This is a genomic window from Terriglobia bacterium, assembly GCA_020073085.1.
In the GTDB taxonomy this organism is placed as follows: domain Bacteria; phylum Acidobacteriota; class Terriglobia; order JAIQFV01; family JAIQFV01; genus JAIQFV01.
This window is the reverse complement of record JAIQFV010000006.1, coordinates 1-57,671: the sequence shown is the minus strand read 5'-3', so window position 1 is coordinate 57,671 and position 57,671 is coordinate 1. Positions and strand designations below refer to the sequence as shown.

Genomic DNA, 57,671 nt, shown 5'->3' with positions numbered 1-57,671 from the left:
CCCGCCGAGAAGGCGTCGCCATTCGGACCTCTCGCAAATCAGGTGAGGGTCAGAGTTTTCAGAGGCCGGGAGGAACTCGATGAGGTCCTTCGCTTCACCCCCGTCCTTGTCGTTCGTGACAACCGGCTGAAAACTGCCAAAGTTCAAACCTTTTACCTCATCTAACATTCGCTGATATCCATCCAGTTTCAAACCCAATGCATGGGCGATTTCCCGATCCTCCGCCGCGCGACCCAACTTCTTCGATAGTTCCCCCGTGGTGCGTTCAAGTAACCGCTCTTTCTGACGAAGAGAGCGTGGGGCCCAGTCGAGTCGACGAAGGCTGTCCAAAATCGCTCCCCGGATCCTCAACTCGGCATAAGTCTTGAATTGAACATTGTGAGCCACATCATATTTTGAGGCGGCATCGAGGAGACCGAGAACTCCGGTATTGATTAAATCATTCGAATCAATCCATTTCGGCAATCGCATGGCGATGCGGTGAGCAATAAACCGGATGAGGGGAAGGTGTGTAAGAACAAGCTGTTCCCTCTGCTTCCGCGACCTGAGAATTTGCGGCATCCTGGGCATGGATGAACCAATACGATTTTGACGGAACGTCATATTCCTGACACTGTGGTGTTCATTTCTTGACGTCTGCAATTCTCTGCGATTCGCTACCATTTTATTAACCTCATTTGAATCAATTTATTACACAATATCGTCAATCCTTCATTTGTTATCCGTCTAGATCGACAGGGTGAAGAAGAGCAGAGTTGCTTCCAAAAAATGCCTCATTGTGCGGTAATGCATTCCAGTCCATCAAATGAGACTTTCAAGATTGAAAAATTCTCAGTTTTTGGACCCGGATTGGACATTCAGTCCAAGGGGGCCCACCCGAATCCAAGGGGCTCGGCAGGACCATGACGACGCTGAAAGGGTCAATTGGTTCTGTGAGGGGACTCCAGGGGAGTCTTCGGGGTGTGTTTGAGCCCGGCCCATCGGGCGTCTGAATGGAGGGGTTTATTATCGGGGCAAAGGAGTGCCAGGAATCATCTTCCCGCATGGAACCATCAGCCGGTTTTATGATGTGGTCTCGACGGCGAGAAAGGTTCCATCCAGGGAGCTTCGAACCATCCTTGAGATATCAGCGAGGCGATAGGGCTTTTGAAGAAAACCGCACTGGTAACGTTGGAGTAGATCCTGCACATTTTCGGAGGGCGAGTGACCACTGGTGAGCAGGACTTTCAGCTGGGGTTTGACTTCGCGCAACCGGGTCAGGGTTTCATGCCCGTTGAGCCGGGGCATTTGGATATCGAGCAAAACAAGATCAAAGTTCTCCTGCTGGGTAATGCGATTGAGGGCTTCATCTCCATCCGGGACAGCGACCACTTCATAGCCAAGTTCAGAAAGAAGTTCCACGGTCGCTTCGCGCACCAGGGTCTCATCGTCCACAACCATGATACGTTCCGGGCGGTGGGCGGGCATCGTTTCCGGAACCGCTTCCAAGACGAGTTCCTTCTGGGTCCGGGGAAAATGGATCTTGAAGGTGGTCCCGACGTTGAGTTGACTTTCGACATCAATGTGGCCGTGGTGATCTTTTACCAGGCCAAACACCATACTCAAGGCGAGTCCCATCTCCTGGTTCATCCCGCCTCCGTCAAAAAAAGGATCAAAAATCCGATGAAAATTGTCGGGTGCGATCCCTCGACCCAGGTCGCTCACCGCCAGTTGCACGTATTCGCCCGGTTTGAACCCGCGGTAATGAATGCTGGACGAAGCTTCCAGGGAAATGTTCTGAGTCGTCAAGCGAAGCACACCCACTCCCTTCATCGCCTGCTGCGCGTTCTTGCCGAGGTGAATCAGGATCTCTTCCAGTTGATTGTGGTCCGCCTCGATATTCCAAAGGCCGGGGGCGAGGTCGGTTTCGACTCGAATCCCGGATCCCAGGGATTGTCGCAACGAGTCCAGGCAGTCCACAATGGTCCTGTTGAGATTGACGACGGTCATGTGGGCTGGCGTGTTGCGAGAAAAAGACATCAATTGTCGGGCGAGTGTGACACCGCATTGGGCCGACCGATCAATCGAGTCGAGCAGGCGAAGTCCCTTCTCCTGCTCACTTGAATCGGAGGGATTCTGGGTCAGGTAAAGGCGGAGCATTTCCGCGTTGGGAAGAATTCCACACAGGATGTTGTTGAGATCGTGTGCCAGCCCGGTGGCGAAACTGCTGATCGTCTCGAGCTTTTCAATCTGGATGAGTTGGACTTCCATTTCGCGCTGGCCACTGACATCCCGGAAGGCGCCCACAAATCCCGTGACCTCATCCTCCTCGTCTCTAACAACCGCCACGGTGCTGCTGAGGAGCCGTTCCTCCCCATCCCGGCGTCGAATGGTCAATTCAAAGTCTGAGACCGGACCGTTCTCTGCGGCGTCTTGCATCAATCGTTTGAGTTGAGCGGGATGACTGAAGAGCGCCTGGATGTGGCAGGCGGACTTCAACTCGGCAAGATCCTCGCATCCCCACAAATGGAGGACCGCCTGATTGGCGAAGAGGATTTCACCCCGGATCGACCACTTCATCAAGCCAATCGGAACCGACTCGATGAGACTTCGCAGTGCAGCCCCCGGCGCGTGGGCCTTCCGCAATTCTTCGTTCAAATTTGCCGTCATCTGTCGCAGTGCGGCGACCAGGGGTTGCAACTCCGGGTCCTTCAGACCCTCGAGAGAAGCGTTTAAACTCCCTCCCGCAATCTCCTTGATCACAGCGGTCAGGGCTTCCATCTCCGTTTTTCTTGAGAAACCGATCTTCATTCTGTCTCTCTTTGGATGCACTTCCTGCGGGCGACTCCCAACCCGACTTCACCGCAGGGAATTCGGGCTGCTTAATCTAAATTATCGGCTAATCGTGGCAAAAACTTCACGAGATTAGAAGATGGGTGGAAGAAACAGGAAGGATCCGGCCATTCACCGTCTTAAGGGACACGCGACCCGCCAGGAGATTTCGCCATTCCCCGACGGAAAAGAACCTGCAATTCCACCGCGTGAAAAATCAAAAGCCCCCGTTAAAGGGTCCCTCGAACATCAGGGCGGGCCCGTTCAAAACGCGCTGCATGGGCCGTTTCAAGGCCGGGGAAGACGTACTCGTTCCGGGCAACCTTGGCGCGGAGAACCCTTCGCATGATCTCGTGGCAGACACACATTGTCCCTCGTTTGGCCCCGTACATCGTTCCTCCGACGAAAGCCACCGACAAAACCAACCAGATGGCGATGTAGAGGGAATCGAGGATAAGTCGAGTGAGTTGGGCTCCCGGGATCAAGCTGGCTCTCGAGGTCGAGGCAGAACGCCCCGCGGGCGTGTCTTTTCCGTCGACAGGCATCGCGGTGCGCGAGGAATCGGTCAGGCCGTTTTCCGCCTCACTATCCGATCGAAAGATCACGTGCTGGGCCAGGTAAAGGTCAAGAGCCACGGAACTCGCCAGCGCCAGAAAAACCAGCATCACCAGGGCCACATTGACCCAGCGGCGGCTTTCGGTCACCACATGGAGGGCCCGTTCCGGTTCCGTCTTGCAGAGCGAACAACGCTCGAAATCTTCGTTGTTCAAGGTGCCGCAGAGCAGACAATGGGTCATGGCGCAGCCTCCTGAGACCTACAGTGGACACGAAACCTATTTGCAGTAAAAGTGCCGAACAACTCTTACCGAAGAGGACTGTTATGAAAGGCGAGGCAGCAACCCCATCAACCCATCTAAAGTGTATCTCACAAGAGGGTATTTTCAAAACCCTTATTTCGGCGACTCTACCCCCGAACCCGCTCCTCCTGCCGGAATTACAGGCCTCGTGGTTCGCTTTATGAGTCTGTGCTGTATCCCCGCGGCTCCGCCCCCTGCCTTCCTTGACATCCCTCCGGGCCAATGATAGGTTTGCGAACGGTTCCATGCGATAGATTTACAGGGGCGGGATCGCGGCCCAGGAGGACCCTGGCCCGAGTATCGTCACGGGAATGATCGGATTGCGAGATACGAGCGATCGCGGGCCTTCATATCAGGAGAGTCCTGCTCTTAAGCGGGCTTAATTGGTTCCCATCGTTGAAAACCCATCCCCTGGAACGGAGGTTGGATCTTGTCTGAAGCCGCCAAGCACAACCACTCACGCATTCGGAAGGCAGTTTTTCCTGCAGCCGGACTGGGCACGCGCTTTCTTCCGGCGACCAAGGCACAACCCAAAGAGATGTTGCCGCTCGTGGACAAGCCCATCATACAGTACGTCATCGAAGAGGCCGTGGCTTCCGGCATGCAAAACATCATCATTGTCACCGGCCGCGGCAAGAACGCCATTGAAGATCATTTTGATGTGTCGTATGAGTTGGAGAGGATTTTGGAGGCGCGCGGAAAGACGGAGTTGCTCGACCAGGTCCGCTCCATTTCCGAACTCATTCATGTTTCTTACGTTCGACAGAAAGAGGCGCTTGGCCTGGGGCACGCGATCCTCATGACCCGCGAACTGGTGGGGAATGAGCCCTTCGCGGTGTTTCTCGGCGACGACATCATTGAATCCAAAACGGCTTGCATGAAGCAAATGATGGAGGTGTATGACCGGCTCCATGGTGCGGTCGTGGCCCTCGAAGAAGTCCCCCGGGAGCAGATCTCGCGCTATGGCGTGATCGAGGGCGCCCAGGTCGACCAGGGAGTGAACCGCCGGGTCTTCAAGGTCCTGAACATGGTGGAGAAGCCTCCCCTTGAGTCCGCGCCATCCAACCTCGCCATCATCGGCCGATACATTCTGCCACCGGAAATTTTTGATTGCCTGGAAAGAACGCGGGCCGGCGCCGGAGGCGAAATCCAGCTCACTGACGGGTTGAAGGAGTTGCTGAACCAGCAACCCATCTATGGATATCAGTTTGAAGGGAAGCGGTATGATGCCGGCGACAAACTAGGGTTTCTCAAGGCGACGGTGGAGCTGGCCCTGAAACGGGACGACCTCGGTGTCCCCTTCCGCGAGTACTTGCGGTCGCTCAAATTGTAAAATCTTGTCCGGTCCGCGCACAGGCAAGTGGCATAGTGGCATAAATTGTGCTAAACTTTGTCTTGGGAAATCCGATCAGGAGATTTGTTGTTCTCGCGGAGGCAACGCGGGAAGGTGCAGCGTCATCCAAGATATAAAATTCTAGGGAAGGCTCGGGAACAAATGGCCAATCTAAAACAGCAAAAAGCTGTAGTCGAGTATCTGGGTTCGCGACTGGAAGCCTTGCGCAATCTCCCGGACAGCCCTGAGAAATCGCAGCACCTGAAGGATTTGGAATCCGAATATGAAAGCGCACGCCAGGAACTAACTCAACTGGAAAGCCTGGCGGGGCCGCAAATCGAGTTGCATGAAGTCCCCGAGCTGAAACTTACCATAATCGAGCCCCCCTCACGATGGAAATCCTTTAAGGAAAGCCTCAGCATCTTGATGAAGCCCAGCGCCCCGTTGCCCAAGGAGTTAGAGGGGGACGAGTCGATTGGCATCAACAAAGTTTTCATGGACGAGGAGCCGTGGTATAAAACGCTTCCAGATGCCATCAAGGGATACTTCTCCAACGAGAAACCGGATTACCACATCACTGCCCAGCCGGTGGAGGTCCCCGACATCTGGGCGGACTACAAGCTAAGCAAAGCCTCCCCGGTTTATTCGGTGGTGTTGCATGTCGTTCTGCTTGTGCTTCTGATTTTCATTGGGAGAAAGCTCGCGGCAGTAGTCGCGCCCCAAGTCAAGCAGGTCGCCGAGATTATCTTCGACTCCCCCTATGACAAGATGGTCCCTCCGGATGCAAAGAAAGCCGGCGGAGGCGGAGGCGGCGGATTGCGCGATCCCTTGCCGGCGAGCAAGGGAAAACTGCCGAAGCTGGCCACGGAGCAACTGGTTCCACCCACCCCGAAGCCTCCCGTCGAGGATCCGAAACTTCCCGCTGAGCCCTCGGTGATGGTACTGGCACAGTTACCCAAGTTAAATCTCCCTAATTATGGAGACCCGCTGGGACAAAACGGACCGCTCTCTGCCGGCCCCGGTTCGGGAGGGGGAATTGGTTCAGGGACGGGACATGGAGTGGGTTCCGGAAGCGGTCCGGGGGTCGGGCCGGGCGAAGGCGGCGGCAGTGGTGGAGGTCCATTTTCACCCGGTCGTGGCGGGGTATCCATGCCGCAATGCGTGGAAAACTGCTCGCTGAAACCGCCCTATAGCGAGGAAGGCTACAAGCTCAAGATCCAGGGAACGGTGCTGGTGCAATTCGTGGTGCGCTCAAACGGCAGCACGGACAGCTTCAAAGTGCTTCGGGGCCTCGGTTACGGACTTGACGAGGCTGCCATTGAAACCGTCAGAAAATGGAGGTTCCGTCCCGCCTTGAAAGACGCTCGAGCGGTGGATTGTTACGCCCAGGTCGAGGTGAACTTCCGGCTGTTCTGACGGCACCCATTTTAAGAATTTCGCAATGAAGGAGCACCCCGATTTATCGGGGTGTTTTTTTTTGACTCTCTCATCAAAACCGATTCACCCCCGAATCCCGAAGTTGAATGCCATGATCAATGTTGGAGGAAGATTCGGATCCGATTAGGAGGTGCTTTTCGAGTAGCGCTTTTGTCTCTTGAGGCCCGAAGGGCTGTGGCGCCGTGGTGCGATCCCGCGCGTTCTCAGCGTGTCGAGGATGACGTCGGAATGAGAATAAGCATCAGATCTCAGGCCCGCAGGGCCGAAAGATTGTGGCCCCACCTGAGCTCCGTGCTCCTTGCGGAGCGAGGGTGGGGTACCCATCTCCCCAAAGAGATCCGAGCCCCGCGTGCGGGGCGAAAGAATCGGTCGAATCGATCTTAGGACAATCTACAATCCGGGAGCCCTGCGGGCCTAGAGCGAAAGCATCGGAGCCCATTCTCCGATGAGGACCTGCCGTGGAACCTGGAGTTGCAGAAATCTACTTCGGCTTTTCGAAGAAGCTGTCAGGCACTCCGGGGTTGACTTTAAAATCACTGAAAGTAGTGGTGGATGCGGCACCCGGCTGGATGGAACGAACCCGCGTCGGAAACTGGATCCCGCCAAAGGCCCGGTAGTCCTCATAACGCAAATCGTACCTGTTCACTCCCCGGCCCTGTTTGGTTTCCACTTCTTCCTCGTACTCGAAACGCCGGATCAGAAAAGTCTGGGGGTCCAGCGAGATCTCTCCGCGAGCAAAATTCTTCCCCAGAAAACCGCTTGTTCCGATGACCAGATAGCGCACGCCCTCGAGGCTCCTCTCCCCTTCCGCCCAGAATTTTGTCAGCCGATCAAAGATATCAAAGGGCTGTGATTGTAATTGCGTCGAAATCTTGAGAGGTTCTGCATCGCCGGCCGTTAATTCAATGAGGGTCTGCTCACTCTTCAGCCAGGCGCTCGTGCCGTTGACAATCGTCATGGCAAAAAAATCTGAACCTGTCACCTCACTTCGGAACTTATCGGTGTCCTTGTAATACACCTTGAACTTAACCGGCTGGCCCTGAGGTCCCGAAGACTGGCTCGCAAAACTCAAGTCCGTGATCGCCGCCAGACGTTCGTCTCCGCCATACGCCGCGATAGAACGGGCAATCCATTGCTTCGCCTCTTCGACATGGGCGGGATCGTTCTCCCAGGATTTCTCCTTCGCCCCTTCTCCGGAACGCGGTTTCGTCTGCCCGGCGGCAACCTGAGCCGGACCGGGAAAAAGGAGGCCGAGGTACAGCAGAAGGCCAAGCAGCACTTTTGTGCCGTGCGTAATCAATCGACCCGAGTGCATGCAACCCTCCAGAAATTCAATCCTTTCGCCTCACCCAGAGAACGAAAGCCGCTTCGTAACTTCCACCTTGTCAGGGGGCGCGAAGAAACTCTTCACCCCAGTCACCGGATCGGATCGAAATAAGACCCGGTGACCTTTCCATTCACCTCAATTTCAGTAAAAATATCCTCGCGCTTGCGCAGGCCAGCCTGGTACTGCGCCATTCGGTAAGGCCAGCGAAGGGCGCCGACTTTGCGAAAATTCAAAAAGACGTCGGTTGTTTCGATGGGGTTCCCTTCCGCGTCAATGTCCGCGTACACGGCACGAAGCGGCAGGTGGGTCTCAGCATCAAAATAGAATCTCGTGGAATTGCCGGAGCCATCCTCAAAGACGACCACATCCGCCTTGACGCCCTCGACCTCCTCGCGGGCCACGATGCGCATTTTGGCGCCCGGGGCATTGACGTGAAACAATGCCAGAAGCCCGCGGGTCAAAGCGACCTTCATGGAATCCGCAATTCGCTGGTTGATGTTGGAAGGATAGGGGTTCAGATTTTCCATGCCCCATCCCACTTTCCCGTTAAAGGCCTGGATCATTTTCAAGGGTTGCAGATTGACATCGACCCGATATTTGTCCGGTCGCAAATAGACATACTGGGCTGAACCTTGAAACTCGCGGTCTCCGGCCGCCACCCGAGTCATTCCCAGCATCGAGAGACTCCGGACCTGATCAAAGGCCGCTGGCCCCCCCATCGCCGCGATAGCACTGTTCATGAATTTCCTGCCTGCCGCTTCGCTTTCCTGGTCATTCTCGCCGAAAGCGAGGGTCTGGCCTCCAGAAAATGCCACCCCGGCGGCGAGAGCGATCGTCAGGGCCCATCGAGTCAAAAGGGTTCTCCTCGGACCGAAGCCAATGAATAGTTCCCGCAATTGCTTCATGAAAATCCCACTCCGGAGTGGTTCATCCTTGAAGGATTCAGATGCATTATAAGGTCATGGTTTGTATTCCCAAGTGATTTTTTCGCTTGAGGTTCAGGGGGCGTTGCCGGGTAGGATCCGGGCCTCTCTTTCCACCCGATTTGAATTTGACAAGCACGCCTCCTTACTCGACAATGTCTTTCAACTTCCAACGGCACGCATTCACAGGAGAGGTCATGTTTAAGACGCGGATCATGACGCCGGGGCCGACGCAGTTGCTTCCCGAAGCGCAGGCGGCGATGGCGGGCCCGATCCCCCACCACCGCACGGAGGTCTTTCGAAAGGTTTTTTCTGAAACGCGAACCCTTCTCCAGAACCTCTTTGATACTCAAAATGAGGTGTTGATTTTTGCCTCCTCGGGCACGGGCGCGATGGAAGGGGCCATGGCCAACCTGCTCTCGCCCGGCGACCGGGCCCTGATCATTTCAGCGGGCAAGTTCGGAGAGCGCTGGACTTCCATCGCCCGGGCTTATTCAATCAACGCGGAGGTCATCTCCATCCCTTACGGTGAGACCGTCGATCCACGAAACGTCGAGGAGCATCTGAAAGCAGATCCTCGGATCAAGGCCGTCTTCGTGCAGGCCACCGAAAGCTCCACCGGCGTCCGCCACGACATTGAACGGCTGGGAGCGATCGTTTCCGGGCATCCCGGAACCTGTCTGGTGGTCGATGCCATCACCGGGCTGGGTGTGATGGAGGTGGCGACCGACCGCTGGCACCTGGACATCGTCATCGGCGGCAGTCAGAAGGCGACGATGTTGCCCCCCGGCCTCGCCTTTGTCAGCGTGAGCGAGAAGGCCTGGGCCATGATCCGGGATTCGAAATCGCCGCGCTATTATTTCGATTTCCAGAAGGAGCGAAAAAGTCAGACCAAGGGCGAGTCCGCTTTCACGCCCGCCATCTCGCTGGTGATCGGCCTCCACGCCGCCCTGAATCAAATCCGCTCTTTTGGTCGCGACCGATTGATTGCCAATGCCGCCCTGCTGGCTGAGGCCTCTCGCGCCGCGGTGCAAGCACTCGGTCTGAAATTGTTCGCCCGCTCGTCGCCGAGTGACGCCTTGACAACTGTTTGTGCCCCACCGGGGATCGACTCAGGCGAAATTGTGAAGGCCTTCAAGGATCAATTTGGGACCGTGCTCGCCAACGGGCAGGGCGAGATGCTAGGAAAGATTTTCCGCATCGCCCATCTCGGCTACTACGATTTCTATGATGCCATCGCCACCATCGCCTGCCTGGAAATCATCCTGAAAGAACGGGGTGTGGCGATCGAACTGGGAGCCGGCGTGCGAGCCGCACAGGAGGCGTTCCTCAATCACCCGCGGCCCTGAATTCCCGGACAGAGGTCCCCCGCGGACGAAGGCCGTGTTCGAATTCCTATGAAGATTCTTATTAGTGACAAAATCTCCAAGCTCGGAATCGAGCTGCTCCAGCGCGAGCCGGAATTCCAGGTGGATGTAAAGACCGACCTCTCGCGGGAGATGCTGATGACCGCCATCCGCGAATATGATGCGCTCATCGTCCGCAGCGCAACCAAGGTGACGAACGAGGTCATCGAACAGGCGAAAAACCTCAAGGTGATCGGCCGCGCCGGCACGGGCGTCGACAATGTGGACGTCGAAGCGGCGACGCGCCATGGCATCGCAGTCATGAATACCCCCGCCGGCAACTCCACCAGCGTGACGGAACACGCCTTTGCCCTCATGCTCGCCCTGGCCCGCTCGATCCCCAACGCCAATGCCTCTCTGAAACAGGGCCAGTGGGACAAGAAATCATTTCTGGGCTCCGAACTCAAAGACAAGTTTCTGGGCATCATCGGGCTGGGAAAGATCGGCGTTGAGGTGGCCCGCCGCGCCCTCGCCTTCAAGATGCGTGTCATGGCTTACGATCCTTACGTGTCCGAGCGCATTGCCAAGGATCTGACGGTCGCCCTGGTCCCGTTGGAGATCCTGCTGCGGGAATCCGATTACATCACTTTGCATCTGGCGTTGAGTTCCGCCACTCGCGGGTTCATTGATTCAGCCAAGTTGAAACTGATGAAACCGACCGCGAGGCTCATTAACTGCGCCCGGGGCGAGGTGGTCGACGAAGGGGCGCTTTATGAGGCGCTGGCAGCCGGAAAAATTGCCGGCGCCGCCCTCGATGTCTTTGCCGAAGAACCCCCTAAGAACCGGAAACTGCTGGAGCTTTCCAACCTCATTTGCACCCCTCACATCGGCGCCTCCACGGTAGAAGCGCAGGAAAACGTGGGCATCGAAATCGCCGCACAGGTGCGCACCTTTTTGAAGTCGGGCGTGGCCCAGAATGCCGTCAACCTTCCTTCTTTGACCCTGGAGGAGTTTCATAAGCTGGAGCCATTTCTCCGCCTGGGCGAGCGCATGGGAACTTTTCTTGCTTCGATCGTGGAAGGCCGGGTGAACGAGATTGGGATCCGTTATTACGGGGAGCTGGCGCAAATCAACACGAGTATCATTTCAAATACCATCGTCAAAGCCTTGCTCTTGCCCATTTCAGACCGTGTAAATGCCATTAACGCCCGGGCCGTCGCGGAAGAGCGCGGGATCACCGTCGTGGAATCCAACAGCAGCCGGCAAAGACATTTCTCGAACCTTATTTCGCTGAAGCTGCGATTGACGGATGGTTCCGGTCCGATGCCGCAGGAAGCGAAACGCGGGAGGGTGCTGACCCCGGAGGGCGGAGGGAGCACCCTGGCCGCCCCACCTGAGACACGGGAGGAGTGGGTCGAAGGAACCGTCCTTCTCGGCCCGACGGGTCTGTTGAACGAATCGGCTTGCCGGCTTGTGTCGGTTGACGGGATCGACCTGGAAGCCCCTCTGCGCGGCACCCTGTTGTTCTTCAGGAACGAGGACACCCCGGGCGTGGTGGGGCACATCGGGACGACGCTGGGCCGAACCCATATCAATATTGCCGGTTTCGCGCTGGGGCGTGATGAGAATACTCATACGGCCATCGGGGTGGTCAACATCGATGATGACGTGTCCCGCGAAGTGCTGGAGGACATTTGTCATTTTCCGGCAATCCGATTCGCCCGTGTGGTGAAGTTGTAGCGGCAAGATCCCCTTCAAAGAGAAGGTTTATACTCCATGTCTTTCGGCTCCAAGGAGCGTCTGGATTGTGTGGGTGCATCGGCGAGTTGGCCTTCGCGCGTTGGCTTTCACCCGCGTCGTTTCCGGAGGCCTCCAAATTTAAGGTTGCAAATCGGGACGGATTCCCCCATCATAGCCAATCGTTTTCTGAAGTATTTCTTCATCCCAACTCATCCTCCGCCTCGAAGGGCAGTTGCTTCTTGCCGGCGGACACAACATCTCAATTAAAAATCATGTTCGACCTGGAGAAATCATCGTGATTAAAAAAGGAGTAAAGATCGCGCCCGCCAAAGGCAAATTGGGCGTCCTGATTCCCGGCCTGGGGGCCGTGGCCACCACATTTATCGCGGGGGTTGAGTCCATACGCAAAGGGCTCGCCCGTCCCATCGGCTCGTTGACGCAGATGGGCACTATTCGTCTGGGGAAACGCACCGATAACCGCGTTCCCGCGATCCGGGACTTCGTGCCCCTGGCTGACCTCAACGACCTTGTGTTTGCCGGATGGGACATCTTTCCCGATAACGGGTACGAAATCGCCTGCAAAGCAGGGGTCCTGGACCGGGAGTTGCTGAATTCGATTCGAGATGAATTGGAGCTGCTTCACCCCATGAAAGCCGTCTTCAGCCGCAGGTATGTCAAGAAGCTGGATGGCCCCAACGTGAAGCGAGGCAGGAATAAGTGGGAATTGGCCCAGCAGGTCAAGGAGGATATCCGCCGGTTTCAAAAGGAAACCGGGGTGGACCGCACCGTGATGGTGTGGTGCGGCTCCACGGAAGTGTTCCTGAAGCCGAGCGACGTCCATTCCTCACTGGCAAAGTTTGAAAAGGGGTTGAAGGCCAATGATCCCAAAATTCCTTCATCCATGGTCTATGCCTACGCCGCCCTCTCCCTCGGCATTCCCTTTGCCAATGGCGCGCCCAACCTGACCATCGACATCGAAGCGATGCGCCAACTGGCACGGAAAAACAACGTCCCGGTGTGTGGGAAGGATTTCAAGACCGGACAGACGCTGATGAAAACGATCCTCGCCCCGGGCTTCAAGGCGCGCATGCTGGGGATGCATGGATGGTTCTCGACCAACATCCTGGGAAATCGTGATGGTGAAGTGTTGGATGACCCGGAGTCGTTCAAAACCAAGGAGGAGTCCAAGCTGGGCGTGCTCGAACACATCCTCCAGCCCGAGGTTTATCCCGAGTTATACGGAAAGATTCACCACAAGGTGCGCATCAATTACTATCCGCCCCGGGGCGACAATAAAGAAGGCTGGGACAACATCGACATTTTCGGCTGGCTTGGCTACCCGATGCAGATCAAAGTGGACTTCCTGTGCCGCGATTCCATTCTGGCCGCGCCCATCGTTCTCGATCTGGTGCTTTTCCTCGACCTCGCCCGTCGCGCCGGGATGCGCGGCATCCAGGAATGGCTGAGCTTTTATTTCAAATCACCGATGTGCGCGCCGCAACTTTACCCCGAACATGACCTGTTCATTCAGCTTATGAAGCTGAAGAACACCCTTCGCTACATGCGCGGCGAGGAGATGATTACTCACCTGGGTTTGGAATATTACGATTAGAGGACTACACAGACCTTGCCGTAGGGGCGCACAGCGGTGCGCCCCTACAACTCCTTGTAATCCAAGCCGCTTGCTGTACTCCCCTCCCTGCCCTTTCCATGCCCCCCGAATTGTGATTAAATGACCCGCATGATGGGCGGTCCGGACACAAATTCCCCGAACCCGGAATATCACCGGGCTAAAGACGGCGGCGTGGTCGACCATATCAACCAACTCCGCGAGCTGTGGCAGGTCGTCTCGGACAGGGATTTTGAGCTGAATTACCGCAGCAAGTATTTTGGCGATTCCGGCATCAACCGTGGTGAGGCTCTTGAATTACTGCATTCCTGGGAGCAGAGGATCCTCGCTCGCCGCCAAGCGCATGAGGCGGCCCCCCTCCGGATTTTGTGGGAGGTCCCTTCGATCCAGCGGTTGATGTGGCGCCATCTGGTGGAATTCTTCATTCACCCCGGGACTCCTTCGTTTCCCCTTCCGATCACGGCGGAGCCGGCCCAAGCCAGGAATGTCATCGTTCGCGATCATTTTCCGGGCTTTGGAGTCATGTTCGCCGTCGGGATCCAGGTGGCCCTGCTGTTTATCTCAGTCAACCCTCTTACTCAGCACGCGTTTCAAAAACTCGATGAACTGCGTAAGGAACATTCCATTACTTATTACAAGCTCTCAGAATTTCTTCCCGAAGTCTTTTCCCCCGACACGAATCAGGAACTGCCAAAAACAGCGGTACGAATTCCAAAAAGGAATCAGACCATCGTTTCCAATCCGCCGGAGCCGGACAATGATCTCCAAACCATCATCCAGCCCGATGCCCCCAAGCCCCTGGATATGGCGGAAATCAAGCTGCCCAATATTATTTCGGTCAAGCCCGAAGTGGCTCGCCCCTTTGAACCGCCGATGCCCACTCTGGTGCCCGGATCCCCGAATGCCTTGAACCTCCCCAAAGAACTGCTCGTTCCGATTTCCCCCGCCTTGCCCCCGGAGGCCGACGTGGGCCGAAGGGCGCTCGCTGATATCAAGATCGCTCAATCGGAGGCGTTGAATCCGGAGCCGAAGTTAATGCTCAAACCGAATGCGGAAGTGCCTCAGGTGGAGACACTCCCGCCGACGAGTTTCGGAAACACGTTTGCCAGCGTTCCCGTTGCGAAAGGCCCGGACGCCGTCCCCACGGTTACTCCCGAGATCGGGCGATTCACTAATGTGGATATGCCGAACCTCGTCGTGTTGAATGTCAACCCGGCTCCCCCCGATAAGGACGTGAAAGTCCCTCACGTCTCCAAGGCGGCCTCCTTCGGCACAGAGGAAGGAAGTGGAAATGGCGGGAATGGGGGCGGGAAGGCGGGGGCCTTGAACATCCCCAACGTCACGGTGACCGGTGGAGGCCTGACGGAACCAGGCGCGGCGGTCGTCCAAACACCCAGGCTGCCACCCCAGGTGGCCGCCAATATTCCTCCGAAGGATCGCACCGCGCCTACCTCCACCCGGGAAGGCGCCAAAGGCCAGGGCAACCCTCCGGCACTTGTTCTTCCGAAGCCGCGGAGATTCAGCGTCGAGCAAAGTCCCCAGGTGCCGTCGCCCGGCAGCTCCAGTGAGGCAAGGAAAGCCCCGCACGGCCAGGCCGAAAAAAGAATCTATACGGCGTACCTGAACCTGGCCAACCTTTCGAGTCGAAGCGGAAGCTGGGTGATGCGGTTCTCGGAATATGAGGACCCGACCCTGAGTGCTTCGCGAGACCCGATCCCGGCCGGCGACCCTGATGCGGAACTCAGCGCCCCCCGCTTGCTTCACAGTGAACATCCGAAGTATCCATCCTCCACCATCTACGAAAAGGTGGAAGGGGATGTGATCTTGAGTGCTGTCATCCGTCGTGACGGCTCTGTGGACACCATCAAAGTGGTTCGCAGTGTTGACGAGCGGCTTGACGACTCCGCCGTCGAAGCGCTCAAACACTGGCTCTTCAGCCCCTCGCAAAAGAACGGCCAGCCGGTTGATGTCCTCGCAGAAATTACCATCCCATTTTCACTCAAGAGAATCCTGTAGTTCCCATTCCGGCCGGGCCGGGATCAAAGCCCGATTTCATTAGGAAGCCAGGAAATCGGGGAATGGGTCGTCGATGGGAAGCCAGGCCCGGCGTGCTCATCGGATTCTCTTCCGATTGAAGGATTTTAACTTTCTGTATTCCTGGTCTCCTCATGAAGAGCTTTTTGCCGTCGACCCAAATTCTAAAGATAAGCGCCTGATCAAGAGGCCATTCTTGTTCGCCGAATGGAACGGCCCGAGCGCCGTTCTCTTCCAAATCCCTCCCCGGGAAAATGTTTGACATCCCAACTCCCGTCATGGAGAATTGGTTTTTGTAAGGGGAAGATGCTGTTCCTCCTGGCTGCCAGTGATTTCCTCTCGTTCCGGGCAATCCTGACCATGTGAGAAATTCCAAATAAGCAATCTTTTTCATGATCCCTCGTCATGGAGAACTCGTAGATGGCAACCCCACGATTTATCGTTGTCGGCGGCGGGTTGGCCGGTCTGATGGCCACCATCCGAATCGCTGAGAAAGGGTTCAACGTCGATTTGTTCTCGACGGTCCCGGTCAAGCGGTCCCATTCGGTGTGTGCCCAGGGCGGGATTAACGCGGCCAAAAACCTCAAGGGTGAGGGAGATTCCATTTGGCAGCACTTCGACGATACCATCTACGGAGGCGACTTCCTTGCCAACCAGCCGATCGTGAAACGCATGTGTGAAGCGGCCCCCGGGATCATCGATCTGTTCGACCGGATGGGAGTGACCTTCAACCGGACGCCGGAAGGTTTGTTGGATTTCCGCCGTTTTGGCGGCACCCGGTTTCACCGCACCGCGTTCGCGGGCGCCACCACCGGTCAGCAGTTGATTTACGCGCTGGATGAGCAGGTCCGCCGTCATGAAGCCGCAGGCCTGGTCACCAAGTATGAAGGATGGGAAATGCTTTCCGGGGTGATCGACAACCAGGGGATGGGCCGCGGGATTGTCGCCATGAACATGACGACCATGGAAACCAAGTCGTTTCCGGCGGAAGCCACCATCATGGCGACGGGTGGCATTGGGCTGATCTTCGGCCGCAAATCCACGAACTCCATGAATTGCACCGGATCGGCCGTCTCCTCCCTGTATCAACAGGGAATGCTTTACGCCAACGGAGAGTTCATCCAGGTGCATCCCACCGCGATTCCCGGCGAAGACAAGTTGCGTCTGATGAGCGAGTCCGCCCGCGGTGAAGGAGGCCGTCTGTGGGTTCCGCGCGCGGACAAGCCCGGCGGCCGCTGGTATTTCCTCGAAGAAAAGTATCCGAAGTATGGGAATTTGCTCCCCCGGGACATTGCGACGCGCGAGATTTTCCAGCTTTGCCTGGATGGGTACGGCGTGGACGGGAAGATGCAAGTCTACCTGGATGTCTCCCACATCCCGCGGGAGGTGCTGGAACGGAAGCTGGAAGGCATTCTTGAAATCTACGAAAAATTCATTGGAGATGATCCGCACAAGGTCCCCATGCGGGTTTTTCCGGCCATGCACTACACCATGGGCGGCATGTGGGTGGACGGGGAAAAGTTGATGTCGAACATTCCCGGGATTTTCGGGGCCGGGGAATGCAACTACCAGCATCACGGCGCCAACCGCCTGGGGGCCAACTCTCTGGTTTCCTGCGTCTTCGACGGCATGGTGTGCGGGGACGAAGCGCTCAATTATGCCAAAGGGCTTAAGAATGGCTCGGGTTCAGTTGCCTCGACGGTTTTTGAGACCGAGGTGAAACGGCAGAACGAAATCAGCGAGGCCCTCTGGAAGGCCGACGGAAAAGAGAGTCCCTATGCGCTGTGGCTCGAGATGGGCACACTGATGTCGGAAAACTGCACGGTCATTCGATACAACGACCGGCTGAAGCAAAATCGGGACGACCTCATCCAACTCCAAGAGCGATGCCAGAACATCCACTTGGATGACCAGTCCCGATGGTCAAATCAGGGCTTCCTGTTCGCGCGCGCGCTCAGGAATATGCTGCACCTCGCCCGGGTCATCAATCTGGGGGCGCTGCTTCGCAACGAGTCCCGGGGAGCGCATTACAAGCCGGAGTTCCCCGAACGCAACGATGCTGAATGGCTCAAGACGACCCTGGCGCGATTTGAGAACCGCGAGCCGAGAATTTCGTACGAACCGGTGGATACCTCGCTCCTTCCACCCCGGCAAAGAAAGTACGATTGATCTCAACCCGGTGAAGATTATTCCCGTGAGGACCCTCCATGCCTGACGCCATAAGATTGAAAATCAAACGCCAGAAAGATCCCGGTTCCAGGCCGTACTGGGAAGGATTTTCGATCCCCTATCGGCCCAACATGAACATCATTTCGGTGTTGCTGGAAATTCAGGAACGACCCGTGACTGCTGAAGGCACCAGGACGACGCCGGTGACGTGGGATTGTAATTGCCTGGAGGAGGTCTGCGGGGCGTGCTCGATGCTGATCAACGGTCGGGCTCGACAGGCGTGTTCGGCCCTGGTCGACCAACTCTCTCAGCCGATCACCCTCGAACCTTTTTCAAAGTTTCCCTGTATCCGCGACCTGCAGGTGGATCGCAGTTCGATGTTCCGGAACCTGATTCGCGCCAAGGCGTGGATTCCCATTGACGGGACGTATCCGCTCGGCGAAGGCCCCCGGCTCCTGCCCAAGGTGCAGGAGGAGAGCTATCCGTATTCACGATGCATGACCTGTGGATGCTGCCTGGAGGTGTGTCCGCAGTTCATGCCGATCCGGACCGAGGAAGACAAGAAAAAGAATTTCGTCGGCGCCCAGATTTACGGGCAGGTCCGCCTCTTCAATGCTCATCCCACCGGTCAGGCCATTGCCCACGAGCGCATCGAGACCATGCTCGAGGAAGGCGGTCTGGCCGACTGCGGGAACGCCCAAAATTGCGTCAAGGCCTGTCCCAAGGACATCCCGCTCACCGACGCCATCGCCGAGTTGAATCGCGAGGCCGTGAAACAGGGGATCCTCGGCTGGTTCCATAAATGACCCGCACTCGGGTCCTCGGACAGCTACAATTTATTTGACATCCCCCCCCTACCGCGATAGTTTCTGAAAATCCTGTCGTGGTTCTTATTCTCTTAACGGGAAGTATTGACGAGCACCCTGGGACCCAGGCAATCCTGACCGTTCCCGACAATGATGACAATTGGGATCCCATGCTCTATTGGATTCGATACCTCTGGGTTGCGTCGCGGGGCTACCGGCTCCGGCCCTGGAGGTCGCCTTATCTTCGCTGGCGCATTGAGACATTCTCCGGTATTCACGCCGACGCCATCGATATCAAAACCTTCTGGAAGTTCATGTGGTCGTATCGCAAAGAGCTGGCGGCGTTCCTCCGCTGGTCAGCCGAGATGCAGAGATCTCACGGCATGAAATGAAATCCACAAACGCTCCCGCAAAGGACGCTGAAGAATTTCAAGTTTAAACCATTGGAATTCTCTGCGAACTCGGCCCCTCGGCGTTGACCCGCGTCTTGGGTTTATCGGGGCAGCACTCGGGACAATAATCAGTTTGAATCTGATCACAACCAGGAAGGAATCCCAGATGAATCGTCCTCGTCTTGCGTCAAATGGAAAGCTTTTGGTTCTTTTCAGCCTCATCACCTTGATGGGGATCCTTCTATCCCTCAATTTGAGCGGACAGCAGAAGCCCGCGTCCTCTCAACCGATCTCCGCTGAGGCCAAAAAGATTCATGATTCCGCGATCGTCATCGATACGCATTCCGACACCTCTTCGGAAACCGTCAATGGTTTCGATATCGCCACGAAGGACTCCAAGAATATGGAGGACATCGGCAAGCTTCGAGCCGGCGGGATGGGCGCCCAGTTCTTTGCGGCTTATGTGGGTGAAAAGTACGTGAAGACGCATGAGTCAGCCCATCGCGCTCTGGAGATGATCGACACCATCCGGTTCGACATCGTGGCGCGTCACCCCGAGACCTTTGCCCTCGCGACGACGGCGGATGACATCGAACGCATCCACAAGCAGGGCAAGATCGCCGCGCTCATTGGCATCGAAGGGGGCCATGCGATTGAGGACAGCCTCCGGCTGCTGCGCGACTATTATGCCCTCGGGGTGCGCTACATGACCCTCACCCATGTGAATACCAACAACTGGGCTGATTCGTCGGGCGACATCGATAAACCCGATGTCACCCACCATAACGGCCTGACCGATTTCGGCCGCGAGGTCATCCATGAGATGAACCGGCTGGGGATGATGGTCGACATCTCGCACGTCAGTGACAAGACCTTTTATGATGTCCTCGCCACGACCCGTGCCCCGGTGATCGCCTCGCATTCCTCCTGCCGGGCCATCGCCAATATTCCGCGCAACATGACTGACGACATGATCAAGGCCCTCGCTCAGAACGGAGGCGTCATCCAGATCAACTACGGCTGTGAATTCCTGTCCCAGCGAAGCGCCGACGAGGGGCTCAAGCGGTGGCAGGCGATGGATGCGCTTCAGGAGAAATACAAGAACGATCCTGAGAAGCTGAAAGAAGAACAGAAAAAGCTTATGGAGGACTACCGAAAGAATGTTCCCCCCGCCACGCTCGACGACGTGGTGGCCCAGGTCGACCATGTCAAGAAACTGGTGGGCATCGATTACGTCGGGCTCGGGAGCGACTTTGATGGCGTGACGTGCACACCGGTGGGATTGGAGGATGCTTCCAAGATGCCCAATCTGACGCAGGCTTTGCTCAACAAGGGTTACAGCGCGGAAGAAATCCGGAAGGTCCTGGGGGGCAATACACTGCGTTTGATGCGGGCGGTCGAGCAGGCGAGGGAAGCGGGGAGCACAAGAGCGGAGGTCTTCACCCCCGGCCGGGATGGCGTCTCAAGCCCCCAGTGCATTGAGAATTGCAGCTTTCCGCCAAGTTACACGGAAGCCGCCCGAAAACGGAAGATCCAGGGCACAGTCCTTCTTCAGTTCATGGTGCGTGTCGACGGGACGACGGATCAGATCGAGGTGCTCCGCCCGGTGGGTTATGGGCTTGACGAGATGCCGTCGACACGGTCAGAAAGTGGAGGTTCGTTCCCTCCTCCAAAGACGGAAGAGCTGTGAACGTCGTCGCCAAAGCCGAGGTCAATTTCCGGTTGCAATGATCTGCTTCAGACCGCTTTATGAATCGGTTTGACGAAGTGGCGGAGGACCGCATGTCCATTCCCGTCGATCCCTTTGACGGCTTCCGGGACATCTGCGTCGGCCAATTGCTCACTCGCCTGGCCGCGCTTCTCCCCCGTCACGAGGCGCTGATCGGTCCGGATTTGAACCGTCGGTGGACGTTCGCCGAGTTGGAAGCATGGGTTAATCGCCTCGCCCGAGGGTTGATCGCCTTTAACGTCCAGAAGGGAGACCGGGTAGCCCTCTGGTCGACAAACCTGCCGGAGTGGATTGCACTCCAGTTTGCCCTGGCTAAGATCGGGGCTATCCTCGTTACAGTCAACACCCAACTGCGTCCGAATGAACTGGAATTCCTGCTCTCGCAGTCCGAGTCCTCGATGTTGATCGCCTCGCTTGGTCTTAAAGATCTTGATTACATCCAAACCATCTACTCGCTTCTCCCCTCGCTCGCCAACACGGGCAGGACTGATCCCAACCATCCCAAGCTGGCCTCACTTCGAAGGATCATCCACCTCGGAACGGAGAGATATCCGGGAATTGTCCCTCTCGCAGAGCTCGAGCAGTCGGGATTAAGGGTCCCTCGGGAGGCGGTCCGTGCCCGGGAGGACTCGCTCCATGTCGACGAAGTCATCAACATGCAGTACACCTCCGGGACGACCGGGTTCCCGAAGGGAGTAATGCTGTCGCATCGGAATATCTTGAACAACGGCTATTGGCTGGGAAAGGGGCTGGCCTACTCGCCGGCGGACCGCCTGTGCCTTTCGGTTCCCCTGTTCCATTGTTTCGGATGTGTGATCGGGGTTCTGGGAGCGTTCACGCACGGCGTCGCACTCGTCCTGGTGGAGCATTTCGATCCCGTGAAGGTTCTCGATGCAATTGAACGGGAGCGCTGCACGGCTGTCTATGGGGTCCCCACCATGTTCCTGGCGATGCTCGGGCACCCGGACTTTAAAAAATTCAATTGCCGCTTCTTGCGTACCGGAATGATGGCAGGCGCCCCCTGTCCGGAGCCGCTCATGCGCCGGGTGATTGATGAAATGCATATCCCCGAAATGACTATCGCCTATGGCATGACCGAATCGTCGCCCGGGATTACTCAAACCCGGCGGGATGATGACCTCGCTCATCGCTGCGGTACGGTGGGCAATATTCTCCCCGAGGTCGAAGTAAAGGTCATTGACCCCCTGACCCGCCTCGATCTTGGCCCGAACAGGCCGGGTGAACTCTGTTGTCGCGGGTACGTCGTGATGAAAGGTTATTACAATAATCCCAAAGAGACCGCGACAGCCATCGATCGGGAGGGCTGGCTCCACACGGGGGACCAAGCGAGCCTTGATCAGGACGGCTACGTGCGCGTGACGGGACGATTGAAGGACATCATCATTCGAGGCGGCGAAAACATAGCCCCCCGGGAGATCGAGGAATTTCTCCTGACCCATCCGAAGGTTCTTGATGTGGCCGTCTATGGCATTCCGAATGAAAAGTGGGGGGAGGAAGTGGCGGCCGCCATCCGGTTGAAGCCGGAGGTGGAATGCACGTGCGTGGAAATTCAGTCCTATTGCAGAGAGCGAATCGCCTCTTTCAAGATTCCCACTACGCTGCGCTTCGTGGAGAGCTTCCCGACGACGGCTTCCGGCAAGATCCAGAAATTCAAACTGAAGGAGATGTTCGCCCGGTAGGGCGGACTTCCGAAGGGTTCCCCCTTCGGAAGTCCCATTTCCGCTAAACTCCGATAATACCGACCAGTTCTTTCACGGAGGCAGCGCTTTTCTTCAGCGCGGCGTCTTCTTCGGCGGTCAGCTTGACCTGAACAATTTCCTCCACACCTTTGGTCCCTAACTTCACGGGAACTCCCACAAACAGGCCGTTAATCCCATATTCCCCTTCCAGCAACGCGGCGCACGGCAGGATTTTCTTCTTGTCAAAGAAGATGGCTTTAATCATCTCCACGGTGGCAGCGCTTGGCGCATAGTAGGCGCTTCCCGTCTTCAACAGGGAAACGATTTCTGCGCCTCCGCCTTGAGTGCGCTTGACGATCGCATCGATCTTGTCCTTCGGCAAAAGCTCGGTGATCGGAATGCCGGAGACTGTCGAATAGCGAGGCAGCGGGACCATGGTGTCGCCGTGCCCTCCCAGCACAAAGCAGGAGATATTTTCAACACTCACCTTGAGCTCGAGGGCAATGAAGGCTGACATGCGCGCACTGTCCAGAATCCCCGCCATCCCGATGACCCGGTTCTTGGGGAATCCGGAAACCTTGTATGCCGTCTGAACCATGGCGTCCAGGGGGTTGGAGACGACGATCAGAATCGCGTTGGGCGAGTACTTGGCCACTTGCTCTGTGACCCCCTTGACGATCTCGAAGTTGGTCTTCAGAAGGTCATCGCGGCTCATGCCCGGCTTCCGTGCCAGTCCCGCCGTGATGACCACGATGTCGGAATTCGCCGTGTCCTTGTAATCATTGGTTCCGGAGGAATGGCAGTCGTACGCACACACGGGGCCCGATTCCAGCATGTCCAGACCCTTGCCCTGCTGCACGCCCTCCAGAATATCAATCAACACCACGTCGGCCAGGTGATTGTCCACAATCCGCTGGGCGGTCGTGGCGCCCACATTGCCTGCTCCTACAACGGTTATTTTCCTTCGCATGAATGCCTCCAGGCTATTTGGATTTCTCCTCCCTACAGGAAAGAACGAACATTGAGTTTCGAACAGTCAACTTCGAATGGGGCAATGGCTGATTGCCCGGGCCGCTCCTTCGAGTGCCCTTTGAAGGTGGCCGCGTATTCCCCCTCAGAATGCGATCGGGTCCAGCTTCTGAATTCTGACTTCCGGGTTCTGATTTCGAAACAGGGCCCACATCTGTGCGCCCCTACAGAAGTCATCCGACTTCCGACTTCTGACTTCTGGTCTCTGACTTCCGGCCTCGGCTGATGTCTGGAAACCCACAGAATTCTCTCATCCCCCTTACATATTCTCAATAATCGCGCTGGCAAACTCGCTCGACTTCAATTTTGTCGCGCCCTGCATCAGCCGTTCGAGGTCATAGGTGACCTTCTTTTGCTGGATCGTCTTGGCAAAGGCCGTTTCGATCAAGGTCCCCACCTCGTTCCATCCGAGGTGTTCGAACATCATGACCCCGGAGAGGATGAGGGACCCGGGATTGATGACGTCCTTGTCGGCATACTTCGGGGCCGTGCCGTGGGTCGCTTCGAAGACCGCATAATTGTCGCCGATATTCGCGCCCGGAGCGATCCCCAGTCCGCCCACCTGGGCCGCACACGCATCCGAGAGATAATCCCCGTTCAAGTTGGGAGTGGCCACCACCTGATATTCGTCGGCGCGCGTCAGCACCTGTTGGAACATCGAATCGGCGATGCGATCGTTGATGACAATCTTCCCGGCAGGCGCCTTTCCGTCAAAGTTCTTGGTGACCTCCTCCTCCGAGATGGTCTGCGCGGAGAACTCCTCCCGCGCCAGTTCATAACCCCAGGAACGAAAGGCCCCCTCGGTAAACTTCATGATGTTCCCCTTGTGCACCAGGGTCACCACTTTCTTTCCATGATCGATGGCATACCGGATGGCCCGCCGGACCAAGTTCTTGGATGCGGTGGCTGACATCGGTTTGATCCCGATGCCGGAATCCGGACGCACCTTCTTGTTCATCTCCTTCGCCAGAAAATCAATGATCTTTTTTGCCTCCGGGGTTCCCTGCTGCCACTCGATCCCGGCATACACGTCCTCGGTGTTCTCACGGTAAATAATGATATTCATCTTCTCCGGGGCCTTCACCGGCGAAGGCACGCCGGCGTAATACTTGACGGGCCGGACGCAGGCGTACAGGTCGAGCACCTGGCGCAGGGTGACATTCAAGCTGCGAATGCCGCCGCCGATCGGCGTGGTCAGCGGCCCCTTGATGGCCACGTGAAAATGCTTGATCGCCTCCAGGGTGTCAGCGGGGAGCCATTCCTTGCACGCGTTGAACGCCTTCTCCCCGGCATAAGTCTCGTACCAGGTGATCTTCCGTTTCCCGCCGAAGGTCTTGGACACCGCGGCATCAAAAACCCGAACCGATGCCTTCCAGATATCTCGCCCCGTCCCATCCCCCTCGATGTAAGGGATGATGGGATCATCCGGAACGAAAAGTTTATCATTGCTCAAGGTGATCGCCCGACCCGTTGAGGGCACGGGATTTCCATTAAAAGATAGCATCAGAATTCTCCGTCGTTGGTGTGAAGTTTAGATTTACTGCTTCTGTGACTGGCTCTGAGAACGCAGAGGCTGGCGAGATGAGGAGCCGGACCGGCCGAAAAGGACGTTGCTGAACCGCCCCCTTGCCACATTCAGACTGGGCCGCCCTGACCGCTCCCCCGTCAGTTTCCCGACGAGCCCTGCTTGATGTGGTTCAACAATCCCCCGGCAAGCAACAATTCGATCTGGCGTCTCGTGAAAGTATGCTTCATCTTCACTTCAAAATTCCGCGTCACGTTGCGCAGGCTGATGGACTGTCCGGATTCCACTTCCGTTCGAACGGAAGGCATCTCGAGTGCATCTCCCTGGTTGATGCGGTCATAATCGAGTTCATTTTCGAAGGTCAGAGGGAGGATCCCGAAATTGATGAGGTTGGCCCAATGAATGCGCGCAAATGATTTTGCCAGAACGGCCATGACCCCGAGGTACATCGGGGCCAGGGCGGCATGCTCGCGGCTGGAGCCCTGGCCGTAATTGGCTCCTCCGAGAATGAATCCGCCGCCGGACTCTTTGGCCCGATGGGGAAAGGTCGGGTCCACCCGTTCAAACACAAATTCGGAAATCGCCGGGATGTTGGAACGCAGCGGAAGCACCTTGGCGCCGGCGGGCATGATGTGGTCAGTGGTGATGTTGTCGCTCACCTTCAGAAGGACCTGGCCGCGCAGGGCCTCCGGCATGGTCCGGGCCGTCGGCAAGGGTTTGATATTGGGCCCGCGGATGACTTCGATCGCTTCGCCGCTTCCCGACGGCGGAATCAGCATGTTGTCGTTCACCGGGAATTTTACCGGATCAAGAACACTCGGGAACTTCAACTTCAAGTCCCGCGGGTCGGTGATCTCGCCTGTCAGGGCGCAAGCCGTGCAGGTTTCCGGAGAAGCCAGGTAGACTTTGGCATTGAGCGTCCCGCTGCGACCCTCGAAGTTTCGGTTAAAGGACCGAATTGACACCGCCCCGCTCGAGGGCGCCTGGCCCATTCCAATGCAGGGTCCGCAGGCGGATTCCAGAACGCGGGCCCCGGCCGCAATCAGGTTGGTCAGGGTTTTTCCGTCGCCCGCGATCATCTCGAAAACCTGTTTCGAGCCGGGCGTGAGAGTGAACGATACGCCGGGATGCACCACACGGTCCTCGACCATCGACGCCGCGACCGCCAGGTCATGATAACTGGAGTTGGTGCACGAGCCAACGCACACCTGCTGCACAGCAATCCCCTTCACCTCCCGCACCGGCACCACCGCATCCGGCGAATGGGGCTGGGCGATCATCGGCTCGAGTCGGTCGAGGTCAATTTCCAGGATTTCATCATAGCCTGCATCCCGGTCCGCCCCGAGGGATTGCCATGCCTCCTCCCGCTGCTGCGCTACAAGAAAACGCTTCGTCTGCTCATCGCTCGGGAAAACGGAGGTGGTGGCCCCCAACTCGGCGCCCATATTGGTGATGGTAAAACGATCACTGACAGAGAGTGAAGCGACCCCCTCACCAAAATACTCGACGATCTTTCCCACGCCCCCCTTGACCGTGAGTTGGCGCAGCATCTCCAGGATGACATCCTTGCCTGTCACCCAGGGCTGTAAAGAACCTTTTAGGTGTACACCGAGAATCCTGGGCATGGAAAGATAGAAGGGAGCCCCCGCCATGGCCACCGCGACGTCCAACCCGCCCGCCCCAATCGCGAGCATGCCGAGGCCTCCACAGGTCGGGGTGTGCGAGTCAGACCCCAACAAAGTCTGCCCGGGAACCGCAAACCGCTCGCGATGCACCTGGTGGCAAATCCCATTGCCGGGCCTGGAAAAATAGAGGCCATAACGAGCCGCGACAGACTGCAAATACCGGTGATCGTCGGCATTCATGAAGTCGGTCTGCAGCATGTTGTGATCGACATAACTCACGGAACGGCGGGTGCGCACCCGGGGAATCCCCATGGCCTCAAATTGCAGGTAGGCCATGGTCCCGGTCGCATCCTGCGTCAGCGTCTGATCAATCCGAATCCCGATCTCCTTGCCCGCCGACATCTCGCCCGAGATCAGGTGTTCTTTTATGATTTTCTGAGAAAGGTTGAGTGGCATGAATACCTCTGAAGCGGCAATTTCCGTCTTTTAGTGTGCGCTCAAAATCAATCGGCCAGCGCGTTCACGTTTTTATAGAGATGCCATCCGCAAAAGCGGGCGTCCTATCGAGGTGCGTTGCTCGGAGGGTACCGGAGGGAGTCTTGGTGCCGGGCGACTCTATCTTCCCCCAGTCAACCGCGAGATAATAGTCCATCGCAAAGAACGTTGTCAAACGATTCAAGGCGCAAAATCAGCCCTCTTTTAAGTGCCATTTCGCATCCGTTTCCCTACCGGGCCGGCTCCCGGAACAGAAGGGACGTGTGCTCGATGATCCCAGAATCAGGCCGCAGGCGAAAATGCTTGGACCATCTCTATTTCCCCTCCAATATGCATCGTAAACAAATGAAATAGTCATCAGAATTTGCTGGAGGTGCTTGCGAGGTTTCCGACTTCCAGGATGGGAGTGAATTTTGATTGTGAAAAAATGGCCAAACCCGCCCACACACAATAGGTTAGAAAAAACCGCTGTCAAAACCGCATCAAATTAGTCCAGATTGGAGTCAAAAACCAAGGAAAAATTCCCCTTTTTTCGCATGTTCAAAAAAGGTGTGTAAAATCCCGAATAATTCAAATAAATTCTACACATATAAGCCTTAGTGTTTCAATTAGATATATTGATTCAAAATGAACATCAATTTCAGTTTACTTTGGCCACTGGACTGCTGCAAATCAGGCATGGGTAGGGGTCTATTCAGGGAGTGGTGGGGCGTGACACCCATCAATTGACCCTGGAGGAAGTTGAGGGGGTATCTAATGCTCGAGAACCTCGTGATCGGCTTCACCGTGGCCTTTTGGATTGCAGGAATCAGCGCCCTCATTCTGTCGAAACTGATGTTGAACAAGCTCGCCAGATGGGCCGACAAAGGGAGCATACCTCCTCTCGAGGAACACCCAGGCGAAGTTCTTGCTCCACCCGAGCAAGCGATTCAGTTTCCCGGTTTTGCTTTGATTCCGACCGAACATCTCAGATTTTCCAAGGCAGGAGCACCCAGAAAGTTTGAAGTTCTCACGCATCACTTTTGAGGGCCGCAATTCGCTTCTGGTTCTTATCCTCATATCCACCCATCTCCTTTTAGCTTCCCCAAAGGCAAGCCAAACCCCTGACATCATTCTGCTGGCCGCTCACAACCAAGAGCAAGCGATGGCGGTCCGTGATCGGACGCGGTATCAGCAGGAACTGGCAGTTGAGCGCTTCAAGCTGGGCGCAAAGCCTGACGACGGCAACGCGGCCGCTGAGAAGGACTCCCGGAAGCTCGGGGAACGGACCACGGTGGTGAGTATTGAACCGGCCCCGACGGTTGATGCCCTGGGTCGCCGCGAGGTATTAGTTCGCATCGTCTCTGACACTGACGACCGTGGAAATCCCAAGCCGCATATTGATCCAAAAGGGCAGCCGGGAATACTGGTGGAAATTCTCTGGGACGAGCTGTTCTTTCCTTTGCAGGAGGAGAAGCTCCCTTTTCTTCAATTCGACGCCATCCCATCGGATGATTCTGCAGTCGTGCGGTACCGCTTCGAACCTAAGGTGCAGGCGAAGTCGCTGATCCTGGCTTCCGGGTCGGTTTCGATCGAGGCTGCCACCGGCAGGGTCAAAGAAATACGGATCGAGGCGCTGCACAACCTCCAGTCCATACAAAAACAACTCGCCAAACTCGAAAGTATCTCCGCTGAGATTCAGTATGAGCCATTTCGCGGCACATGGAATCTCCCCTCCTCGGCCACGGGCCACGGGGTCTCCCATTTGCCTCATCTGGATGGCTTCTTTCAATTCAAGTTCCGCGAATGGGGCCATGAGGCAGTCCTGGACATACCCGAGCCGCAAGGCGTCCAATTTTGAGCATCCCGGATTCGCCGCAAGAAGCCAAGAAGCATGGACCAGCGCCCGAATGGGGGAGGCCCCTTTGAGCGCGCTGCGCTCCCTCCCTGTAGACCTTTGTTTTCCGCGGGATTTTTTGTGATTCGAGCGCTTCCTCGAGCACATTCCTGAACTTGAGCCCTCGTAACCGAAAGGCCTTGGCGCTCGTCCTCTGCCAGGTAAGCCTCAGGTATCCCTCTGGAATGCACTGCAATAGAATCCGGACATCGTCTTTTCAGGAGAAGAAAATGCATCGACGCCTCATTTGTCTGACGGTGGCAGTACTGTTCACCCTGCAATCCTTCATCTGCTTCGCACAAGACGCGGCGACGCTTGAAGTCGACAAGAAGATCATTGAGAACGTGAAAGATCACTCCGAAGTCATGCAAAACCTGGAGTATTTGACCGACATGATCGGTCCCCGGCTGACGGGGTCGGATCGATTAAAACGCGCTGAGGATTGGAGCCGACAGCGATTTGCCGATTACGGCTGCGTGAATGCCCATTCGGAAAGCTGGGCTTTCGGCTTGGGATGGAGCCGCGGGACCGCCACGGGACGCATCCTCACCCCCAACGGAATTCCACTGACGATCGCTTCATACGGCTGGGCTCCAGGAACCCCGGGAACGGTCACGGGTGAGTTGATCTACGTGAATGCGCCCAAGGTGGAAGACCTCGAGAAGTATCGAGGGCAGTTGCGTGGAAAATTCGTTATCACGCGCCCACCCGCGGATCTTACCCGGCCCTTCGGACCTCCCCCTGAAGTTATGCAAGGTCGCCCGGGCGCCCCTCCCGGTCCTGCGGCTGGCCCGCAACAACCTCCGGCACCCGGGGCTCCGGATAAGGCGGCCCCTCCACCACAGCCTCCACCCCCACCGAGACCGCCGATGAATTACGAGCAGATGCGACAGATACGGGAAAAGACGACGCAGTTCTTCAAAGACGAGGGTGTCCTGGTGTCGATCTCCGACTCCGGAAAAGATCATGGATTGCTCAACATGGGCGGACTGGGCGGAAAAGACCCGAATGCCCCCGTCATTCCTTCGGTCTTTGTGACTCACGAAAACTACACGATGCTGTGGCGGCTTCTGGAGCGGAAGCAAAAAGTCGTTCTGGAGATGAACATTTCCAACTCATTTACCTCCTCTCCCGTGGAAGCCAAAAACACAGTCGCTGAGATCCGCGGCTCGGAAAAACCCGATGAGGTAGTGATTCTTGGCGGACATCTGGATTCCTGGGACCTGGGCACCGGAACCACGGATAACGGTACGGGGACAATGTCCATCCTGGAAGCGTGCCGCGTATTGAACGCGGTGGGCGCCAAGCCGAAGCGCACCATTCGTTTCATTTTCTTTGAGGGTGAAGAGGAAGGGTTGCTGGGTTCAAAAGCATACCATGACGCCCACAGGGACGAGATGTCGAAGGTGTCAGCGGTCCTGGTTATGGATATCGGGACGGGCCGGCTTCGCGGCATCGCCCTTCAAGGGCGCGACGACGTTCGACCCACCATGGCCGCTGTATTGGCTCCCGTGAATGACCTCGGCCTGCAGGAAATCAATCTCCGCAACCAGGGAGGGACTGACCATCTCTCTTTTCTTCCTTCGGGCATCCCGGCGTTTGCCTTCATCCAGGATCCGGTGGAGTACGGGAAGACCCATCATTCCCAGTCCGATACCTTTGACAAGGCCAAGAAGGACGACCTGATTCAGGCCTCCACCGTGCTTGCCGTCGCGGCTTACAATATTGCGCAACTCCCTGACCTGCTGCCTCACCGTGTTCCTCCACCTCCATCTCCGGCCCCAGTGCCCGCCGCCCCGTCCAATTCGAATTTGCCGGCGGACCCTCCTACTAAACGCTAGACCCCGTTTGATGAAGCGGGGCGATGTGCTGCGGCACATTGCCCCGCCTTTCGAAGATTCACGGGCCGAGGATGCTCCGGCCCGCCCTCCGTGCGGGGAGCGAGACGGGGCTCGAGATGAGAATATTTTCAGGTTAGGTCCGGAGGACCGATCGAATGTAGCCCCGTCTGAGCCCCGCGCTTTTTCTCTTTGCGGGGCGAGGGCGGGGTACCCATGAGAAAAAATGTGAGAGCCCCGGTTGCGGGGCGATAGACTCCTCGCGGGAGAGCAAGGTGGGCTCGCGGATGAGACTGGATTCAGATTTCCTCCGGAGGGCTTCCCGCCTGGGACCCTTCCCGGCACAAGACCGGAGACAACTTCTGTCAGCCCTCCGATCTCTGACCGGAACAAGATCCCAACATTCCCTCAAATCACGCTACAACCTCCAGCTTCAAAAAGCTGCTTGAATGGCCTTCGCTGATCAATGTGCTCTCGGGTTTGGGGTGCGTCCAACAGGAGCGGTTCGAGCCCGCTCCTGTCCGACGCCGTGACGAGGGGAGAGGGAAGGTCTATTGGACTTTGAATTTGCTGTAGGGAAAAATCTGGGGCTTCTCTTCAATCTCAATCGCGACTTTCTCCGCGACGGCGACCCCCTTCCCTTGTTGGTCATCGCTCAATGGGGCGGCCCCTGCCATGAGGGGAGCGGCATGGATGATCGCGCCTTCCTGGGCCTTCAGAAAGACGAGGCGGTTCCTGTCTTGATCAAAATCCACCCGGATGAAGTCACCCAGCGTGACCTGATTCGTCGCGGTCAGATTAGCGAGCGGGAAAACGATGTGTCGCTCAATGGTCCGCTTGAGCGGGCGAGCCCCGTATTGCGGATCGGTCCCTTCCTTCAGCAGGAATTGTCGCGCGGGTTCGGAACAATGGAAGACAAACTTGTTTTCGGCCTGGGAGTTCAGGATCCGTTGCTGAACCTGTCCCAGCTCGATGTCCAGAATCTTTTCGAGATGCTCCGGTCTCAGGGGCCGGAAGACAATCACCTTGTCGATCCGGTTCATGAATTCGGGTGAAAACTTGCGCTTCGCCGATTCCACCGCCGTGTGGTAAATGGAAACGTCGGTCTCATCGGAGTCATATTTCTGGGTGGCGCTGGCAAACCCCAGCCCGGTGCCCATCATCATGCGGCTGATTTCGCTGCCTCCCAAATTCGAGGTCATCACGATGATGCACTTGGAAAAATCGACGCGCCGGTTGTCTCCCAGCGTGAGGGTGGCTTTGTCCAGGATGCCCAGCATGAGTTTCCACAAGGCGTCACTGGCCTTTTCAATTTCGTCAAACAGCACCAGCGTCAGATGCATGCGGTCGCTGTGGAACTGGTCCAGCGCCTCCTGCGTCAGCGCCGGCTGGGTCTCGCGGTGCCCCAGATAGCCCGGAGGCGACCCCACCAGTTTGGCAATCTCATGGCTGTGTTGGAACTCCCCGCAATCCACCTTGATGAACGCGCGCTCGTCGCCGAACAAAACGTCGGCGGCTGCTTCCACGAGACGCGTCTTCCCCGAGCCCGTGGGGCCCAGGAAAAGAAGGTTTCCAATCGGACGGCCCGGGACGGTCAGGCCCGACTGGTAGATTTGAAAGAGTCCGGACATGCGGCGCACCGCCCGCTCCTGCCCGACGATGCGGTCGTACAGCTTGTCCTCAAATTCCCGCACCTGCTCACTCTTGAGATCAGGATTAAGTTCGCCAAATTGACTGGTGTTACTGTTCGCTTCCATCTTCTTCTTGTTGCTCCTTGCGCATCACCGGAAGGCGATGCCCTATTTCCATTTATCTATCGTCATAAGAGGACGGAGCATTAGCTAAAAATTGTATTTTTTTCGGACCACCCTTTTTCCTGGCCCGAATTCCTGTCCTATGCATCGACTCGACGGCGTTCCTGAGTTCTCCTCTCTCAATCGATTCACTCCATTTAGATGCCTCATCGAAGCAAGGGTTAAGTCGTTGAATATAAAAAAATACCATCAGCGCCTGGCATCCCTCCAGGCCACAGCGCGCATCGAAATGGCGCTATTTCCGCTTTCGCTTGCCACGCTCCCGGGGACCCCGCCAACCTACCGACCGGTCGGTATTCCAGACCACGGGAATCGCCCCCCAAACTGAGACGGCCCTTGAATCCCAGGGCGCATGGTTATTCAGAAGAGATTTCTTGAATCGTCCGGCGACGACTCAGCCAGGCAAAATGGAAGGAAGGGTGAATGGATGGCTAAACGAGTTTGTAGCCGACGCCGTACACCGAGATGATGTACTGGGGGGCGCTGGGATCCTTCTCGATCTTATTGCGCAGGCGGTTAATATGCGTATCGATGGTCCGGTCGTAACCCTCGAAGGTGTATCCCCAAACCGCATCCAACAACTGGTCCCGCGAGAACACGAGTTCAGGGTTCTGCATGAAATGCTTCATCAGGTCGAATTCTTTTGGAGTCAGGGTGAGGGCCTTCTTCTTAACGAGGACTTCCCGGGTATTGAGATCGAGCAGGATGTCGCGATGCTTGAGCTGGGGCTGTTTTGAAACCAGGACGGCATCCTTTTCGGCCCGACGCGCCACGGCCTTCATGCGCGCCTCCAACTCGCGGAAGCTGAAGGGCTTGGTAATATAGTCATCCGCACCCAGCCCGAGGCCGAAGACCTTGTCGCCTTCGTCGGACTTGGAAGTCAACATAATGATGGGAACACGGGGGTTGATCTTGCGGATGGCCTTGCAGACCTCGTACCCGTTCATCTTCGGAAGCATGATGTCGAGGATGATGAAGTCCGGGGTTTCCTTCTTGGCCGCCTCCAGACCGCTGGTCCCATCAAAGGTACTGACGACCTGGTAGCCGGCCTTCTTGAGATAAATGGAAATACCGGTAGTGACGCTGATGTCGTCTTCAACCACAAGAACTTTTGAAATTTGGCTCATCGATATCCGGCTGAGGATCCCTTCCTCAGAGCTGGTGAGGACACCACTCTACAAAAATTCTCCTTATTTTTCAACACATAATACAGCAATCTTTTTCCACCGGCCTGCCATGGCCTGCTCCCGTCCGGGGAAAATGCGTCTGCAGACCCCACACCCGTGGGCGGACTGGCTTGCGGCTCGATTCATTTTTCCAGCCGGTTGAGACATCTTTTTCCACTCGGGGGTGACCTGCTATTCCCCTTGCGGATGCTGTTGTCTGCCGATTCTGAACCCGATAGAAATTTCCCCCAGTCTCCGACGGTCAAGACTTGCCGCCCCGTCTCGAGTGCGCTAGAATTTGACCGGCGTCAGATGAGAGTGCGCCTGTAGCTCAGGTGGATAGAGCATCTGCCTTCTAAGCAGAGGGTCGCCCGTTCGAGTCGGGCCAGGCGTACCAACTCCTGCGGAGTAAATTCCAAATTCCAAACGCCAAAATCCAAATAAAACCCAAAATCCAAATAAATCTCAAAGTCCAAAAGGACGTCAGGAACACAGACTTCAATTGAGGAGTTGTGTTGGTTGAAGACCTCAGAAGTGACGGATCAATCCCCCCAACGGCAGTTGGGGGAATATTCAGATCCAGTCTACAGACGGACCTGGCGCCTCAGCGGTCAAATTGCCGGGTGGGCCCCAAGGAATCGAGACAGCCTCCGACCCAGAATCACGTGATTATGGTGGTGGCCCTCCACCACCTGCGGGATCATCGCAGGCTTCCAGGTCTTAGCAACAGCCCCCAGGGATCTGATACGTCTCCCGGCTCACTTCAGCAACTCCGGGTGTCGAGGCCGAGATGCGGAGCCGATCAGTTCAAAAATTGCCCGTTCGACGCGGGAGATAGTTTCGGGGGAGGCCTCTCGTTCGTAGACCGGAAACAAGGCGCGCTCTTCCTTGCGGATGTGCGCCTCAAGAGTGTCGGCGAATTCCGTCAGTGCTGACACCAGCGACTCGCCCCCGCGATCCCGCAGTTGTTTGACAAGGCGATCCATCTTCCGATGTTCAGCGAGCAGTTCGTCAAGAATCTCGCGGGCCTCGGCCATGTCGCGCATCTCGGGGAACAAGAACCTCTCTTCGGCTTGAAAATGAACGACCAGTTCGGTCTCGAAAAACTCAATGGCATGGCCCACCTTTATTCGAATCCAGTCCCGATCCGTGCGATGCTCGGGCAATCCCTTGTGAATCCGCAGGCACAGTGTCAGCGCATAGTGATGCTCGCGAGAAAGCGGGACCAGACTATTGTGACGCCGGGATCTTCTCTTCAAGTCCCTCCTTCCTTGACTTTCCACGAATCCCTCCTGCTCAAGCTCCGGCTAGACACTCAGAACGAAAGTGAGCGCCTTTAAGGCGGCTCGAACGGGGTAACAGTATTCTATGCCCATTGATTATGGTCGAGTCGCACAGTAAGTCGCCATGACATAAGTCACGAACGGGAGTGTCCTGGGGCGTGTCCAGAGGGCTGGAACTTGTCCGCCGCAGGCGGATTGGAGTTTGGGTTTTGTTTGGATTTTGTCCGCCGGGCTGGCTTGGAATTTGGATTTTGAAATTTATTTGGGTTTTGGTTATTGGACTTTGGAATTTACTCGGAGGGCGTTGTTGGGTTAAAATTCAACGCTGGTTTTTCGTGTGCGCCTGTAGCTCAGTTGGATAGAGCGTTTCCCTCCGAAGGAAAAGGCCGCTGGTTCGAGCCCAGTCAGGCGCACCATGAATTGGGGAGAGAGGCTGGAGGAGGCTTGGTACGAACGCATCCACCACCGCCGATCAAGGGATTTCATTTCGGATTTGAGATTTCGGATTTCGGACTCTTGGTTCGCTTCTATTCTCAAATCTGAATTTTCAGATTTTAGATATCAGCTTCTTTGTTCGCTTATTCCAGCTGTAATCCCGGATACCAGGACCGGTCGATTTTTTGTTTTACAATTTCATCATTCCAGTTTAAGTTCTTTACCCGCTCTGGGGGCCGCTAGCTCAATTGGCAGAGCAACTGACTCTTAATCAGTAGGTTGTAGGTTCGATTCCTACGCGGCTCACCAACACTCATTTTTCCTTTCATTGGCTCGTCCACTTCTTCCCTCTTGGCTCGCCTCGCATTCATCGAAAATGGAGATCCAAAAAAGAGGGACAGACACCTGCTTTGCTGCCATTCTGCGATATTGCTTAAGAGAAGGTGTCTGTCCCTAACCCAGGGTCAACACAAAGACTCCCCAAATATTCTACAATATTCACCCACCCCCATTCGTCTACAACTATGGATGAGGGACGCAGCGAGCCTGGAGCCCATGAGCCTCAAACAGGACCGGGGGATATCAGAGGTGGTCAAGCGGGAGCAATCCCGGCTGCGCAACTTCATTCGGCGGCGGGTGCCTGACCCGCGCGATGCCGAGGACATCCTGCAAGAGGTTTTCTACGAGCTGGTGGAAGCGAACCGCCTGCTGATGCCGATCGAGCACGTTGCCGGCTGGCTCTTCCGCGTCGCGCGCAACCGCATCACCGATCTCTTCCGCAAGAAGACGCCGGGGAGCTTCAGCGATGCCGCCGTGGCCGACGACGAAGAGTTGCTCCGGTTGGAGGACTTGCTGCCTTCGCCCGATGCCGGACCGGACGCTCTTTACATCCGCGGCGTGCTCCTCGACGAACTCGAGTTTGCGCTCGATGAGCTGCCAGAAGCGCAGCGCCAGGTGTTTGTCGGGCACGAGATCGAGGGGCGCAGCTTCAAGGAGATGGCCGCCGAGACCGGCGTGAGCGTGAATACGCTGCTCTCGCGCAAACGCTATGCGGTGCTGCACCTGCGCGAACGACTGCAAAACATTTACGACGAATTTACGAAAGCGTGAGGGACTGAATATGAGACCGAGAGTGAAAAGACTGATTTTCATCGCTCCACTGGCGATCCTGGGGATGCTGCTCTTTGTCGCCCTTGGCGGCGAACTCGTGCTGCAACTGTGGAATTGGCTGCTGCCGCCGCTCTTCGGCTGGCGCCCGGTCACCTTCTGGCAAGCGCTGGGCATCCTGGCGCTGTGCCGCATCCTCTTCGGCGGACTTGGAGTGCGCAGTTCCGGTCGCTCCAATGTGCGCCGTCGCATGAAAGAGCGCATGACCGAGCGCTGGGAGCACATGACCCCTGAGGAGCAGGAACGGCTCCGGCAAAGCTGGCGCGGACGTTGGGGCTTCTGCCCATCCCCCGGCGAGACCAAAGAGCCTTGAGGCCGCCGGTCCCCGGACGCTGTCCCAAGCAGGGATCGCTGAAGCTATGCGGTATCCGGCAGAAGGACACCTCGAAAGGTGTAGTATTAACTCTGGAAACATAACGAAGAACCTGACAACCCGCTGCACCCGGCCTCCTGGGAGGAAACGAAATGATAAACAGCACGATCGACGAGTCACAACGCACGGCTGCAAAGATCGCAGGACTTGCTTGCCTGATCTCGTTCGTCACCGTGGTTGCGGTCAATTTCGGGATCTTCGCCCGCCTCATCGTTGGCGGCAATCCGGCGGAAACCGCCCGCAATATCCTGGCGCACGAAACACTATTCCGTATCGGGGTCGCGGGCGACATGGTTTACTGCGTTGGCGTGGTCGTGCTGCTGACAGCGCTTTACGTGATCCTCAAGCCGGTCAGCCAGAACCTTGCCTTGCTCGCGGCATTCGGCAGGCTGGTCCATGGCGTCATGTGGCTCCTGGCGACGCTCAATCTCTTTACCGCTCTGCGGCTCTTGAAGGACGCTGATTACTCGCGTGCGTTTGGACCCGACCAATTGTCGGCCTTGGTACGATTGCACCTCAGCGGGTTCGACGCGTACTACGTTGGCTTGCTGTTTTGGGGATTGGGAGCCACCGTGGGCAGCTACCTGTGGTTCAAATCGAACTACATCCCCAGAGCCCTGGCTGCCTTTGGTATGATCTCCAGTGCATGGTGCGCCGCCTGCACTTTCGTTTTTTATATCTTTCCCCACTTCTCCAAAGTAGTGAACCTGTGGTGGTTCGATTCCCCTATGGCGATCTTCGAACTTGTGCTCAGTTTTTGGCTTCTGTTCAAGGGAATACGAACACCGCGCGTTGAGTAGCGGTCCCTCGGTCAACCGCGAGACAAGGAGAGTGAGGCCATGAATTCAACCAAAAAGGCAGCAAGAGTCGCAGGATTACTGTATGTGTTGATGTCAATACCCGGCGCCTTCAGCCTTCTGTATGTTCCCTCCGTTCTTATTGTGCCCGGAGATGCCACGGCTACGGTCAACAAGATTCAGGCTTCGGAGTTGCTTTTCCGTATCGGCATGGTGAGCGAGCTGATTTGCGCCACCGGTTTCATATTTGTGGCTCTGGCTCTATATCGATTGTTCAAAGGGGTTGACAAAACGCAGGCTTCGCTCATGGTGACATTGTTTGTGGTCTCCGTCCCCATATCGTTTCTTAATGTGCTTAACCAACTGGCTGTCCTGACACTCTTGAGCGGTGCTAACTTCCTGTCCGCATTCGACCCACGTCAGCTGAATGCCCTGGTCATGCTATTTCTCGGTTTGCATAATGACGGAATCCTTCTCGCCCAGATATTTTGGGGCCTTTGGCTTTTTCCCTTCGGGGTCCTTGTGTTTAAATCGGGCTTCCTTCCCCGAATTCTGGGCGTCCTGCTGATCTTGGCATGTTTCGGCTATCTGGCCATTAGTTCTACATTCTTACTCCTGCCGGCTTACGGGCATATTGTTTCGAGGTTTGCGATGGTGCTTACTCTTGGGGAGCTGCCGATTATCTTGTGGCTTTTGATTAAGGGTGCAAAGGACCAACCATTAGATGTCCCAGCATAGCCTGAACCGAACCCCTGTGGTGCGGTAGAACTATTGCTTCCCTGGGGTTCATCGAGATCGGCGTGAGTATTCTGAGGTGGGAAGTCAACAAGCGCCTGGCGAGTCAGCGGAGCGTAACCGGCCGTCGCCTAAAAACCGCATCAAGGAGAATATCCCTATGAAAGCCGTCGTCTATTACAACTACGGTTCGCCCGATGTTCTTAAATGTGAGGAGATTGAAAAGCCGACCCCGGGGGACAATGAAGTCTTGATAAGGGTTCGCGCAGCATCCCTCAATGCACTTGACTGGCGATTAATGAGAGGCGGGCCGTACATCCTTCGCATGCTGTTCGGGCTGCGTAAACCAAAGAGCGCGCAACCCGGCCGAGTCGGCCGAGATGTGGCCGGACAGGTTGAAGCGGTGGGCAGGAACGTCACCCGGTTCAAACCAGGCGACGAGGTGTTCGGCGTGTGCCCAGGGGCCTGTGCCGAGTATGCGTGTGCCAATGAAGATAAATTGGCACTGAAGCCGGTCCACCTGTCGTTTGAGGACGCCGCAGCCTTGCCCGTGGCGGCATCCACTGCCCTCCAGGGTCTGCGTGACAAGGGACGGATCCAGCAAGGCCACAGGGTTCTGGTTGACGGCGCGTCGGGTGGGGTGGGTACATTTGCGGTCCAGATAGCCAAATCGTTCGGGGCTGAAGTCACTGCCGTGTGCAGCACGAGGAATGTGGACATGGCGCGGTCGATGGGCGCCGACCGGGTCATTGATTACACTCAAGAAGATTTCACGCGAAGCGGCCAGCGTTACGATCTGATCATCGCCGCGAACGCCTATCATTCAATCTTCAATTACAGGCGCGCGATGGTTCAGAACGGAATCTATGTCATGGCCGGAGGGGGTTGGGTCCAAATGCTCCAAGTTGTGTTGCTGGGACCCTTACTGTCACTGGTCGGGCGCAAGAAGATGCGTCTCTTTATGGCGAACATAAACCCGGAGGATTTGGCGCTTTTAAAAGATCTTCTTGAAGCCGGGAAGATTGATCCCGTCATCGATAGACGTTACCCGTTGAGCGAGGTGCCAGAAGCGATACGGTATCTGGAAGAAGGACACGCCAGAGGAAAAGTGATCATAAACACCAATTAAAGGCAAATTCCAAATTCCAAATCGCCAAAATCCAAACAAAATCCAAATTACAATTTGCCGGCGGCGGACAAAATTCAAACAAATCGCGAATTCCAAGTCTTCATCTGAGGTTTGGTACGGAAGAGCGCCCCGGCAAGTCGGAATGTCCCATTCCTTCTTGCATCACGTCCACATTCATTCCCACCAGGTTGACCAAGGCCCTGTGTAAGTCCGTCCGCAGGGCCTATGCAGGTTGACGCCGATCAATAACCGTCGACGTCGACGACAGCTTCGGCAAAGGCCTGTGGGGCTTCCTGGGGCAGATTATGCCCGATGCCGCCCTTGATAATCCGGTGGGAATATTTGCCCGAAAACTTCCTGGCATAGAAACTGCTATCCGGATGCGGCGCACCATTGGCATCCCCTTCAAGGGTAATGGTGGGCACGGTGATGACCGGACCTGCGGCAAGCCGTTTTTCGAGGTCGTCATATTTCGGTTCGCCTTCAGCGAGGCCGAGCCGCCAGCGGTAATTGTGGATCACGATGCTGACATGATCCGGGTTGTTGAAGGACGCTGCGCTACGATCGAACGTGGCGTCATCGAAGTTCCACTTCGGCGAAGCAATCTGCCAGATGAGCTTCGCAAAGTCGTGCCGGTATTTGTCGTAGCCGGCCCGGCCGCGTTCGGTGGCAAAGTAATATTGGTACCACCATTGGAGCTCATCCCTGGGGGGCAACGGCGTCTTGCCGGCTTCCCGGCTGCCGATCAGATAACCGCTCACCGACACCATGGCCTTCGAGCGCTCCGGCCAGAGCGCCGCGATGATGTTGGCCGTCCGCGCTCCCCAATCGTAGCCGGCAAGGATCGCCTTCTTGATCTTGAGGGCATCCATGAAGGCGATAATATCGACAGCGATCCCCGACGGCTGGCCATTCCGGAACGATTCGCTTGATAGAAAACGCGTCGTGCCATAGCCCCGCAAATACGGGACGATGGCCCTGTAGCCCGCCGATGCCAACATCGGGGCGACATCAACATAGCTGTGAATATCGTAGGGCCAGCCGTGCAGCAGAATGACGGCAGGACCATCGGCGGGGCCCGCTTCAGCGTATCCAATATTCAGGACCCCCGCATCGATCTGCTTCAGTGGGCCGAACGACGTGTTCGTTCCCGGCTTAATCGCGGTGATCTTCGCTTTCGCCGACGCATTGATCTTTGTTGAGACGACTCCCTCCTGGTTCGCGAAGAGCGGCCACCGGGCGAGCAGTGCGGCGCCACCGGAAAGGCCGGCCATTGCCAAAAGTCGACGGCGTGATGTCCCGTTCGATTCTGCTTCCTTCATAGTGAATCCCTTTTGAATGGCTAATGATGATTGAGTAAAGTGAGGCGAAAGGGTGGCGCACACATCCTGCCTTCTGGGATGTGTGCAAAACTGTCGGCAGGTCGCCTCATATGCGTGAAGACTCCTCGATCTTTCGTCGCACACATCACAAAAAAAGCGTGATGTGTGCGCCACCCGGTCGATCCCTGACGAAAGCTCCATTCAATTACCAGCGACCGATATGAGCCCCGCCATCGACGTACAGGGTGTCACCCGTGACCGTCGCCGCGTCGGTCAGGTACATGACCGCGTCCGCAATGTCCTTGACCGTCGAAGGCCGACCCATCGGCGACAAGCTCTCCATCACGTCCTTCGGAGTCTCCCGGTGAAGCGGCGTGTAGACGACGCCGGGGGCAACGGCGTTCACACGGATGCCGTCTTTTGCGTACTCCATCGCCAGGTGCCGGGTGATCGTTTCAAGACCGCCTTTGGTGATCATCGGCACCGCCGCCGTGACGCCCCGGATCGGGTTGCGGGCAAGCGCCGCCGTGATCGTGACAATGCTCCCGCCCCTCTTCTGCGCTAACATTTGCTTTATGGAGAGTTGGGTGACATACAGAAAGCCCTCAACGTTCGTCGAGACGAGCGACTTGAAGTCCTCGGCCGTGTAGTCCGTGAACGGCTTGGTGAAGAAGAGGCCGGCGTTGTTGACCAGCGCGTCGATCGACTCAAAGCGAGACAGCGCCGTCTCGACGATCCTGGCGGCCGTTGCCGGCTCGCCGATGTGGCCGTCCACCAGGGCGACGCGGTCGGAAGCCGCGATCTCGGTGGACTGGGTCACCCTCCGGGAATTGGCAATGACGTTGAAACCCCGTTTGACAAACTCTTCGACAATTCCCGCACCGATCCCCTGCGAAGCTCCGGTCACGATGGCTGTCTTCCTTGGGCTGCTCATGGCTGTTTCCCAAATTAGAGGGACTGTTGGTTGCTCCTACCCGGTCCGATCGGGCGCGATGGGCCGTTACCGCTCTCTGTCGTAGAAGAACCGCTCGCGCGTAATCTTGTCGCCCTTGACCGTCTGGACGCCGGTCTCTTCAAGCGTGATGCGCTTGCGCACGGGTGAGCCAGTCCTCGAAACGCGTCGGGCCGATACGTGGGTTGTCGCCGGGGGTGAGGCTTTGATCGTTCACCTGTATGCCGTAGTAGCCTGCGTGGGCATCGGTGATCACCTTCCGTGTGTCCCGGTTTGCGCTCAGGAATCGTCGGACGAGTTCGTCCATACGGATCGGTTCAGGACCCGCCAGCTCGATCGTGCCGTTCAGCGGCTGCTCGACAGCGATCTCGGCCAGCGCGGCGGCGACATCATTCGACACGATGGGCTGCATCAGGGCAGGCGGCACCCGAACCGTTTGGCCGTCGGTGGCGGTTTGGGCGATGCTTTCGACGAATTCGAAGAACTGCGTTGCACGGACGATCGTGTAGGGAACCGGGGAGGCCTTGATCAGCTTTTCCTGCGCCATCTTGGCTCGGAAGTAACCGCTGGCAAGAAGACGATCGGTGCCGACAACGGACAGCGCGATGTGATGTCCCACGCCCGCGACGGCTTCGGCGGCAAGGAGATTGCGGCCGGACGTTTCAAAGAATTCCAAAACGGCCTTGTCTTCCCACGAAGGCGCGTTCGCCACATCGACAACCACCTGAGCGCCTGCAACCGCTGCGGCCAGCCCCTGGCCGGTGATGGTGTTGACGCCCGATGAGGGTGAAGCTGCCACTACCTTATGGCCCTGCTGACGCAGGTTCTTCACGACCTTTGCTCCAATGAGTCCGCTGCCGCCAATGACGACGATCTTCGTCGTTGGCCTTTCCTTGCTCATAATTGTTTTTTCGTTTTTCATAATTGACCTTTCTTTTTGTCGTCCGCAATGCGAACGAGTCGAGCGCCGGCTTTATTGGGAGCCCGTTTTAATGGGCTTCAAGCGCCAGCTTTAGCATGCTGAAGCGATGACGAGAAGAACGCTAAAGCGCCCTTTGCGCCTCTGCTCCCGGTTTACCAGCCCTGAAGGGCTGGCCTAGTAACCCTGCGGACAAGCCGCGTGAACGCGGCTTCGCTTGCAGTTGACGCACTCCCGTCCTGCGTAACGCCATTTACGACCCAGTATACTAGCGAGTCGTTAATCCAGCTTCACATCGTCAGAACGACGCGGAACTGGGCGTTGCCGCTCAACATTCGCGCGTAGGCTTCGGCCGCTTTTTCGAGCGGATATTTTTCAATCATGGGACGCACGCCGGTCAGTTCGGCGAAACGCAGGGTGTCCTCGGAATCGGCTGGAGTGCCGGCGGCCCAGCCTTGAATCGTGCGACTTCCGGTAATGAGCTGTATCGGGGTGACCTCGATGGGATCAAAGGTCGCACCGATCACTATGAGCTTGCCGTTCGGCCCCAGACCGTCGATCAGCTCGGACATGGCTTTCGAGCTTGGGGCGGTGGCTAGAATGACGCGTGCGCCGCCCAGTTTTTGCAAAGCTTCGGCTGCGTTCGTCGATTTGCTGTCGATGTACACGTTGGCTCCGAGTTTCTTGGCGAGCGAAGCGTTTTCGGGCCCACGCCCGATGGCCGCGACCTGATAACCACACTTGTTCGCGAATTGAACTCCGAGGTGACCCAGACCGCCGATGCCCTGCACCGCCACCAGGTCGCCGGGAAACGCACCGCTGTGCCGCAGCGCGTTGAAGGTGGTAATTCCAGCGCAGAGCAGCGGCGCGGCATCGGCGTCACTCAGGCTTTCCGGTATCGGCACCAGGGCCTCCACCGGAGCCACCATGTACTGCTGGTACCCGCCGTCATAGCTGATGCCCGCAATCTTCAGATTCCGGCAATTGCGAAAATCTCCGCGACGGCACTCGAGACACGTGCCGTCCTGCCCACCGTGCCAGCCAACCCCGACGCGCTGCCCCTTCTTCCACCCGGAAACCCCGACGCCCACCTCATCGATGAGGCCTGCGACTTCGTGTCCCGGAACGCGGGGATACTGAATCCCGGGCCAGGCGCCTTCTTTCGTGAGCACGTCACTGTGGCAGACCCCACAGGCCTGCACCTGGATGCGCACGTGTCCGACCCCCGGCTTGGGAATCTCGCGCTCGACAATCTGGAAATCGGACCCCGCCTTGGAAATCTGCGCCACCTTCATGGGTGCCATTGCGGTCTTTGTAGTTGTCATGATTTCTCCTTTGAATTTTGAACTTTCTTTAATAACGTTCACTCCTACTGCCGAAAATCGAATCGACGACTTCATTTGTGGTCACCATGGCACCGGCGTAGTTTGGGATATTCACGTCGAGAGCGGCATGCATCTCCTTATCCGAGTAACTCGCCGTCGCATCTTTCACCATCGTGACCTCGTAGCCAAGCTCAGCGGCATAACGAACAGTGGCCTCTACACACGTGTGTGCGATGAGTCCCATGACGATGAGCTGATGGATACCGTGTCTCTTGAGCTGCAAATCCAAATCCGTGTTGGCGAAGCCACTGGAACACCAATGCTCGAGGGCCACGATATCGCCCGGTTGAGGGGCGAACTCGCGGCGGATCTCGCCACCCCACGTGCCGTATTCGAACGCTTTGTGCAACCAAGCTGCCTTCTGAATAGGCGCTATGTACTTCCAGGTCTCGTAATCGCCCGGACGGTATCGATGATGCAGCGCATAGAAGACCCGAAGCTTCGCCTTTCGCGCGGCATTCAGGACCTGCAGCATATGAGGAACGCAGTCATTCGCTTCTGCAACAGTCCGGATGCGGTCCCATATTTTGCCTCCCTCAGAAATGAAATCGTTATACGGGTCGATGACGAGAAGCGCGGTGATCTCCTTTTCAAACTTCAAATCTGCCACGAGCTCTCCTCCTGCCTGTTGCCAGAATCGACAGTTTGAGTTGTTGCATTTGAGCGCGCCAGCCAGCAGAATCACTTGTCCCTTAGGGCGTGTCGCTCGACACTTTTTGCGAACAGAGGCGTTGCTTGCCGGTTATGGGCCTCTGAAATCGGCTTACGGCCGGCGCCGAGGTCCAGGAAGAAGAGCCTACCGGACGTGGGTACGTTTTTCGCCTCTGCGTTTATCGGCGTGGAAGATCTCGCGCATGCAACGAATCCCCTCGCGAACGTGTCTATGTGGTCTCGAGTGAAAAAGGTCAGAGACCAGCCTTCGCACGGTCTGCTTTGGTCGGCTGTGTATCCATGTCTTCGTCGTCCGCCCGCCCGAACGAAGGGAGGTACCGGCCGAAGTTCAATTCGAAGTCGCTCCGAAGACCGTAACCGATACCACGGATCTTGGCACGGCGCTCCTGCGCACCTGGCAAGGCCAGCAGTGGGAAGAACAGGTCGTTGCTCGACTGAAGCTCGGTAGCTGTCGGCGTCCCGAACCGATTGATCTGGGCCTTCGCCGCGGCCAGCGTTTCACGGTCGAATGAGGCCAGACGCCGGACGAGCGCATCGACAAACGAGTCGAGGCCGTCATCGTCCAGCGTGCGGTTCACCCAGCCGTAGCGCTCGGCGATATCAGCGTCGAAATCGTCGCCGCTGAGGACGATCTCAAGGGCGCGCGAGCGGCCGACCAAGCGCGGGAGCCATTCCAGCGCTCCGCCGCCCGGGACCAGTCCGACACCGATCTCGGGTTGGCCGAATAGGGCGCTTTGCCGGCTGGCGAAGCGCATGTCGCAGGCCAGCACGAATTCGTTACCGATGCCGCGCGTGCGGCCGCGAATCTTGGCGATGCTCACGACTGGCGTGGACGAGAGGCGCAGCACAAAGTCGCGCCAAAGGCCCAGCGCCTCTGGCCGTTCAGCGGCCTTGGCTACGTCGAGGTGGGCGACGAAAAAATCGGGGTTCGCCGACTCGAACACGACGACCTTCACGGACAGGTCCGCCTCGAGTTCGGTCATGAGCGCTCCCAACTCGACGATCGTTGTGGGAACAAACATGTTGATCGGCGGGTTGCTGAAGGTGATCGTCCACCGGCCCGGATGGGTCCGGTCGGTGATGAACTGCGAATGGTCAGGCATGGTGCATCTCCTCCTCTCTAGTGAAGAATCCTACCGCAGCGATCTGAAGCCCGCGCGAAGCTCTGCTGAAAAGAGCTTCGGCTGTTCCCAGGCCGCGAAGTGCCCGCCTTTGTCGACCTTGTTGTAGTGGATGAGTTTTGGGAACGCCTGCTCAGCCCAACTACGCGGGGTCGGGTAGAGCTCGTCAGGAAAGGAGGTCACGGCAACGGGGATGGCGACGCCTTTGGCATTGAAATACCCGAGTTTGCCCCAATTCTCCCAATAGAGACGGGCGCCGGAAAGCGCCGTGTTCGTCAACCAGGTGATCGTGATGTTGTCGAGGATGTCGTCCCGCGTGAGGCCCTCGGATTCTCCCGCAAAAACGCGTGAGATCAGCTCGTAGCTGCGTGCGTCGTGATCAAGGAAATAAGCCGCCAGGCCAACGGGGGAATCCGCGATTCCGTACAACGTCTGCGGCCGCAGCCCCATCTGGTACCCGTAAGCGATGCCCTTTTGATATACGAACTGCAGTCGCTCGTAAGCGATTTTCTCTTCGGCTGAGAGACTGGACGGTGCCGGCGCCCCGGAAAAGGCCGCCCCATCAATGTCGGCTGGAAAAATGCCTGGCATGTTGACGTGAATGCCGAGCAACTCCGGAGGCGCCTGCACGCCCATTTGTTCCGTGATAACCGCGCCCCAATCGCCGCCTTGCGCCACGAATTTCGTGTACCCGAGGCGCTTCATCAGCACGACCCAGGCACGCGCGATATGGGCAGGGTCCCAGCCGGTGGTGGTTGGCTTGCCCGAAAACCCATAGCCGGGCATCGACGGAATCACCAGATGGAACGCATCGGATGCGCTGCCGCCATGCGCCGTGGGATCGGTCAGCGGATCGATGATCTTCAGCTGCTCGACGATCGAGCCGGGCCAGCCGTGCGTGACGATGAGCGGCAACGCATTTTCGTGCTTTGACCGGACGTGAATGAAGTGAATGTCCAGCCCGTCGATCTCGGTGATGAACTGCGGCAGGGCGTTCAGCTGGGCTTGGCACTTGCGCCAGTCGTACGCGGTCGCCCAATAGCGTGCGAGGGCCTGAACCGTGGCGAGTTGCACACCTTGCGTTTGATCGGTGACCGTCTCGCGATCGGGCCACCGAGTCGCGTTGATGCGCCTGCGCAATTCGGTCAGATCCGCCTCTGGAACGTTTACATGAAACGGACGGATTGCATTCTTGTCATCTGCCTTCTCGCGACCTCGTTTTGTAGCACTGGCTGGGGTCATGGTGTTCTCCTTTTAAGTAGTCTTGGATTTCTTGGTTTATGATGCAGTTGATTTGCGTGCGGTCATCGTCTCATTTCTTTCTGCTGTGATTCTCGGTATTAAGGGGCGTAACGGGTGAAGACCAAGTCGCGAGCTTTGATAGCCTCGTGGCAGGGAAAGCAGGTTTTGAGCGGTGCCTCGTCGGCAGGTTTGCCGTCCTTATTGAATTGAGCGAACCCCCAGCCGCCCGTCGCGGCGTACTTTCTTGAGTCCTTGACCATAAACTGAAGGTACCAATCCGGGGCGAGCCCGGGAACGAAAGATTGGGGACGGCCAAAGACTTTGTTGTTTTCCTCTGAGGCGACGGAACTCCAGGCTATTCGGGCAATGATTGTGCCGTCCGGGAACGGAAGCTTTCCTTCGCGATAGGCCTTGATCGCTACGTCGTTGCCCAGAATGGCGCGCAGATCGTTGAGGTTGCCCTCTTCGTGGGCCACGGAGATCAACCTCCAGTCGCGGTATCCGGCGGGGATCTTGACTCCGAAGATCGGGGGGGCCTCTCCATCGGCCTGTCCAGAGGCCGGGGCCTTTTCGGCCGCAAACTTTTCTGGAATGACAAAGGTGACCGTGCCTTTGTCGAGGGGGTGGTGGTTGGCGTCCTCCAATTCAATGAGCACATTGTGCGGACCGGAGGGAAGACCCATCAGGATGATTGGGTTGCCACTCGCATCTGCCCATACCCATGGGGCATCGTCCACTCTCACATGAAGGTGGCCGATGCGCGGCGAGACGGCCAGGGCATTGGGGCCGAACACCGGCACAAGGTGCAGGTTCTGAGTACAGTATTGGATAATCGCCACTCCCCGGGAGGCGAGGGGTCCGGCCAGCGGAGGATCGATGACGATCTTCGCTGGGAGCTCATTGGCGAGCGGGATAACCGAAGCGGGTCGACATGTGTCCCTGGCGCTTTGTGCCCAAGCGGTCATTGCGCACAACACGAGGGCAGCGACCAATAGCAGCGACGTGCCTTTCGAGCTTGAATACTTCAGATTCGCCATGCACTTTCCTCCTGTGCGTTCACCTGGATCGAAATCAGATTTGTTGAAAGCGATTTCGTTGCCATGAATCGTCCAATGATTTTCAGCTATTGTTGAAAGCACTTACTCCTCACCAGCGAGCCAACCGACCATTGCGCCCCGCGCCTTTACCCCGCCACCTCGAAAATCACTTCCAGCGCGACCGGGGTGCCGAGCGGAAGGCTTGCGACGCCATACACCAGGCGGCAAGGGCGCTTGTCCTTCCCGAAGACGTTTTCGAGCAACTCCGAAGCGGCGTCAGCAACATTCGGCTGATCGCGAACATCTCCCGAAGTGGCCACCGACACGCCGAGCCGGACGATCCGCGTCACCCGGTCGAGCGATCCCAAATGCTTCCTTGCGACAGCGAGGGCGTTGAGCGCGGCGCGGTGAGCCGCGTTGCGCCCCGCTTCCACATCGAGCTCCGCGCCGACGCGTCCAATGAATTTCGCCTCGTGGCCTTCCGTGGGAAGCATCCCGCTCAGAAAAAGCAGATTGCCCGTCTGCACCGATTCCACATAGGTGCCGAACGGCTCAGGCGGCTCCGGGAGCTCGATGCCCAGCTCTTTCAAGCGCAGCTCGGCGCCGGCCGGCTGAGAGCGGGTTATCATTTGCCGTTTCACATTTGTGCTCATTTCTCACTCTCCTATTCGATTTAAATGGGGGCTGCATACTCCGCAAAATGACGAGCCCTCGACAGAATGCTCTCGAATCGAAAAAGGGACTGTCCCTAGGGACTGTCCCTTCGGGATTCCCGATCACTGGGGACAAGAATCCACTACCACCAAGCGGTTGAATCTGTTTGATTAGTGTTGGGGCAGCCTTGATCTGAAATTTCAAATTTGAGATCGAAAAAGGGACTGTCCCTAGGGGCTGTCCCTTGGGGATTCCAAATGGGAGATCGGGAACTGACTGGAGATGAGAAAGGCGCACAATCCCGTGAAGGAGGCCACACGGCGCGTCGCGTCTAGACAGACACCCCCGATCACTCCACCGGGAAACCAGAGAGGAGAGCGTCAAGGCTTTCCTCGCTCCGTTCCGAACGCGGCTTTTACTTCGGAAGTCTGATTCATTAAACTGAAATAGAGCTGAAATCAAAGAACCTCATCCCCTCTTCTTACACTCGTTCCACCAAACGATAAGAGCGAGGTGCCCTTTGTTTTATTGGATCGTACTGATTCAATTCTGTGTGTGAACTCCGCAGCAAGGCATTGGGCTCAGGTTGCCGCATCGACGGTCCTCATGAAATTCAGAATCATCTGAACGACGGTCTCGTCTCCGATCGCCGTATTGATCATGGCGTGGTACACGGCGCGATTCGGCCATTGCGCCCTGAAGTATTTCTGGATGAAATCGGCCCGCTCCCGATCAATAGAATCCACCAACTGTTCGGCTTCGTTCTGACTCTTGCCGCGAGCCAACAGGCGCCGTACCTTGTCTTCTCTCGGAGCGTAAAGAAACACACGGAGCGTGTCTTGACGGTCCCTGAGAAAATGCTGCGACCCCCGGCCGATGATGACCGAGTTTCCGGTCTCAGCGGCGTGCCGAACGACCTGTTCGGTGAATCTCAGAATGCTTTCGCTATCGACTAGATTGAGCTTGGGCGCATTGAGGCTGCCTTCATAACTCCCCCGCATAAAAGACTTGAAGAGCCGGTAATAGAGGGGGTCGGTTCGTTCCTCGCGAACCTCGACGACGGCTTTGGGACAATTCGCCAGCCTGGCGATCTCATCGGTCAGCAACTGATCCCAAAGTGTCCAGCCCAACTGCGTCGCAAGCCGCCGGGCGATTTCGCCGCCGCCGCTTCCGTATTCCCGTTCGATCGTGACGATTCTGATCATCGAGCTCCTTGACTTATGCCCTCCGCCCCTCGGTATCTACCCACGGATTGAATGGCCCACTGCGCTAACCCTCCGCCGTTATCCCACCGCCACCGGGAGCGTTCTTCTTCAAAGCAAAAGCCAGACAGAACATGATCCCGGCCCCGACGGCAAGGACCATGAAGGCATCAATATAGGCCAGGTTCGCCGCCTGCGCTTGCAGCTCTCGATAGATCCTGGCAATCGCCTGCTGGTGCGCTCCGTACGCTCCCAATCCCGAATGAGCCAAGCGCTCGCTGAGGCCGTTTACCAAGTCCTGGAAATTGGGGTTGTCCGCTCCCGCGTACTGTACCAGTCTTGCCTGATGGAATTGCGATCGCCGCGCAATTACTGTTGTGACTAGGGAAGTTCCGACGCTGCTTCCCATATTGCGCATGAAGTTGACAATCCCGGCGACCGCGTTATTCTTCTCCGGCGAAATTCCGATGTAAGCCACCAGCGTAATCGGCACGAACAGGAATCCCAACCCAAAGACCTGGGCGATGCGCAGCCACACGGCGGCATTGAAACTCATCTCCAAGTCAATCCGCTTCGTGGAATAGAACATGGCGATGAACAGACTTAACCAACCGAATGCGATCAGGTAACGCGCCGGAACCTTCGTGGTGAGCTGACCCACAATGGGCATTTCAAAGAGCAAGACTAATCCACCCGCCGAAAGCGCCAGACCCGCCAACTCGGAGGTGTATCCCAAGAGCGTCTGGAGGAACTGAGGCATCAGAACGAGACTGCTGAACAACACGATTCCCAGGATGAACATCATCAAGCTCGCACTGGCGAAGTTAAAATTCTTGAACATCCGAACCTCAATAATCGGAGCCTTCTGAAACCATTCCCAGAGCACCAACCCGATCAGGCAAAGTGCCGCCATGATGGCTAAAGTGGTGATAAAGGACGACCCGAACCAATCATCCTCCTGGCCTTTATCGAGCAAGATTTGCAGGGCCCCGACCCCGAGAGCCAATAGAGCGATGCCCACATAGTCCAACTTCACCCCAGCCGACTTGAGACGGCTTAAGTAGGGCGGATCTTCAATGAAGAGCCGCACCAGAAACCATGTAACCAGGCCGACCGGGATATTGATAAAAAAAATCCATCGCCAGGAATAATTGAAGGTGATCCATCCACCCAGGGTGGGACCGATCGTCGGCGCCATGATGGCCGTGACGCCATACAACGCAAACGCCAGACCTCGCCGCTGCGGCGGAAAGGTGTCTGCCAGAATGGCCTGGGCCATCGGCTGCAGTCCCCCGCCGCCCGCGCCTTGCAGCACACGGAAGAAAAGCAGAACCCCGAGACTGGGCGCCACTCCGCAAAGCACTGAGCTCACGGTGAACACACCCAAACAGGTCATGAAAAAACGCTTCCGGCCGAAGGCGCCCGCCAGCCAGCCGCTGATGGGCAGGACGATGGCATTCGAGACCAGATACGAGGTCAGGACCCATGTGCTCTGGTCGTTGCTCGCTCCGAGATTCCCTGCCATATACGGCAGTGCCACGTTGGCGATGCTGGTGTCGAGGACCTCCATGAACGCTGCCATCGCCACCACCACGGCGATCAGCCAAGGATTGTATCGGGGCTGCCAGAGGTCCTGGTCCATCGTGAGCGCCGCGGAAGTCATCGGAGCGGCACGTCCGGTACGACGTTCATGCCGGGTCGAAGTGGACGATCTTTGTTCTCGCCCGAATCAAGAACGATTTTCACCGGAATCCTTTGCACAGTTTTCACGTCGTTGCCGGGCCCCTAAACCGATCACCGATTGGCGAAGAATTTCCGCCTCTTTCTCGTTCAATCCACTCCCGGATATAGGCCGGACAATTTTCGAGCTTGATGCCCTCGTCTTCGCAGCGCCCGAGAAACCCGACAGCCTCCCGATCCACCAGGGTCAGGTCCTCTAAATCCAGGACAATGCGGCGTCCTTTTTCTTCTAATTCAAGAAGCGTTTTCAGCTCGGCTCGATTCTCTGCGGCCATTCGACCGCTCAATTTGAGGACGACCTCCCCGTTCGCTGCTCTGCGAATCTTGAGCATCTTCCCTCTTCAGGAATCTGATTTGAGCTGAGTTACGATAAAGGTGCAACTCAGGCTCCAAACGTAAGCTGCTGAAAATAGATTAATTAACCGATGGAGAGATGGCGAGGCGTTCGCCAATTGGCGAAAATTGTACAAACACCCCGTCTCGTTTTTGGAGAGTCACGTACAAAGGAAGGTTAGCTGTTCCCGGAGGGATTCGCTGTTTTGAAGCGATTCTTGTTGATCTTCAGGGACCGAATCTTCGATTCCAGGGTCGAGCGGGGCATCCCCAACTTTTGAGCCGCGCCTGACGGTCCGGAAACCCGTCCCCCGCTTTCGCTCAAGGCAACCTCAATGATTTCCTTTTCCTGAGTCGAAAGACTTTTATAAAGGTCAAGCCGGCGGTTCGATTCAGTCGCGGGGAGCGGCCGAGAAAGCCAGCTCTCATCGACCGAAAAATTCTCTCCATCACACACAATGACCGATCGCTCGATGACGTTCTGCAATTCGCGAATGTTCCCCGGCCAGGGGTACGATTGGAACAGTTCCAGGGTGCGCTTCTCGATGGTTCGTATCCTCTTCCCCGCTTTTCGTGCATAGCGATCGATGAAGTACTCAACCAGCAAGGGAATGTCTTCTCTTCGGTCCCGGAGCGGGGGAATCTCGATCGGGAAAACGTTGAGCCGGAAAAACAGGTCGCTGCGAAACGCGCCTGCGGCAATGGCGGCCTGCAAGTCACAGTTCGTGGCCGCAATCACACGAACATCCGTTCGCATGGATCGAGTTCCGCCGATACGCTCAAATTCGTGTTCTTGCAGAACCCGCAAGAGTGCGATCTGGGTCTCGGCCGGAAGCTCTCCGACTTCATCCAGGAAGATCGTGCCTCCTCCGGCCAATTCAAAGCGGCCTAAACGTTGCTGGGTCGCCCCTGTAAAGGCACCCTTTTCGTGGCCGAATAATTCTGAGGCGATCAGGTCACGCGGGATGGCAACGCAGTTCACACCCACAAAGGCGTGTGAGGAGCGAAGAGACCGCTTGTGGATGGCGCGAGCCACAAGTTCCTTGCCCGACCCGGTTTCTCCGGTGATCAGAACGGTGGAGTCGGTGGGAGCGACCTTGGATACACGAGAAAACAGCGCATGCAGGGCGGGAGCGCTCCCGACGATTTCCTCGAACATGGATGCCTTGTCGATTTCTTCGCGCAGGGCAACGTTTTCGTGCTGAATTCTCTCTTCCTGCTGCTTACGATCCTCGATATCCGTCCCCGCCAGATACCAACGCGTAATCTGTCCCTGCGCATCTCGCAGCGGGTTGCGGTGGAAAAGAAACCAGAGATACTTCCCGTCCTTTCCCAGTAACCGCGCTTCGCGCTCGTATGGGGTTTCACTGAAGACCTTGAATTGCGCCCCGCTCGTCATCCGTTCGCAATCATCCGGATGAAAGAGGCGGCGCGGATCACAGCTCCGCCACGTGTCGAGGGTGAGACCATGATAGTCGAGCGCGGCCCGGTTGGCATAAAGTCGATTCCCTTCGGGTCCCAGGACAACGATGTGCTGAGGGGCGAGATCCAGTACTTGTCGCAACTCTGCTTCCTGGTCCCGGATCTTTTCTTCTGCCTGCTTCCGCTCGGTGGTGTCGCGAATGAACCCCGTAAAGATGTGACGGCCGTCTATGAGAACCTCGCCGAAGGAGACCTCGACCGGAAATTCCTCCCCGTTCTTCCGGAGGCCGACAAGCTGCACTCCGTTCCAATCGACATGGCGCTGGTTTGTTTTGAGGTAACGTTGAAATCCCGCCTTATGAAGCTCACGCATGAATTCCGGCATGAGCATCGTTAAAGGCTGTCCGATCATTTCGGAAATTGGATACCCGAAAGTTCGGGTGGTCGCCGGATTCGCAAAGATAATCTGGCTTTCCTGATCGACGCTGACCACAGCATCCGTGGCGGTTTCGACCACGCTCCGGTAGCGCTCCTCGCTGTGCTGGAGCGCTTCCCTCGATCGTTTGCGTTCGGTGATGTCGGTGACAATGCCCCCGATCGCATAGATTTCGCCCGCCGCATCGTAGAGTGGAAACTTATGGACGATGCTTATGTGCGGACCGTCTGCCTGCTGGGTTACCTCCTCGAATTCAATCGGGACACCTGCCTTGAGCACCTCAAGGTCGTTGGCTTGAAAGGCGGCTGCCAGCTCGTGTGGAAACACCTCATGATCCCTCTTGCCACGAATCTGTTCGCCGTCGACACGGAGAACTCTTTCAAATTCTCGATTGACGTACAGGTAACGAAGTTCTTTGTCCTTAAGAAAAATAAGGTTTGGGCTGTGATCCCAAAAGGCGCGAATTCGGAGCTCGCTTTCCCGCAACTGTTCTTCAACCGGCTTACGTTGAGGAGTCGCCTTGGGGCCCGACGGGGACGGTGCTGTCATCTGAAGCCTCTTACTGTCTTACAATGCGGATGCCACCGGCCGGTTCAGGTCTGCGGGAGATCCTCAAGTGTTGAGCCCCTTCCTTCCCGGAGGAGGTCCGTAATCCGCTTCCGCGGCAATCATGTTTTCCCTACAGGGGGGACATCCAAACTCCTCCGCCCTCGCGGAGGTTCCATGCAAATTGTGTATCAAAACCCCCGATTTGGCCAATCACTTTTTTTTCATTCTTCGAAGCGCCGGACGATGCGATTGGCACCCTCTGCAAGAATCTATTTGTGCCGCTTTTGGAGAAGTTGCTGGCCGGCGGCACGATTCTCGAATATGAGATTGACACCGAAGCGATCCACACGGAATCGGCCCAGATGTTCTGGATTGTCTTTATTGCGTCCAACGCGGACGGCTTGGACAAATACAACGCCGCCTTGCGCGACGCGCAGAAGGCGAGCCCGCTGGGTGGCCCGGCATTCACCTCGATGGTGGATTTCACCGACCACCGCGATGATTTGGATTTGACAAACGCCACGTACAAATAGCGAGCGGGACGGTTACCTTGGCCCGCCTGCGGCAAACTGGCGCAGCCCCTTGCGGGTCAACGCCAGTCCTCCGCTCCTCTGGCCGGGAATTTAGACCGGAAAATTTTTGGGCTCATGCTTCCACAATTACAACTCGGAAATCACCGCAAAGGCGCAAAGAGCCCGGAGGCACGGGCGGCTAACCCGGTCTCATTGCCGGGAGTAGGATAATTCGCCTGACGGGTCGCGCACCTTCAGGGCCTTCACCTGGTCGTTCTCCATCACGAACTCAAAGATCTCGTCGGAGAACTGCGGAGTCCTGAACTGGAGACCTTTGACCGGGGTGAGTTTGAGCGGAGGTCCCCCCGGGAATACAAGAGAGAGTCCGACCCCCGGCTGATAGAGGACCTGGAACTTGATGTGAGCTGGCGTCAGGTAAACTCCCGCGAGCTTCTCGAGAAGCTTCGGATCCAGAGTCTCGGGCCTCCGCGTGAAAACGACCTCGGCCTCGTCCAGAGAAATGACCGCGCCATCGATGTCTCCCTGGGGATTGGTCCGGAAATTAACCGAGAATTTGCCATATTGTTCGTCGTCGGGCGTATCGAACCGGTCGTAATGGAAATGAGTCATCGGAAACTGGAACTCGTGAAACCCGAATTGAAGCTGGTTATCCTTGACTCCGATTTTGAGAATGCCGTAAGCCGGGTTCTCGTACTCACCCCCGTAGTTGGCCAACAAGTGGGACGGCTTGGTGTTCGCAACCCGGTCCGCGCCGGCCTTCGCCCGCGCTTCCGTGCCGGCCTTTTTGTTGGCGAGCCGCTGCTCCAGCCGGCGCCGACTCCAGGGTGTCTGGTCCATCCCGAGCAATCGCTCATAGACGTTGTAGCTGACGATGTTGTAGAGGGGAGCACTGTGATCGCCGATCACGAGGACGATCACGCCGATCCTGTCGTTGGGCATGAGAGAAATCTGCGAATGAAACCCGGGAAGGTCGCCGCCGTGATAGGTGATCAGGCGTCCCCTGTAGGAGGCGGTCTGTCGCCCCATCCCGTAAGCTGGATTCAGTATCTCCCAGTATCCCTGGGATTCCCCAAGGGTGTTGGGTAACCCAATGGCGGGTTGCAAGGTGGCTTTCAGCACGTTAGCCGGCAGGACCTGCTTCCCATGGTATTTCCCGTCGTTCATCAGAGCGATGAGCCAGTGCGACAGCTCGTCGATATTCGAGATGATCGCGCCCGCAGGGGCGACGCCCTCGGTATCCTCGTAATAGGGGATCTTGTACAGCTCGAACGAGTCGCGTTTTTCTCTGAAGGGGACCCCGTAGTCGGGATGTTTCAACATATCGGAAATCGTATAGCCGGTCGAGGACATGTCGAGCGGCTCGAGAATCCTCTCCCGCACAAACTGCTCCCACGTTTTTCCAGACTTCAATTCGATGATCTGCCCGACGGCGGAGAACATGAGGTTGTTGTACAGGAAGGTCTCGCGCATTGGCACCTGCGGCTCGAGGTATTTCAGTTTTTCGAACAACTGCTTCCTTGTGAAATCTGACTTGAACCAGATCAGGTCGTGCCTCGTTACCCCCGTCCGGTGCGACAGCATGTCGCGAAGAGTAACGTTATTGTTGAGCGGGTCGTTGTAAAACTGGATCGTCGGCACGGACTCGCGCACGGGTTTATCCCAGGTGAGCTTTCCTTCCTCGACCAGCATCCCGGCCGCCACAGCCGTGAATAGCTTCGAGTTCGAAGCGATCTGGCACAGGGTGGACGGGAGGAACGGCAGCTTCTTTTCGTAGTCCCGGTAGCCGTACCCCTTGGCGAAGACCAGCTTGTCATTGATCACAATGCCCACGCCGATCCCCGGCGTATTCCAATCCTTCACGACTTGTTCCATGTAGGTGTCGAACCCCTGTAGCTTGTTAGCGAACTCCTGTTCTTGTGCAGGAACATCGTGCCCAAAAGTCATCAGCGCAAGGGTCAGAACGAATAGGCAACCCGGATAACGGATTCGGTAGAACCGGAGTTTGCTCTCGACAAACATGAGACCAGAACCTCCTCTTTGGATTCTTGAAGCGGGTATGCCCGGTATTCTATCTAGGTGGCGTTCATTTCACAACGGTTTCGACTACGTTTATGAACAACAAAAGAGGTCAGGCGGCGACATTCGACAATCGAGAAGAAGGAAGTAACAGGACGCAGATGAACACAGACAAACACGGAAGTCCTTGGGTTAAAGACAATGGCTTGCGATCAAATGCTCACGACCAATATCGGAAAGACACATGTAACAAAAACCTATCGTGCATCACACGGGCCGACCCAATTCATTCCTACTCAAATCACTTCTGTGTTTGTCTGGGTTTATCTGCGTCCGTCAAGGTTGTATGGAACCCCTTCAGGGTAAAACCTCCATGGAAACGAATCCTCACCCAGGGTAGGCCGCAAGGCGGCCAACCCTGGGCTGGAATATACAACCCCTTCGGGGGAGGGTGGCCATTATCCCCCGCCGGGCAGGCTAGGTCTTTGACCGCCTGAAACGGTTCTATAAAGTAATTGTATTATAAGATGTTTCATTCTATACTCGGGGCATGTCACGACATCCTTTACAAATTCATGTCTCGCCCCACGACCAAAAGGAACTGCACCAGGTGCT

Annotated in this window: 46 protein-coding genes and 3 tRNA genes (1 of these 49 running past the window's edge); 23 read left to right on the top strand and 26 right to left on the bottom strand. The window is 56.7% G+C overall.

Annotated elements, in window-relative coordinates:
• The 3 genes from LAO21_07895 to LAO21_07885 all read right to left on the bottom strand — a co-directional run.
• Window positions 1–561, bottom strand: partial view of a FliA/WhiG family RNA polymerase sigma factor gene (locus LAO21_07895; protein ID MBZ5552625.1) — the 5' portion only. 192 nt of this gene lie to the left of the window's left edge; 561 of the gene's 753 nt are visible here — the first part of the coding sequence; the start codon lies at window positions 559–561; the stop codon falls past the left edge of the window.
• Window positions 562–1,062: 501 nt separating this feature from the next.
• The gene (locus LAO21_07890; GenBank protein MBZ5552624.1) at window positions 1,063–2,790 is read right to left on the bottom strand and encodes a response regulator; all 1,728 of its coding nucleotides are present in this window, start codon (window positions 2,788–2,790) and stop codon (window positions 1,063–1,065) included.
• Between the two features lie 251 nt (window positions 2,791–3,041).
• Window positions 3,042–3,608: a hypothetical protein gene (locus LAO21_07885; GenBank protein MBZ5552623.1), complete on the bottom strand. Its 567-nt coding sequence runs from the start codon at window positions 3,606–3,608 to the stop codon at window positions 3,042–3,044.
• A 490-nt stretch (window positions 3,609–4,098) separates the two neighbouring features.
• On the opposite strand from LAO21_07885, the gene galU reads away from it, so the two are divergent.
• Together galU and LAO21_07875 are read left to right on the top strand one after the other, a co-directional pair.
• Window positions 4,099–5,001, top strand: a complete 903-nt coding sequence (galU, locus tag LAO21_07880) for a UTP--glucose-1-phosphate uridylyltransferase GalU (GenBank protein ID MBZ5552622.1) — start codon at window positions 4,099–4,101, stop codon at window positions 4,999–5,001.
• A gap of 162 nt (window positions 5,002–5,163) precedes the next feature.
• Window positions 5,164–6,417, top strand: a complete 1,254-nt coding sequence (locus tag LAO21_07875; protein ID MBZ5552621.1) for an energy transducer TonB — start codon at window positions 5,164–5,166, stop codon at window positions 6,415–6,417.
• A 502-nt stretch (window positions 6,418–6,919) separates the two neighbouring features.
• Here LAO21_07875 and LAO21_07870 read toward each other — a convergent pair.
• Entirely contained in the window at window positions 6,920–7,753 is an 834-nt protein-coding gene (locus LAO21_07870) for an outer membrane lipoprotein-sorting protein (protein ID MBZ5552620.1), read from the bottom strand.
• Window positions 7,754–7,854: 101 nt separating this feature from the next.
• On the bottom strand, window positions 7,855–8,619 hold the full coding sequence (locus LAO21_07865; protein MBZ5552619.1) for a hypothetical protein: 765 nt from the start codon (window positions 8,617–8,619) through the stop codon (window positions 7,855–7,857).
• 266 nt (window positions 8,620–8,885) lie between these two features.
• On the opposite strand from LAO21_07865, the gene LAO21_07860 reads away from it, so the two are divergent.
• From LAO21_07860 to LAO21_07845, 4 genes are all read left to right on the top strand, one after another.
• Window positions 8,886–10,037, top strand: coding sequence for an alanine--glyoxylate aminotransferase family protein (locus LAO21_07860; GenBank protein ID MBZ5552618.1), 1,152 nt, complete (start codon window positions 8,886–8,888; stop codon window positions 10,035–10,037).
• A 48-nt stretch (window positions 10,038–10,085) separates the two neighbouring features.
• Entirely contained in the window at window positions 10,086–11,774 is a 1,689-nt protein-coding gene (gene serA, locus LAO21_07855; protein MBZ5552617.1) for a phosphoglycerate dehydrogenase, read from the top strand.
• Between the two features lie 346 nt (window positions 11,775–12,120).
• Window positions 12,121–13,386, top strand: a complete 1,266-nt coding sequence (locus LAO21_07850; GenBank protein MBZ5552616.1) for an inositol-3-phosphate synthase — start codon at window positions 12,121–12,123, stop codon at window positions 13,384–13,386.
• Window positions 13,387–13,506: 120 nt separating this feature from the next.
• Window positions 13,507–15,420: a TonB family protein gene (locus tag LAO21_07845; protein MBZ5552615.1), complete on the top strand. Its 1,914-nt coding sequence runs from the start codon at window positions 13,507–13,509 to the stop codon at window positions 15,418–15,420.
• Here the strand turns inward: LAO21_07845 and LAO21_07840 are convergent.
• Window positions 15,404–15,832, bottom strand: a complete 429-nt coding sequence (locus LAO21_07840; GenBank protein ID MBZ5552614.1) for a hypothetical protein — start codon at window positions 15,830–15,832, stop codon at window positions 15,404–15,406. The two genes, LAO21_07845 and LAO21_07840, sit on opposite strands and share 17 nt — an antisense overlap.
• Window positions 15,833–15,858: 26 nt before the next feature.
• Here LAO21_07840 and sdhA point away from each other — a divergent pair, with 26 nt between their 5' ends.
• From sdhA to LAO21_07815, 5 genes are all read left to right on the top strand, one after another.
• Window positions 15,859–17,607 carry a succinate dehydrogenase flavoprotein subunit gene (sdhA, locus tag LAO21_07835; GenBank protein ID MBZ5552613.1) on the top strand — a complete coding sequence of 583 codons (1,749 nt, stop codon included), beginning with the start codon at window positions 15,859–15,861 and terminating at the stop codon, window positions 17,605–17,607.
• Between the two features lie 38 nt (window positions 17,608–17,645).
• Window positions 17,646–18,413, top strand: a complete 768-nt coding sequence (sdhB, locus tag LAO21_07830; protein MBZ5552612.1) for a succinate dehydrogenase iron-sulfur subunit — start codon at window positions 17,646–17,648, stop codon at window positions 18,411–18,413.
• Between the two features lie 170 nt (window positions 18,414–18,583).
• Window positions 18,584–18,805, top strand: a complete 222-nt coding sequence (locus tag LAO21_07825; GenBank protein ID MBZ5552611.1) for a hypothetical protein — start codon at window positions 18,584–18,586, stop codon at window positions 18,803–18,805.
• A gap of 166 nt (window positions 18,806–18,971) precedes the next feature.
• Entirely contained in the window at window positions 18,972–20,495 is a 1,524-nt protein-coding gene (locus tag LAO21_07820; GenBank protein MBZ5552610.1) for a membrane dipeptidase, read from the top strand.
• 92 nt (window positions 20,496–20,587) lie between these two features.
• Window positions 20,588–22,234, top strand: a complete 1,647-nt coding sequence (locus tag LAO21_07815; GenBank protein ID MBZ5552609.1) for an AMP-binding protein — start codon at window positions 20,588–20,590, stop codon at window positions 22,232–22,234.
• Between the two features lie 43 nt (window positions 22,235–22,277).
• Here the strand turns inward: LAO21_07815 and mdh are convergent, their stop codons facing one another.
• The 3 genes from mdh to LAO21_07800 form a co-directional block, all read right to left on the bottom strand.
• On the bottom strand, window positions 22,278–23,204 hold the full coding sequence (mdh, locus tag LAO21_07810; GenBank protein ID MBZ5552608.1) for a malate dehydrogenase: 927 nt from the start codon (window positions 23,202–23,204) through the stop codon (window positions 22,278–22,280).
• 318 nt (window positions 23,205–23,522) lie between these two features.
• A complete protein-coding gene (icd, locus tag LAO21_07805; GenBank protein MBZ5552607.1) occupies window positions 23,523–24,767 on the bottom strand; it encodes an isocitrate dehydrogenase (NADP(+)) in 1,245 nt (414 codons plus the stop codon).
• Window positions 24,768–24,928: 161 nt separating this feature from the next.
• Window positions 24,929–26,869, bottom strand: coding sequence for an aconitate hydratase (locus LAO21_07800; protein ID MBZ5552606.1), 1,941 nt, complete (start codon window positions 26,867–26,869; stop codon window positions 24,929–24,931).
• A 795-nt stretch (window positions 26,870–27,664) separates the two neighbouring features.
• Here LAO21_07800 and LAO21_07795 point away from each other — a divergent pair.
• The 3 genes from LAO21_07795 (at window position 27,665) to LAO21_07785 (ending at window position 30,625) form a co-directional block, all read left to right on the top strand.
• Window positions 27,665–27,934, top strand: coding sequence for a hypothetical protein (locus LAO21_07795; protein MBZ5552605.1), 270 nt, complete (start codon window positions 27,665–27,667; stop codon window positions 27,932–27,934).
• Window positions 27,909–28,748 (top strand): hypothetical protein, encoded by an 840-nt coding sequence (locus tag LAO21_07790; GenBank protein ID MBZ5552604.1) that lies wholly within the window; start codon window positions 27,909–27,911, stop codon window positions 28,746–28,748. Before LAO21_07795 ends, LAO21_07790 begins: the two co-directional genes overlap by 26 nt.
• Window positions 28,749–29,014: 266 nt before the next feature.
• Window positions 29,015–30,625, top strand: a complete 1,611-nt coding sequence (locus LAO21_07785) for a M20/M25/M40 family metallo-hydrolase (protein MBZ5552603.1) — start codon at window positions 29,015–29,017, stop codon at window positions 30,623–30,625.
• A 548-nt stretch (window positions 30,626–31,173) separates the two neighbouring features.
• Here LAO21_07785 and LAO21_07780 read toward each other — a convergent pair.
• Window positions 31,174–32,379: an AAA family ATPase gene (locus LAO21_07780; protein ID MBZ5552602.1), complete on the bottom strand. Its 1,206-nt coding sequence runs from the start codon at window positions 32,377–32,379 to the stop codon at window positions 31,174–31,176.
• Between the two features lie 488 nt (window positions 32,380–32,867).
• Window positions 32,868–33,563 (bottom strand): response regulator transcription factor, encoded by a 696-nt coding sequence (locus LAO21_07775; GenBank protein ID MBZ5552601.1) that lies wholly within the window; start codon window positions 33,561–33,563, stop codon window positions 32,868–32,870.
• Between the two features lie 359 nt (window positions 33,564–33,922).
• Between LAO21_07775 and LAO21_07770 the strand changes: the two genes are divergently transcribed.
• A tRNA-Arg gene (locus LAO21_07770) sits at window positions 33,923–33,999 on the top strand.
• 361 nt (window positions 34,000–34,360) lie between these two features.
• On the opposite strand, the gene LAO21_07765 is transcribed toward LAO21_07770, so the two are convergent.
• A complete protein-coding gene (locus tag LAO21_07765) occupies window positions 34,361–34,861 on the bottom strand; it encodes a hemerythrin domain-containing protein (GenBank protein ID MBZ5552600.1) in 501 nt (166 codons plus the stop codon).
• Between the two features lie 363 nt (window positions 34,862–35,224).
• On the opposite strand from LAO21_07765, the gene LAO21_07760 reads away from it, so the two are divergent.
• The 7 genes from LAO21_07760 to LAO21_07730 all read left to right on the top strand — a co-directional run bounded on the left by LAO21_07760 (window position 35,225) and on the right by LAO21_07730 (window position 39,521).
• A tRNA-Arg gene (locus LAO21_07760) sits at window positions 35,225–35,301 on the top strand.
• A gap of 252 nt (window positions 35,302–35,553) precedes the next feature.
• A tRNA-Lys gene (locus LAO21_07755) sits at window positions 35,554–35,629 on the top strand.
• Window positions 35,630–35,875: 246 nt separating this feature from the next.
• Entirely contained in the window at window positions 35,876–36,430 is a 555-nt protein-coding gene (locus LAO21_07750; protein MBZ5552599.1) for a sigma-70 family RNA polymerase sigma factor, read from the top strand.
• Window positions 36,431–36,494: 64 nt separating this feature from the next.
• Window positions 36,495–36,800, top strand: a complete 306-nt coding sequence (locus LAO21_07745) for a hypothetical protein (protein ID MBZ5552598.1) — start codon at window positions 36,495–36,497, stop codon at window positions 36,798–36,800.
• A 152-nt stretch (window positions 36,801–36,952) separates the two neighbouring features.
• On the top strand, window positions 36,953–37,660 hold the full coding sequence (locus LAO21_07740) for a DUF4386 domain-containing protein (GenBank protein MBZ5552597.1): 708 nt from the start codon (window positions 36,953–36,955) through the stop codon (window positions 37,658–37,660).
• Window positions 37,661–37,699: 39 nt separating this feature from the next.
• Entirely contained in the window at window positions 37,700–38,395 is a 696-nt protein-coding gene (locus LAO21_07735) for a DUF4386 domain-containing protein (GenBank protein MBZ5552596.1), read from the top strand.
• A gap of 157 nt (window positions 38,396–38,552) precedes the next feature.
• Window positions 38,553–39,521, top strand: coding sequence for an NAD(P)-dependent alcohol dehydrogenase (locus LAO21_07730; GenBank protein MBZ5552595.1), 969 nt, complete (start codon window positions 38,553–38,555; stop codon window positions 39,519–39,521).
• 242 nt (window positions 39,522–39,763) lie between these two features.
• Here the strand turns inward: LAO21_07730 and LAO21_07725 are convergent, their stop codons facing one another.
• The 13 genes from LAO21_07725 to LAO21_07665 form a co-directional block, all read right to left on the bottom strand.
• On the bottom strand, window positions 39,764–40,795 hold the full coding sequence (locus LAO21_07725; protein ID MBZ5552594.1) for an alpha/beta hydrolase: 1,032 nt from the start codon (window positions 40,793–40,795) through the stop codon (window positions 39,764–39,766).
• Between the two features lie 253 nt (window positions 40,796–41,048).
• Window positions 41,049–41,777, bottom strand: a complete 729-nt coding sequence (locus tag LAO21_07720) for an SDR family oxidoreductase (protein MBZ5552593.1) — start codon at window positions 41,775–41,777, stop codon at window positions 41,049–41,051.
• 139 nt (window positions 41,778–41,916) lie between these two features.
• A complete protein-coding gene (locus LAO21_07715; protein ID MBZ5552592.1) occupies window positions 41,917–42,696 on the bottom strand; it encodes an SDR family oxidoreductase in 780 nt (259 codons plus the stop codon).
• A 308-nt stretch (window positions 42,697–43,004) separates the two neighbouring features.
• Entirely contained in the window at window positions 43,005–44,018 is a 1,014-nt protein-coding gene (locus LAO21_07710; protein ID MBZ5552591.1) for an alcohol dehydrogenase, read from the bottom strand.
• A gap of 49 nt (window positions 44,019–44,067) precedes the next feature.
• Window positions 44,068–44,709, bottom strand: a complete 642-nt coding sequence (locus LAO21_07705) for a cysteine hydrolase (protein MBZ5552590.1) — start codon at window positions 44,707–44,709, stop codon at window positions 44,068–44,070.
• A gap of 295 nt (window positions 44,710–45,004) precedes the next feature.
• Window positions 45,005–45,874 (bottom strand): enoyl-CoA hydratase/isomerase family protein, encoded by an 870-nt coding sequence (locus LAO21_07700; GenBank protein ID MBZ5552589.1) that lies wholly within the window; start codon window positions 45,872–45,874, stop codon window positions 45,005–45,007.
• 30 nt (window positions 45,875–45,904) lie between these two features.
• Entirely contained in the window at window positions 45,905–47,134 is a 1,230-nt protein-coding gene (locus tag LAO21_07695; GenBank protein MBZ5552588.1) for an epoxide hydrolase, read from the bottom strand.
• 98 nt (window positions 47,135–47,232) lie between these two features.
• Window positions 47,233–47,817 carry a cytochrome P460 family protein gene (locus tag LAO21_07690; protein ID MBZ5552587.1) on the bottom strand — a complete coding sequence of 195 codons (585 nt, stop codon included), beginning with the start codon at window positions 47,815–47,817 and terminating at the stop codon, window positions 47,233–47,235.
• Between the two features lie 500 nt (window positions 47,818–48,317).
• The gene (locus tag LAO21_07685; GenBank protein MBZ5552586.1) at window positions 48,318–48,800 is read right to left on the bottom strand and encodes a RidA family protein; all 483 of its coding nucleotides are present in this window, start codon (window positions 48,798–48,800) and stop codon (window positions 48,318–48,320) included.
• A gap of 606 nt (window positions 48,801–49,406) precedes the next feature.
• Window positions 49,407–50,030, bottom strand: a complete 624-nt coding sequence (locus LAO21_07680; protein ID MBZ5552585.1) for a cytidylate kinase-like family protein — start codon at window positions 50,028–50,030, stop codon at window positions 49,407–49,409.
• 64 nt (window positions 50,031–50,094) lie between these two features.
• Complete coding sequence (locus tag LAO21_07675; protein ID MBZ5552584.1) at window positions 50,095–51,690, bottom strand: DHA2 family efflux MFS transporter permease subunit; 1,596 nt, start codon at window positions 51,688–51,690, stop codon at window positions 50,095–50,097.
• A 103-nt stretch (window positions 51,691–51,793) separates the two neighbouring features.
• Window positions 51,794–52,099, bottom strand: a complete 306-nt coding sequence (locus LAO21_07670; protein ID MBZ5552583.1) for a hypothetical protein — start codon at window positions 52,097–52,099, stop codon at window positions 51,794–51,796.
• Between the two features lie 179 nt (window positions 52,100–52,278).
• Window positions 52,279–54,507, bottom strand: a complete 2,229-nt coding sequence (locus LAO21_07665) for a sigma 54-interacting transcriptional regulator (GenBank protein ID MBZ5552582.1) — start codon at window positions 54,505–54,507, stop codon at window positions 52,279–52,281.
• A 275-nt stretch (window positions 54,508–54,782) separates the two neighbouring features.
• Here LAO21_07665 and LAO21_07660 point away from each other — a divergent pair, with 275 nt between their 5' ends.
• Window positions 54,783–55,040: a hypothetical protein gene (locus LAO21_07660; GenBank protein ID MBZ5552581.1), complete on the top strand. Its 258-nt coding sequence runs from the start codon at window positions 54,783–54,785 to the stop codon at window positions 55,038–55,040.
• Between the two features lie 189 nt (window positions 55,041–55,229).
• On the opposite strand, the gene LAO21_07655 is transcribed toward LAO21_07660, so the two are convergent.
• Window positions 55,230–56,984, bottom strand: coding sequence for a serine hydrolase (locus tag LAO21_07655; protein ID MBZ5552580.1), 1,755 nt, complete (start codon window positions 56,982–56,984; stop codon window positions 55,230–55,232).
• Window positions 56,985–57,671 lie beyond the last annotated feature (687 nt).

What these genes read in the sequence shown, in the direction of transcription:
- LAO21_07690 (MBZ5552587.1), bottom strand. Translation starts at nt 47,817, where the DNA reads ATGGGTCTTCCCTCCGGTCCGCACAATGTGCTCATTGAATTGGAGGAC.
- LAO21_07800 (MBZ5552606.1), bottom strand. Translation starts at nt 26,869, where the DNA reads ATGCCACTCAACCTTTCTCAGAAAATCATAAAAGAACACCTGATCTCG.
- sdhA (MBZ5552613.1), top strand. Translation starts at nt 15,859, where the DNA reads ATGGCAACCCCACGATTTATCGTTGTCGGCGGCGGGTTGGCCGGTCTG.
- LAO21_07890 (MBZ5552624.1), bottom strand. Translation starts at nt 2,790, where the DNA reads ATGAAGATCGGTTTCTCAAGAAAAACGGAGATGGAAGCCCTGACCGCT.
- LAO21_07685 (MBZ5552586.1), bottom strand. Translation starts at nt 48,800, where the DNA reads ATGATAACCCGCTCTCAGCCGGCCGGCGCCGAGCTGCGCTTGAAAGAG.
- LAO21_07780 (MBZ5552602.1), bottom strand. Translation starts at nt 32,379, where the DNA reads ATGGAAGCGAACAGTAACACCAGTCAATTTGGCGAACTTAATCCTGAT.
- LAO21_07795 (MBZ5552605.1), top strand. Translation starts at nt 27,665, where the DNA reads ATGCTCGAGAACCTCGTGATCGGCTTCACCGTGGCCTTTTGGATTGCA.
- LAO21_07875 (MBZ5552621.1), top strand. Translation starts at nt 5,164, where the DNA reads ATGGCCAATCTAAAACAGCAAAAAGCTGTAGTCGAGTATCTGGGTTCG.
- LAO21_07885 (MBZ5552623.1), bottom strand. Translation starts at nt 3,608, where the DNA reads ATGACCCATTGTCTGCTCTGCGGCACCTTGAACAACGAAGATTTCGAG.
- LAO21_07655 (MBZ5552580.1), bottom strand. Translation starts at nt 56,984, where the DNA reads ATGACTTTTGGGCACGATGTTCCTGCACAAGAACAGGAGTTCGCTAAC.
- LAO21_07840 (MBZ5552614.1), bottom strand. Translation starts at nt 15,832, where the DNA reads ATGAAAAAGATTGCTTATTTGGAATTTCTCACATGGTCAGGATTGCCC.
- LAO21_07785 (MBZ5552603.1), top strand. Translation starts at nt 29,015, where the DNA reads ATGCATCGACGCCTCATTTGTCTGACGGTGGCAGTACTGTTCACCCTG.
- LAO21_07860 (MBZ5552618.1), top strand. Translation starts at nt 8,886, where the DNA reads ATGTTTAAGACGCGGATCATGACGCCGGGGCCGACGCAGTTGCTTCCC.
- sdhB (MBZ5552612.1), top strand. Translation starts at nt 17,646, where the DNA reads ATGCCTGACGCCATAAGATTGAAAATCAAACGCCAGAAAGATCCCGGT.
- LAO21_07665 (MBZ5552582.1), bottom strand. Translation starts at nt 54,507, where the DNA reads ATGACAGCACCGTCCCCGTCGGGCCCCAAGGCGACTCCTCAACGTAAG.
- LAO21_07820 (MBZ5552610.1), top strand. Translation starts at nt 18,972, where the DNA reads ATGAATCGTCCTCGTCTTGCGTCAAATGGAAAGCTTTTGGTTCTTTTC.
- LAO21_07700 (MBZ5552589.1), bottom strand. Translation starts at nt 45,874, where the DNA reads ATGCCTGACCATTCGCAGTTCATCACCGACCGGACCCATCCGGGCCGG.
- LAO21_07735 (MBZ5552596.1), top strand. Translation starts at nt 37,700, where the DNA reads ATGAATTCAACCAAAAAGGCAGCAAGAGTCGCAGGATTACTGTATGTG.
- LAO21_07845 (MBZ5552615.1), top strand. Translation starts at nt 13,507, where the DNA reads ATGACCCGCATGATGGGCGGTCCGGACACAAATTCCCCGAACCCGGAA.
- LAO21_07825 (MBZ5552611.1), top strand. Translation starts at nt 18,584, where the DNA reads ATGCTCTATTGGATTCGATACCTCTGGGTTGCGTCGCGGGGCTACCGG.
- LAO21_07675 (MBZ5552584.1), bottom strand. Translation starts at nt 51,690, where the DNA reads ATGACTTCCGCGGCGCTCACGATGGACCAGGACCTCTGGCAGCCCCGA.
- LAO21_07710 (MBZ5552591.1), bottom strand. Translation starts at nt 44,018, where the DNA reads ATGGCACCCATGAAGGTGGCGCAGATTTCCAAGGCGGGGTCCGATTTC.
- LAO21_07680 (MBZ5552585.1), bottom strand. Translation starts at nt 50,030, where the DNA reads ATGATCAGAATCGTCACGATCGAACGGGAATACGGAAGCGGCGGCGGC.
- LAO21_07730 (MBZ5552595.1), top strand. Translation starts at nt 38,553, where the DNA reads ATGAAAGCCGTCGTCTATTACAACTACGGTTCGCCCGATGTTCTTAAA.
- LAO21_07775 (MBZ5552601.1), bottom strand. Translation starts at nt 33,563, where the DNA reads ATGAGCCAAATTTCAAAAGTTCTTGTGGTTGAAGACGACATCAGCGTC.
- LAO21_07870 (MBZ5552620.1), bottom strand. Translation starts at nt 7,753, where the DNA reads ATGCACTCGGGTCGATTGATTACGCACGGCACAAAAGTGCTGCTTGGC.
- LAO21_07720 (MBZ5552593.1), bottom strand. Translation starts at nt 41,777, where the DNA reads ATGAGCAGCCCAAGGAAGACAGCCATCGTGACCGGAGCTTCGCAGGGG.
- serA (MBZ5552617.1), top strand. Translation starts at nt 10,086, where the DNA reads ATGAAGATTCTTATTAGTGACAAAATCTCCAAGCTCGGAATCGAGCTG.
- LAO21_07715 (MBZ5552592.1), bottom strand. Translation starts at nt 42,696, where the DNA reads ATGAGCAAGGAAAGGCCAACGACGAAGATCGTCGTCATTGGCGGCAGC.
- LAO21_07740 (MBZ5552597.1), top strand. Translation starts at nt 36,953, where the DNA reads ATGATAAACAGCACGATCGACGAGTCACAACGCACGGCTGCAAAGATC.
- icd (MBZ5552607.1), bottom strand. Translation starts at nt 24,767, where the DNA reads ATGCTATCTTTTAATGGAAATCCCGTGCCCTCAACGGGTCGGGCGATC.
- LAO21_07745 (MBZ5552598.1), top strand. Translation starts at nt 36,495, where the DNA reads ATGCTGCTCTTTGTCGCCCTTGGCGGCGAACTCGTGCTGCAACTGTGG.
- LAO21_07670 (MBZ5552583.1), bottom strand. Translation starts at nt 52,099, where the DNA reads ATGCTCAAGATTCGCAGAGCAGCGAACGGGGAGGTCGTCCTCAAATTG.
- LAO21_07815 (MBZ5552609.1), top strand. Translation starts at nt 20,588, where the DNA reads ATGTCCATTCCCGTCGATCCCTTTGACGGCTTCCGGGACATCTGCGTC.
- mdh (MBZ5552608.1), bottom strand. Translation starts at nt 23,204, where the DNA reads ATGCGAAGGAAAATAACCGTTGTAGGAGCAGGCAATGTGGGCGCCACG.
- LAO21_07725 (MBZ5552594.1), bottom strand. Translation starts at nt 40,795, where the DNA reads ATGGCCGGCCTTTCCGGTGGCGCCGCACTGCTCGCCCGGTGGCCGCTC.
- LAO21_07750 (MBZ5552599.1), top strand. Translation starts at nt 35,876, where the DNA reads ATGAGCCTCAAACAGGACCGGGGGATATCAGAGGTGGTCAAGCGGGAG.
- LAO21_07695 (MBZ5552588.1), bottom strand. Translation starts at nt 47,134, where the DNA reads ATGACCCCAGCCAGTGCTACAAAACGAGGTCGCGAGAAGGCAGATGAC.